We start from the raw sequence: 57671 nt of genomic DNA on the forward strand, positions 1-57671 counted from the left end.
CTCTGTCAGGGAGCTATGGATTAAGTTTCACTATGCTTGATGAACCGCCTAGTGCGGACCCGCATGCTAGGTGGTGTGGGGAGGGCGGGTTAGAGACCCGCCCTTACCCGATTGATGCGGAATATCATTATTTTCAAATCGAAACGATTCATGACTAAGGTGTTCTTGAGGTTCTATACTAAGTCCATCTATCTAGTGGTAACTGTGCATTGAAGTGGCACATGACAGAGAGGGATTCTTTGCCGTGGAGCTTCAGGTTCATCCGGTTCAGCTCGCTAACCGTGTGAACCTGAAGCTCCACGGTATCATATTTATTTATCACTCTTTGTCTCCCTTTTCCGGTTCCGTTGTCAGTTTTTTCTGAAATTCTATACAGAATCTTATTACAGATTTTTTTATTATTCTGTTTATGATCTAACTTACTTTCCTTACGTGCATCAACAGTTGATTATATTGCCGGCACCTATTATCGCGTTATGCAGCCGGCTCCAGATATTGTATTATGCCGCATCGTAAATAATTATCATTTAGAGACAAATGGAAGTGAGATCAACCGGAAGGGGCATCCTGCCAGTAGACACAAATCCCTATATATTCAAAAGAATACCAGAGACTCGTTGAATAGGTAAGGCATACTGCAGAACATAATTCCTGATATTTGTCCCATAGAAGGATCAATAGCAGGAGCACACACTATAGGATCAGACTTGAATGGCGCTTACTTAAGACGAATTTCAGATTTTTCGTCATTCCGGTGCAGGACGGAATCCAGGAGTAGCGTCACCATAAAGCATTCTGGATCCCGGTCTGCGCCGGGATGACGGTGGTTCTTGGCTTAAGTAAGCACCTTTCGGATCAGATGCCATTCTCCTGATATGCTCGATTTACGCTACCCATCGGTAAAATGAGAGACGTTAGCACCTTAGAGTACTTGTTCTACAAAATTCCTTGGTTGACTCCGTTTTTCACCGATTCATCCTGAGGATTCCAAATTAATCGATTCCATACATCGCGATTAGAACAGGAACCGCCAGCCATAATAGTCCCTTGATCAGAAAAAACAGGGGAAGTCCCCAGGCCAGCTTTTTTGTCCAGGCTTTTGTGTGTTTTTCATGGACAGCAATAGTTGTTGGGTCATTCATTGATCACTTTCCTCTAAGGCATGCAGTTGTAGCCATTGCCTCGTCGGGTATGGGGCCTGTCATTAACCGGCCGACTCTTTCCGATGTTGGGGATGCCCAGATCCAATACCGTCATCCAATATCCACGCTTTACTGATCGGGGTAGGCTCACACCGCTGACTGCTCTGTTTGATGCCTTCATGTTGTCTATCTCCTAGTCTGAATCGTGTTTTCTGTCGCTGAAAAGGCCACATCCCTGTAGCCATGATCACGCGGTTCAGGCGATATCGAAGCGGTCCAGGTTCATTACCTTGTCCCAGGCTGCCACGAAGTCATGCACGAATTTCTCTTCGGCATCCGCGGTGGCGTAGACTTCCGCCAAAGCGCGCAGTTCGGAGTTGGAACCGAAGATCAGGTCAACACGGGTGCCGGTCCAAACGGGTTCGCCGGTCACTCGGTCGCTGCCTTCAAAGAGATCTTCGTCTGCCGAGGTTGCCTTCCACGTTGTGCCCATGTTGAGCAGGTTGACGAAGAAGTCATTGGTCAGCGTCTCCTGACGGTCGGTGAACAAGCCGTGTTTCGTGCCACCGTAATTTGTGTTCAAGGCCCACATACCGCCGATGAGTACCGTCATTTCAGGCGGGGTCAGGGTCAGCAGTTGCGCCCTGTCCACCAGCAGCTCTTCAGCCGAGACCGTGTATTTGGCCTTTTGGTAGTTACGGAACCCATCCGCGATCGGTTCGAGAACGGCAATGGATTCGATATCGGTCTGCTCCTGGGAGGCGTCCATGCGGCCCGGTGTGAAAGGTACCGTCACATCGTGTCCTGCATTTCTCGCCGCTTGCTCGACACCGGCACAGCCCGCCAATACGATCAGGTCAGCCATGGAGACCGGCTTGTCGAACCCGCTCTGGATGCCTTCAAGGGAATTCAACACTTTCGTCAGCTGTTCCGGTTGGTTGACTTCCCAATCCTTCTGCGGCGCGAGCCGGATGCGTGCGCCGTTTGCGCCGCCGCGCATGTCGGAGCCACGGAAGGTGGAGGCGGACGCCCAGGCGGTCGATACCAGTTCGGCCACGGAGAGCCCGGAATCGAGGATCTGTCTCTTCAGGCCGGCAATGTCATCCTCATCGATCAAGGCATGATCGACCGGAGGGATCGGGTCTTGCCAGATCAGTTCTTCATCCGGCACTTCCGGCCCCAGGTAGCGGGCGCGCGGGCCCATGTCGCGGTGGGTCAGCTTGAACCAGGCACGGGCAAAGGCGTCGGCGAACTCATCCGGGTTCTCGTAGAAGCGCCTGGAGATTTTCTCGTAGGCAGGGTCGAAGCGCAGGGCGAGGTCCGTGGTCAGCATGGTGGGCGGGTGACGTTTCGACGGGTCGTGGGCGTCGGGTACCGAATCGGCGCCCGCCCCATGTTTCGGTATCCACTGATGCGCACCGGCCGGGCTCTGGGTCAGCTCCCAGTCGTATCCGAACAGGTTCCAGAAGAAGTTGTTGCTCCACTTGGTCGGGGTTGCTGTCCAGGTGACCTCCAGGCCGCTGGTGATGGTATCACCGGCTTTGCCACTGCCGAAACCGCTGCTCCAGCCCAGACCCTGCTCCTCGATGCCGGCCGCTTCCGGCTCGGCGCCCACCAGTGCCGCATCGCCGGCACCGTGGGTTTTACCGAAGGTGTGGCCGCCTGCAATAAGGGCAACCGTCTCTTCGTCATTCATCGCCATGCGGGCGAATGTTTCGCGGATATCCTTGGCAGCCGCCAGTGGATCGGGGTTGCCATTCAGTCCTTCAGGATTCACATAAATCAAGCCCATCTGCACGGCAGCGAGGGGCTTCTCGAGCTCCTCGTGGTCGCCCGCATAGCGCTTGTCATCCAGCCAGCTCTCCTCAGTGCCCCAATAGATATCCTTTTCCGGTTCCCAGATATCCTCGCGCCCGCCGGCAAAGCCGAAGGTCTTGAAGCCCATCGATTCCAATGCCACGTTGCCCGCGAGGATCATCAGGTCGGCCCAGGAGATTTTCCGTCCATATTTCTGCTTGACCGGCCACAGCAGCCTGCGCGCCTTGTCGAGATTGACGTTGTCGGGCCAGCTGTTGACCGGTGCAAAGCGCTGGTTCCCGGTTCCCCCGCCGCCACGCCCGTCGCTGGTGCGATAGGTGCCGGCACTGTGCCAGGCCATACGAATGAACAAAGGCCCGTAGTGGCCGAAGTCGGCCGGCCACCACTCCTGTGAATCGGTCATCAACTCATTGAGATCCTTCTTCACGGCATCCAGGTCCAGGCGCTTGAATGCTTCGGCGTAATCAAACTCTTCACCCATTGGATCGGACTTGGATGAGTGTTGGCGCAGAATATCCAGCCGCAACTGGTTGGGCCACCAATCCCGGTTCGACGTACCGCCTCCAGCCGTATGATGAAATGGGCATTTGTTCTCAGACATTGTGTTATCTCCTCTCGTGTTCCAGACATGAATGTTTTGCCGTTGTTTTATATTTTTAGCGCTCTCATTTAATTTGTAAAATCAATTGTTACTATTGTTTTATTTGTTTTTTTCTATCGTTGACTTCTCCGGCAGTTGCTGCAATTCTCTAAAGCGGTTACACAGCCAAAACGTGAGATCCCTGGCAGGATCACTTGATCATGGTCTGGATAGAACGATGGGCAATAAAAGGGGCTCAGATCCCTTTCTCTCACTGGCATTGGACGAAACCAACGAGGTTTTGTAAGGCAAAATAGTGGTGGATTGAAGTGCCCCGTGAGAGAAGGTTTTTTCTCTTGGACTGGATAGTGGGGCCTTCGGGAGCCTATATTCGGTTTTTATAAACTTTGAGGATAAATACTATTCCCAGGAGAATCTTAAACCTGCAATGATGTATTACGGTGATACTGGAAAGGTCAAACAGAAGCTGAATACTCCAGGGCCTGTTTTCACGTTATCTGGCTTGGGCTGTCTACGGTGGTAAAAAGGTTCGCATTCAACTGACGCCAACCACCTGTACCGCGTATGTGCGCTCGCGTGGCCCGTCCATCTCCAGTAACAGGATGGACTGGTAACGCCCAAGCACCAATGCACCATCATGTAGCGGCACCGTTTCACTGTTTCCAAGTATCATGGCAATCAGGTGGGCGTGTGCATTTTCGGGTTCGTCAGGCGGAATATTGATACGCAGATGCAAGTCGTTATGCTTGTACGATCCCTCGGGCGAGGCAATGGTTAAGAGGAAGTTGCGTATATCCTCGAATAGACGCTCTTCGTTTTCGTTGACGGAAATAGCACAGGTGGTATGCAGCGAAGTGATTGCTACCGTTCCCTCCAATACCCCCGATTCTCTTACCACGCTTTCGACTTGCTCGGTAATATCACATACTTCGAATGGCCGGCCTGTGGAAATATTCAATATTTTGTAGCAATTCGACATCCAGCGATCTCCTATGTTAAGCCTAACTAATAGGCTTTGGGCATACGCATGATGGTGAGGGCATCCCAGCCGCAATAAGGTTGGCAATTGCCGCTATTTATTCAGTCACATTATGGAAATCCACGCCAATCAGGATTGATCGCACCAATAACGTACCAAATCACCTGAATCACTAAAGACAACAGTGCATACAACCGCAGTTGTTCTTTATCCAGTCTTGCCGCGAGCCAATCAATGAGAAAGAAGGCACCCCACCCTTCAAGTTTTTTGGCGCCACCCCAAATGAGTATCCAAAGCCAAAATAGTGCTATTAAGGCATGGATAAGTGTCCATTCATATATGCTCATACACAATCTGTTGTTGGGTTGAATAACGACCAAGCCACCAGTGGCGGTGAAGTGCAACGGAATTGCCATCCGGCGTAGCAATTGTTAGCCCTAAAAGTTATCTCCACAGAAATAGGAAGTAACCCAAACCAATCACTGCGCATGCGCCAATCACTTGAACAATACCGACTTTGTATTTAAATAGGGCGACAAATGCAACGATACCAATTAAAAGAGAAAACCATTCAAATCTTCCTGTGAAACCTTGAGGCCAAAGAACATGGTATGCAAAAAACACAGCTAGATTGATGATCACTCCGACAACCGCTGCTGTGATGCCGGTTAAGGGGGCCGTGAACTTGATATCATGCCTTGTTGCTTCGACTGCGGGGCCACCTAACATGATAAACAAAAAGGATGGCAAGAAGGTAAAAAGTGTTGCGATACCCGCACCTGCAGCGCCAGCCAAAGGCAGCAATTCAGGACCGAATAACTCTTTTGTCCATCCGCCAACAAAACCGACAAAGGCCACCACCATTATCAGAGGCCCAGGTGTGGTCTCCCCCAATGCCAAACCATCTATCATTTGTGTACCGCTCAGCCAAGCATATTGATCTACGCCTCCTTGATACACATAGGGAAGGACTGCATAAGCACCGCCAAAAGTAACAAGTGCCGCCTTGGTAAAGAACCATCCCATTTGTGTAAGCGTACCCTCCCACCCATAACTGGTGGTAAGCAGCACCATAGCACTCCCCCATATGGCAAGACCTATCGCGCTAAACACGATCAATCTCGACCACTTGAATTTGGCGTGCTCCGGAACAGGTGTACCATCATCAATCAAAGCGGGCCCATATGATTTGCCTGATTCAGCATGATGTCCACCTGTCCGGAATCGATCAGGCGCAAAGTGTGAACCTGCATAACCGATCAGTCCCGCCATCAACACTATATAGGGGAACGGAACATCTAAAGCGAAAATAGCCAAGAATGCCAATACCGCCATTGCACGAAGTAGATTGTTTTTTAATGCTCTTGAGCCGATTTGATAGGCCGCAAAAATGACAATCGCAGTCACAGCTGGTTTAATTCCATACAAGATACCTGCTACCGCAGGGAGATTTCCATAAGCCAAATAGACCCAGGTTAATCCCATGAGAATGAACAACGATGGTAGTACGAACAGAACGCCAGCGGCAATACCGCCCCAAACACCATGCATCAACCAGCCAATATAGGTTGCTAATTGTTGCGCTTCAGGCCCCGGTAAGACCATGGTGTAGTTGAGGGCATGCAAAAAGCGATGCTCGGAAATCCATCGACGTTTTTCGACCAGTTCCTGATGCATCATACTTATTTGGCCCGCCGGCCCGCCAAAACTGATAAATCCCAGTTTCAGCCAATATAGAAAAGCTTCCGCGAATGGTACATTTTCGGGTTTTTCTTCTATTTCTTCAGTACTCGCTGACATTCAATTTTACTCAATTGGTGTGATCTTGTGTTCTAAAGACACGTTTTTTGAGTCACAGGTTATGCACTAGGAACATTTCGGTTAACCCATTTGTCATGTTTTAATTTCTTTATACATTACAAGTGCATCAACGTAACCAGCACTCTGGCTTTTAAAGGCTTTTGGCAGTGTGCCTATAACCTGAAAACCAAGTTTTTTCCATAAACGAATTGCCCCTTCGTTTGTGGAAACAACTAGATTGAATTGCATGGCACGAAAGCCCACATCCACTGCTACTTGCTGTGAGTGCTCACACATTCCCGACGCCACACCTTTTCCTCTGGCATTTTCTGAAACTATATAGCCACAATTACAAACATGAGAACCAAGTCCGGGTTGATTGGGTTTTATATAATATGTGCCTAAAATTTCGCCCTCCTCGGCTGTTGCTACATATACTTCCTGCGGCACTACTATCCAGAGCTTCCGGGCCTCATGTTCTGTGATTTCCGGCGAATAAGGATATGTTTCACCTGCACGAAATGCCTTTTCTATAATAGGCCATACTTGGCTCCAGTCTGTTTCTTTGTATTTTCTTATTTCCATGCTTTTCAATTATTGAACATATCTGTAGATTATGTAGGCGACACAAATAGTATGGTATGCCGCATAGTAAGCAATTCTCGTTTTGAAACGACTGGGAAGGGCATTCTACCGGAAAAATATAGTCCCTATTTATTTCGAGAATACAAGAGAGTTATCTAGACAATAGGATCAATTGCAAGGTCACTTGATCATTAGCTGGTTAAACCGGCCAATGAATCCACATTATTGCCTGGCAACAAAAACAGCCCTGCGAGGCGCAGGATAACCCTCAATGGTCAGGCTCCTGTCTGCCGGATCGAGATAGTCCGCCAACGATTCAAAACGCATCCACTCTGTAGCACGCTGCTCCTCGACGGTGGTTACCGATACATCGATCAGTTTCACCTGGCTGAAACCGGCCCGTTCCAGCCATAAGTGCAGGGTTTCCGTGCTGGGGATAAACCAGACATTGCGCATCTTGGCATAGCGGCCCCGGGGTACCAGCACCCGGTTCTCACCCCCTTCGATCACCAGGGTCTCCAGGACAAGTTCGCCGCCGTTGCGCAGCGCACCTTTCAGTTCAGCCAAGTGGGCGAAGGGTGACCGGCGATGATAGAGCACCCCCATTGAGAAAACAGTGTCGAACCCCTTGATATCCGGCGGCAAGTGCTCGATGCCGAGGGGAAAGAGATGAACCGGATGGTGTTCGCCGAGAAAATGTTTGATGGCTTCGAACTGCATGATGAAGAGTTGGGTGGGGTCGATACCGATGGCCAGTCTTGCACCCTCCCCCAGCATGCGCCAGGCGTGATAGCCGTTGCCGCAACCCACATCCAGCACCACCCGTTCCTTCAGTGGCTGGATATGGGATTGCAGCCTGTCCCATTTTAGATCGGAGCGCCATTCGGTATCGATATGCAGGCCGCATACTTCGTAGGGCCCCTTACGCCAAGGATGCAATCCTGAGAGAAACTGGATTAACTGCTGGCGCATCGTCTCGTTACAGTCGCCTGTGACGCCCGCCCTGATTCGCGCACTGTTCAAGTCGATGGATGACAGATTTGGCGTTGGCAGCCGGGAGACGATCCTGCGCCACTCCTCCATATCCCCATGGGCCTTTTCCCGCCATACCCGTTCGACCTGCTGCGGCAGTTGCTCAAACCATCTCCCCAGCGGCCCCTCCATGAAAGGTTGTCGCCATGCCCATCGATCCGTCATTTGATGGCCAGCAGGGAGACAAAATTGAAACACTGGAACCAGACCTCGACCGTGGAGAAGCCAACCGCTTTCAAGCGCTCGACGTGGCAGGCCAGGCTCTCGGGGATCAAGACATCCTCCAGTGCGGATCGCTTCTGGCTGATCTCCAGATCAGAGTAGCCCTGAGCCTTTTTGAAGCCATGATGCATCTGCGTGAAGAGTTGCTGGGCCGTATCGTTGGCTACCACAATCTTTTCAGAGAGGACCAACAGGCCATCCGGCAACATCCCGTGATGGATCTTTTTCAGGATCCTGGTCCGCTCCTCGGCGGGCAGGAACTGCAATGTGAAGTTCAAAACCACCATCGATGCCTGTTGAATCGTCACATCGCGGATATCGGCGCATATTAGTTCAATCGCCGGATCGGATCGGCATTGGACCAGATTCGCTTTGGCCCTGGCCAGCATTGCGGGGGAGTTGTCGACACCGACGAGGGTCACATCCACTGCCTCGATGGCGGAGTGAATCGCCATACTGGCCGCACCCAGCGAACAGCCGAGATCGTAGCAGTATGAGCCGTCCTTGACATATTGTGCAGCCAGGGTACCGATCATGTTGATAATGGTTCCGTAACCGGGAACCGAGCGGTTGATCATATCGGGAAAGACACGGGCCACCCGGTCGTCGAAGACAAAATCGGGAACGAGTTCGCGGGCATCCGCATAGAGCCTGTCTTTGTTCGAATCGTCTGCCATAGATCGAAAGGGCATCAGGTGAGTTGTCGCGCGGTTTGCAGGCTGCTCATCATTGGTTATCACCCGTTTCCTGCACCGCCCGTTCCCCCGCCTCCACATCTACGAAGTTCAATAATACACCGCCAATGATAAACAGGATGCTGATCGAGAGAATCGAGAGGCGGGTATCGCCGGTGAGCACACCGATCCAGCCCATCAACAGCGGTCCCAGCACCGTGGCGAACTTACCCAGCATGTTATAAAAACCGAAGAACTCCGCTGACTGATCGTGGGGAATCAGGCGTGCATAGAGGGAGCGTGAGAGCGCCTGAATGCCGCCCTGTACCAGACCGATGGCGATGGCCAGCAGATAGAACTCCCACACCGCCTCCATGTGATAAGCCCAGAGCAGAATCATCAGGTAACAGAAGATGGCCAGCATGATGCCCTGCTTGGGGCCGCGCCTGTTACCGATCTCGCCGAATACGATGGCGGCGGGGAAACCGACGAACTGGGTAATCAGCAGGGCCACCATCAGGTTGTTGGCATCGAATCCGATAGAGAGCCCGAAGTCCACCGCCATTCTGACAATGGTATCGACACCGTCGATATAGCACCAATAGGCGACCAGAGACAGGAATGCCATGCGCAGTTGTTTCAGTTTACTGAAGGTGCCGATCAACTGGCGAAATCCTGCCAGTATCCACCTCTTTTCATGGGCTCCGACCGATGGCTCCTCCACCAGCAGAAACAGGGGAATGGAGAACAGGGCCCACCACAATGCTACCATTATGAATGAGAGTCTCACTGCCTGTGCGGCATCGGCAAGACCGAAAAAAGCAGGGAACAAGGTCATCAGGACATTGAAGGTAAACAATACCCCGCCGCCCAGATAGCCAAAGGCAAATCCGTATGCGGAGACCTTGTCGTAGTTTTGCTTTTGCGTCACCGACACCATCAGAGCGTCGTAGAAGATGTTGCCACCGGAGAAACCGAGCACTCCCAGGCCGTAGAGCACCAGGGCCATGGCCCAGTTTCCCATCGCCACCAGATAGAGCCCACCGGTCATAACGATACCCATACCGGCAAAAAAGAGCAGAAAGCGCTTTTTCGCCCCGGCCTGGTCAGCCAGCGCCCCCAACAGCGGGGCAAGACATACGACGATGATGCTTGCCACCGAATTGGCCAACCCTAATCGAAAAGTGCTCTCGGTGGCCACAACGTCCGCGCTCCAGTACTGCTTGAAGAAGATCGGAAAGAAACCGGCCATCACGGTAGTGGCGAAAGCTGAGTTTGCCCAGTCGTAGAGACTCCACGCGAGCACCCGAGGCTCCTTTAACAAGGACTTGGACAACTGAGACTACTCTTCGCTCTTTGACTCGGAGAGCGTGAGATTGGCACTGATCGCCATCCTGACCAGTTCGGCGAGGGAGTTGGCCTGCATCTTCTCCATGACCCTGGCCCGGTGCGCTTCGACCGTCTTGGCGCTGACCCCCAGGCTGCTTGCAATCTCCTTATTTGCCTTGCCGTTGGTCACCATGACCATCACTTCGTGTTCCCTCGGTGTCAGGCGCGCCAGACGGGTGGCGATCTCCGCACGCTGTTTCTGCATATCCCGCTGCTTCACATCCAATGCCAGCGCATAGCGGATGCTTTCGAGCAGCAATTCATCGTTGAAGGGTTTCTCGATGAAATCGACCGCGCCCGATTTCATCGCTCTGACGGCCATCGGCACATCTCCGTGACCGGTAATGATGATCACCGGTATGGCAATCTGGTTGGCCCGCAGATACTCCTGTAACTCCAGACCGCTCATCCCCGGCATGCGTACATCCAGCAATAGACAGCCGGATCGTCCGGGATAATAACTTTTGATAAAGGCATCTGCCGACTCGAATGTCTCCACCTGCATGGAAACCGATTCTATAAGCCATTTTAACGAATTCCGCATGGCTTGATCATCATCTACAACAAATACTGTCGGTGGTTTGGTCATGGTTAAAAACCTGGTAGTTCGAGTTTGGGATCCGTTGGCAGGATAACGTGAAAGGTCGTTCCTTCATCGACTTCGGATACGACTTCAATCAAGCCATGGTGATCTTGCATGATTTTCTGACTGATTCGCAAGCCCATTCCCATACCACCCTTCTTGGTGGAAAAAAACGCATCGAAGAGATGCTCCAGCGTCTCCGGCGACATACCGGGACCGCTGTCTCTGACAAGAACCTGCACCATCTTGTTATTCACTCTCTCTGTCTTTAGCAGAAGTCTGCGCTGGGAGACATCGACCTGTTTCATGGCATCGATTGCGTTTCTCACCAGGTTGAGTAACACCTGCTCTATCTGCACCAGGTCAACCATAACCGGAAGAACCTCATCGCTCAATTCCACACAGACCTCAACCTTCTCCCGGTCAGCCTCGAACTCTATGAATGAGGCAACTTCCAGCACCAGGTGATTGAGATTTGCCGCCTCGCGCTCCTGGGGACGTTTCCCCACCAGTGAGCGCAATCGCTTGATAATCTCACCCGCCCGCTCCGCTTGCACAGTAATCTGGGCCATGGCGTCCAACAACTCGGCTTCACCACCGCTACCGGTTTGCAGGCGCCTGACACAACCACTGGCAAAATTGATGATTGCCGACAGTGGCTGGTTCAGCTCATGAGCCAATCCGGTGGACATCTCGCCCATTGTACTGAGGCGACAGACATGGACAAGTTCTGACTGGTGCTGTCTGCTCTGCATCTCAGCCAGACGCATTTGGGTGAAGTCGCGTCCGTAGATATTGACATAATCCAACTCTCTGATGGACGCCAGTTGTAATGAATAGATCTGGTCCTCCAGATTGATCTCATAGACCTTGTTGACGCCCTCTTTAAGGACACTGGCAACCAGGTTGCGCCAATAGAGCGGCAACGTCTGACCGCGCTCGCAATCCCAATAGGTCAGCAGTGGCTCACTGGCATCGTTGGCATAGACAATGACCCCCTTATCATTGATACGCAACACGGGATTGGGATTTTCACTGGCAAGCTTGGCCAGACTCGCAATCTCCCGTTCAGCCTGTCTGCGCCCGCTGACATCACGGAGATAGACATTGAATAGTGTCTGATTTTGGAGATGAATCGGAATGACAGAACACTCGATTGCCTTCTCTTCACCGTTGGCGGTTTCCGCCAGCATCGGCTGATCACGGCAGAAACTGGGTCCGACACTGCGCTTGATGCATCGCCCCAACATGTCGCGGAAACGGCTACGATCATCCGGCTTGATCGCTATCTCCTCCAGTCTCCTGCCCATCAGCAGTCTCCTTGAGTAGCCAAACGTGTTCAGCGCTGTTCCGTTGACTTCCACAACAATGCCTTGCTCGTCTAATGTCACAATCGACACCATGGAATTATCGAATAGCGCACTCTTTAGGACTTCGGTTTCCCGAATTCGCTTCTCCTGTCTGTCGTGCAGGGTATCGCGTGCGGTGATCAACTGGCGAAAAAACTTCTTTACCCAATCCTCCAGCTGCAGGAGTACGTTACCCTTTTCTATAACCGGCTGCTGCACACCCAATGCTTGTTGCCCGTAACGGGATATGCGTTTTAAAACCTGGTTGATTTTGGCGGATATCAAAAAGATGATGAAGGAGAACACAACCACATAGACCAACGCTGCAAGCAGACGGTCCAGTTGAGCCAGTTTGGAGATGTTTTTTATGTTCTGCTGTACTACATCCCGCGACACCATGGTGGTAAACAGCAGATCGTGATCCAATGATTGGTATTGAGTGATGGCCTGGGAAGTCAACAGATAGCTGTCGCGCCAATCCCGTATGTAGGAACCTTGGGGTATCTTTTCCTGATTGCTGCTTACCAGGAGTCTCTGATCGTTGGAATCGATCAATGCGATAAGCGTATCCGTACCGTGTGCCATCTTCTGTGACTCGGCAAGAAATAATTCATCGACATCGATGATCAGAAGAACGACCGCCGGATCTGTGTCCTGCTGGTAGGCAATGTTCGACCAGACCAATAGGTAGGGAGTACCCTCGATCAATGTGATGACTGCATCATCACGCTTTGGATATAACTCTAGGATTCTGTCTATGTTGAACGGCAGCAATTTTCTTTGATAAATCTCACGAGCCTTGCCGCGCATATCCATCAGGACCACCTGGCCAGGCGCTATTAAACTGACATTGGGGTGACCTATTTCCAACCAATTTGGCGACTCATTGTAGTATTTGGTCCGCTGCGCCGATTTATACCATGAAAAGGAGTTGAGATAGGTAATTAGCTGCCAGTGATTCGAAATCGCATGGCCCTGCAGTTGCCACTCTTTAATAAACTCTTCGAAACGGCGGCGTGTCTCCACGGCACGCATATCCAACCGGTTCACCAGTTCATTTTGAAAGAGCTGTTCCAGGTGTTTACCCTGGATAGGATCTAACAGCAACCAGGCGACCAATCCACTAAAGATCCCGGCCAAAAGTGAAAGTGTTGGCAAGGAAAGGTTTACCAGCCTGTTCCGCCATTTTTGTGAATAGTTAGTGCTCATTTTGCGGATAGTCGGGGTAGCCGGTAAAAAAAACAATTCGATATATAAGGCAATCTGTCACACGCGGACTTGGAAAAACGGCTGCCGCACCCTTTTTACCCTGGTTGTTGTCACTATTCCAGTCTATTGGGCAATTCATCTGACAATCGGTTACATCAGGAGTACGCTCGACTCAGGCCCTGTTGAAATTTATCCAACCGGCCCTGTCGGATATCGCTGTGATAAATCGAGATAGCAACATTGAACAATATAAAATCTAAAGTAAAAAAAAGACGCGGAATGCGTCTTTATCAAATCTGGATTCCAGTTAACTGGAGGTATTATAGTTTTCAGGAGGTTCGGTCAGGTCAATAGTTGGCACTGGCCCGGTTAGGCAATGCTTGGGATGTATCACTGTAGCCGGTGTGCATATAGGCTCTCTCCGCGACTGTGGCATAGCCATATAGCATCTTCCGCAACATCTGCCTGACACCGGCATCCAGCTCGCTGAACATCGATCCCAGACAGCCGGGCTGCTGATGCACGATAAATGCTTTAGCCTGGCACTGGCTTTTACCGCCGCAGGTTTCGACGGGAAATGATACATCAACGATCGGATTAAGATGGTGTGAGCTGTCACCGATATCGACCAGCATACCACTCAGGCTGATATTTCTTACCTTTCCATGTAACTGTCCATGAGTGCGATCATTGATTACAATTTCGAAGGATAGCAACTTGCGATGGTCACGTCTGTGTTCCATGCTTTCGCTCCAAATAATTGCTGTATTAGCAGGACTTAAACCTGGTGCGGATTTTTCAAATCGGGAGTATTGCCGCAGAATATTAGGGTTTGTCCTAGGTTGAGATCTCCGTGATCTCTTATCATCTACCCAATTGTATGTAGACAGATGCCAGCTTATAGCACCCCCGAAGCCGAAGAAGCTCTCATTCCAGGCCTCATCCGCCGTCTGGCCGCCATCCTCTACGACAGCTTGCTGTTAATCGCCCTATTGTTTGTAGCGACAGCTATCGTCACGCTTCCGTTCGGCAATCCCAGCGGTACGATGCTTCTTTTTTTCCAGTTTTTTATCTTTGAAATCATACCCTTGATATTCTTTACCGGCTTCTGGGCTCGAGGCGGTCAAACCCTTGGCATGCGTGCCTGGCGACTCAAACTGATACGTATGGACGGGGGGGATGTGGGTTGGTCGGATGCCCTCAAACGCCACTTCGCCGCCCTCTTTTCGATTCTGGTTTTCGGGCTTGGATTTATCTGGATTCTGCTCGATCCGCAAAAGCTCGCCTGGCATGACCGGCTTTCAAAAACACGACTGATAATTGTCGAATAGTTGATCCAGGTCACATTTTCATTGCTGGCAGTTTCGATCAGATAGCTGAGCGAGTGAGGATGCGCAGGCGGACACACAGATAGCAATTTGTTAATCACTTTCCGGCGCTAACCTGGCACCTGTCCAGACCGATCCAATCGGTTTTTTTGCGTCGAGTGAACGTACCGGAATATCGGGTGAGCAGACTCAGCTTTCGAACGGGTGGCGCCGCACGATCGTTTCGATTCTGTCCGGGCCGGTCGAGATGATATCGACGGGCGTGTCACACAGTTCCTCAATCTTTTTCAGATACTCTTTAGCTGCCTGGGGCAGCTGATCGAAGCTGGTCAGACCGACCGTGGACTCTTGCCAACCCGGCATTTCGATATAAACCGGTTCACACTCCTCAAAGCGGTCAGCGCCTGAGGGGGGCGATGTGACCTCCTGGCCGTTCAACTTGTATGCCACACAGATCTTGACCTTTTGCATACCATCGAGGACATCCAGCTTTGTGATACACATGCCGCTGACGCTGTTGATCTCCAGTGAACGCCGCAATGCGACCAGGTCCAACCAGCCACAGCGACGCTTTCGCCCGGTCGTCGCACCGAATTCATGACCCTTGGTACCCAGATGGTCGCCATCCTCGTCAAACAGCTCAGTGGGGAACGGGCCTGCACCGACCCGGGTTGTATAGGCCTTGACGATCCCCAACACATAGTCGATATAGCGGGGGCCGACACCGGAACCGGTTGCCGCACCCCCGGCGGTGGTATTGGATGATGTGACGTAAGGGTAGGTGCCGTGATCGATATCGAGCAACGCCCCTTGCGCACCCTCGAACATGACATTCCTGCCTTCGCGCCTCAATTGATGGAGGGTTCCGGTTACATCATCCACCATGGGCTGCAGCCGTTGTGCCTGTTCCAGCAACTGATCCAGAACCTGCTGATAGTCGACCTCTCCGTATTCGAACAGATGCTTGAGGGCGAAGTTGTGATAGTCCATCACCTCCCGCAGTCGTTCGCTGATGTGCTTCTGATCAAATATCTCGCCCAGGCGTATACCCCGCCGGGATACCTTGTCTTCGTAAGCGGGGCCGATACCGCGTCCGGTGGTGCCGATGGCCTTTTTTCCACGCGCTTTTTCCCGTGCTGCATCAAGCGCGATGTGATACGGGAGGATCAGTGGACAGGATTCTGAAATGCCCATGCGACTCGAAGCAGGCACCCCGTTCTGCTCGAGTGTATCTATCTCTTCCAGCAGGGCGTCAGGTGCCAACACCACACCGTTGCCGATCAGGCAGCGCACACCCTCGCGTAAAATCCCGGAGGGAATCAGATGCAATACGGTCTGCTCTCCATCGATGACGAGTGTATGGCCGGCATTGTGACCACCTTGAAATCTCACCACAGCGGAGGCCTTGTCGGTCAGAAGGTCGACAACCTTGCCTTTACCCTCGTCTCCCCATTGTGTTCCGATTATTACGACATTCTTGCCCATGGCACTCTCAAATTGTTATTTCCGATCGGAGTCGGATCTAGATTAAAGTTAAGTCAGCGATTCTTGCAGAAATCATTACAGAATCAAACAGCCATCAGCTGCCACCGACCATCCGTCAATACCAGCTGTTGCTCACATCCCATCTCTTCGGCATCGCCGTGTTGACCAGGCAATGCACTGACAACCCTATGTCCTTCGGAGCGCAATCGCGCGATCTCTTTTTGTAGCCCGGGATCATCCGAAGCAGGCGCAAAAATGGCGGGTTGATTCGCTGTCCGTTGCGGTAAATGAGCCACCCGAATCAGTGTCTTGAGGTCACTGCTAAAACCGGTCGCAGGTCTCGACCTGCCGAACACGCTGCCGATGGCATCGTAGCGCCCACCGCGTGCGATCTCTTTTCCGCTGCCGGGTACAAAAGCTGCAAACACCACGCCTGTATGGAAGTGGTATCCGCGCAACTCAGCAAGATCGAAGTGGACCGGCACATCAGGCAGCCAGACAGCGATCTGGTCAGCCATCATCTGCAGGTAATCCAGCGCCTCTTTCACAACCTCGGAAGCATTCTGCAACAGATCTCTCGCCTGCTTCAGCGCCCTGTCACCATTCAGCTCCCCCAAGCGGGCAAGCATGGCGGCATGCTCTGGGGCGATGGAAAAGACCTCGAGGAGCCTGTCGACCTCAGACATTGCCTTACGTTGCAAAGCGTCGAAAAGTTCCCTTTCCTGATAGCCATTGAGACCGGCCTGTTCGGCCAGGCCCTTGTAGATGCCGACATGGCCAAGATCGAGATAGACATCCTCAACACCGGTGGTCTTGAGGGTCTCCATCATCAACCGCAATACCTCGATGTCACTTTCAACACCGCTGTGGCCATACAGCTCTGCACCGATCTGCAGTGGACTGCGGGTACCGGCGAATCCGTCTGATCGGGTATGCAACACCGTACCCAGGTAGCAGAGACGAGTTGGGCTTTGAGAACGGATGTGATGTGCGTCAATGCGCGCAGCCTGGGGTGTGATATCCGCGCGAATACCCATCAGCCTGCCGGAAAGCTGATCGGTCAGTTTGAAGGTATTCAGATCCAGATCACTGCCCGTGCCGGTCAGCAATGAGTCGAGAAACTCCACAAACGGCGGAATGACAAAGTCATAGCCCCAACTGCTATAGAGATCGAGCAACTCACGGCGTTTGCGCTCGATAATACCCGCTTCAGGAGGAAGCACTTCATCGATACCGTCAGGCAGTATCCAACGTTCGTTTTCCATCTTAGCCACAATTAATTCACAAGATAGAGCAGGATTACCCCGGACGCCATACTGATTAAACCGCTGATTCTCAGCGAGCGGTTATCTTGTTGCGTCAGCATCAAGAGGACCTCCCGCATACTGTTTGGGCTGAGGAAAGGCCAGATGCCTTCGATCACCAATAAGAGCGCCAAGGCCACAAGCAAATCATGCCACATCGATGAATTCCCCATAAAAAAACCGGGGATCATCCCGGTCGAGAGCATGCGGTCCACCAACCATTCTCTCAGAGCAGGGCGCTGTTGTCCATGCGGACAGAGTCAATAAAAACGATATCTGGAGCAAATAACCGTTAATAACAGCTGAATGATCAGACCGTACCGGAGGGATGCCAATCAGCTGCCGCCCGCTGAGCGGCGGCAGCTGATTTTTCATCTGCGCCTATTATTGACCCTCGCGGTTTTTCAAGTAGCGGAAGAAATCGGAGTCGGGTTGTAAAACCATCACGTCGGAACGGTTCTGGAAGCTCCTTTTATAGGCGTTCAGACTGCGGTAGAAGGAGTAAAACTCGCTGTCCTGTTTATAGGCATTGGCATAGGTCTCCGCGGCCTTGCCATCTCCCTCACCACGCAGTTTTTCGGCCTCCCGGTAGGCATCAGCCACAATAACCACGCGTTCTCGATCGGCATTGGCGCGAATCTTCTCAGCCGCCTCAGCACCCTTGGCTCGAAGGTCCCTGGCTACACGTTCACGTTCTGCGCGCATCCGTTGATAGACCGACTCACTCACTTCGGGGGGGAGATCGATCTGTTTGACCCTCACGTCGAGGATCTCGACACCTAGCTCTGCCGCCTTGGCATCGGAATCCTTAGTCAGCTTGTCCATGATCTCCGTACGTTCGCCGGAGATAACCTCCTGCACCGTGCGCTTACCGAACTCATCACGCAGACTAGTATTGATACGCTCCTGCAACAGGCGGGCTGTCTTGTCGAGACTGCCGCCGGTAGAGCGGTAATACTGTGCCACGCTGGCGATACGCCATTTGGCGAAATAGTCGACGATAACATCCTTCTTTTCCGCGGTCAGAAAGCGTTCGGGACGGGCATCCATGGTCTGGATTCGGGCGTCGAAGGTCTGGACATTATTGAGTATCGGCACCAACCAGTGGAGACCCGGTTTGTAGTCGGTGGCGACAATTTCACCCAGACGCAGCTTCAACGCCACCTCCCACTGATTGACAACGAAGGCGGAAGTGTAGATCACGATTGCCCCAATCGCGACCACAGGGATTAGCAATTTAGGCATTTTCATCAGCGAACCCCCCTTGTACGATCGACATTGCGGATCTGACCGCTACCGCTCTGACTGCGTGAGGTCTCTTTGGTTGAAAACTGCTGTTCTCTCACCGCTCTTCCTTTCTCGTCACCTTGAATCAGTTTATCCAGTGGCAGATACATCAGGCTGTTCCCTTCCTGTGTGTCGAGCATCACTTTGCTCGACTGCCCCAACATCGACTCAATGGCGTCCAGATAGAGGCGTTCCCGGGTGACTTCGGGTTCCCGACGGTACTCTTTGAGAATCGCAAGAAAACGGCTCACATCACCTTCCGCTTCCGCAATCACCCGGTCTCTGTAGGCATTCGCATCAGCCGTACGGCGTGCCGCCTCACCACGGGCCTTGGGTACAACCTCATTGGCGTAGGCTTCGGCCTGATTCTCCAGCTTCTCCTTATCCTCACGCGCCTTGATGGCGTCATCGAATGCGCTCTTGACCTGCTCGGGCGGTTTGGCGGGTTGCATGTTCACACTGGTGATAATGAGGCCGGTCTTGTATACGTCTATCAAACCCTGGGCACCCTGCATAATTCGATCCGCGATGGCGCCACGTCCCTGGGTGAGGATAAAGTCGAGATCGCTCTTACCGATGATTTCGCGTACAGCGGTCTCGGTTGCATCGCGCAAGGTCTTGTTCGGATCCCGATCCTGAAAAAGGAAGTCTGCCGCGTCCTGAATACGAGACTGAATGGTGAACTCCACATCGACGATGTTTTCATCACGGGTCAACATCTGCGCCTTGTGGCGAAATGAGGAGATCTGGTCGACGTTGACCAGGATCCGGCGTTCGACTGGAAAAGGGATATGCCAGTGCGGTCCGGGTTGCGTAGTCTCGGAATAGGCGCCGAAACGCAGCACCACACCACGCTCGGCAGGCTCGACAATGTAGATGCCGCTGGCCAGCCAGACAATCAACCCGATGGCAACGATTACACCAATCGATTTGGAACCAGGCCCTGATCCACCACCGACCGATGAGCCGCCACGGGAAGGCTTGCCGCCTCCGAAAATTCCACCGAATTTATCCTGAAGCTTTTTTACCACTTCATCGAGGTCCGGTGGACCCTGATCGCCACCTTTACCGCTCCAAGGATCTTTACCGTTTCCACCCGGTTCATTCCAGGCCATTGAACACTCCAACTATAGTTACTGGTTTAATTCGCTTTGGCACAAGCAACCGAAACTTGTATATGGGTTCGATTAAAGCCAAATTCAATCCATAACACTCCAACCTGGCACCATTCTATCAGCACCCGGGGACCGAGTGTACATCGTGATCGGTTCCGTGACACTCCAGACTAACCGATAATGCAGTTTTCCAGTACAGGTTCTTCCTTCAATAATTTAAGAAACTCCCGCTCCGGCATATCGATATCCATCTCCCAGCCCCCTTCGTCTGTACTCGACTCATTAAGCACCGAACCGCGTTCAAACAACAGCGCGTGCAAGCGACCATCACCCGGATTCAAGCGCAACCGCTGCTGTACATGGTTTTTTCGAAAGAATTCAGCCAGTGCCTGATGCAGCAAGTCAGTTCCCTCTCCCGTGATGGCGGAGAGCCAGATACGTGTAATCTGACCATTCCCGTCCCGATCTATTCTCGGTTCAAGATTGTCAAGTAGATCCGTTTTGTTAAATATCTCTATCTGGTGGACCTTGTCAGCACCGATTTGTCGGAGCACATCGTTGACTTCCGTTATACAGGTCGCCCTCTGCTGGCTGGAGGCATCCACCACATGCAGTAACAGAGAGGCATCCGTGGTCTCCTGCAAGGTCGATTTGAAGGCAGCCACCAGATCGTGTGGCAAATGGCTGATAAATCCAACCGTATCGGCCAATACAATCGGTCCCTCGCCATTCAGTTCCAGCCTCCTCAATGTCGGATCAAGGGTGGCGAACAGCTGGTCAGCGGCATATACGTTGGAGCCCACCAGTTTATTGAAAAGCGTGGATTTACCCGCATTGGTATAGCCAACCAGGGAAACTGTAGGGATATCAGCTCTCTCACGCCCCCGTCGTCCCTGCTCACGCTGAGAATCCACCCGTTCGAGGCGCCGTTTTATCTGATTGATTCGCTGGTTCAACAATCGACGGTCACTCTCCAATTGCGTCTCACCCGGTCCGCGCAGGCCAATACCGCCTTTCTGCCGTTCCAGATGGGTCCACCCCCTCACCAGACGGGTAGAGAGGTGTTGCAACTGGGCCAGCTCCACCTGGAGCTTACCTTCAAATGAGCGCGCCCGCTGACTGAATATGTCCAGAATCAAACCGGTACGATCGACGACCCGACACTTAAATTCCCGTTCCAGGTTTCTCTCCTGACTGGGTGAGAGCGTATGGTCAAAAATCACCAGATCGGCACTCTCCTCGGCAACAATATGCTTTATCTCTTCCGCCTTACCACGTCCGACAAAGAGTTTGGGATCGGGTTGTTGGCGACTCCCATAGATAAGCGTAACGATCTCTGCACCTGCAGAGATTGCCAAGTCACGAAACTCGTTGATCTCATCCCGATCCCTGGTTATACCCAGGTCAAGATGGACAAGTACAGCGCGTTCACCCGCTTTGGGACGTTCAAACATATTGGATCGGATAGATCAGGCTGGAAAATATCAGGTCATGCTACCGGGCAAAACCAGAGCCTGTTAACAGGCTTCAGTGGGACAGGCCCGATAGCGAATCGATTGGAAAGACTAGAAGTTACCAGTACCGGTTGGTGGTGCTGGCTCTTCGCCCTGGCCGTTTGCATGCTGAATACGCACATTCCGTGCGGGAACGACCGTCGAAATGGCGTGTTTGTAGACCATTTGACTAACACTGTTTTTTAAAAGCACCACAAATTGGTCAAAGGATTCAATCTGTCCCTGCAGTTTGATACCGTTGACAAGAAAAATCGACACTGGTACGCGTTCCTTCCTCAGTGCATTCAAAAAAGGGTCTTGTAGACTTTGCCCTTTAGACATGGAGTTTCTCCTTATTGTGTTTCTATTATAGGCAGTGATATCAAATGCATAATGTAAGCTGGCAACTGTAAAAACGACGCCACAGGCGGAAGTTTAGCACAATGTTTTTTTGTCCACGCATACAAAACATAAATAGCAATTAAGTAAAAAATAGTAACCGAACCAACGGGAAGAGGCTAGGTAGGGCTGAAAAACGACTTAAACCGGCTTGAAATCAGTCCCAGAGCCTGTTCTATCACATCCCCCTCCTCATCGAGCCAGTGACACCCTCTACAGCTGCGCAACCAGGTAAACTGACGTTTCGCAAGCTGACGCGTGGCAATTATGCCCCTTTCTATCATCTCTTCACGTGATAACTCGCCCAACAGGTAGCTGAGCATCTGACGATACCCGACGGCCCTCATTGATGGCATTGCGGGTGAGAGATCGCCCCGACGCATTAGGGCGCTGACTTCCCGCTCGAAACCCTGTGCCAGCATTTCACGGAAACGCCGCTCTATTCGAGCATGTAACAGGCTTCGCTCCAGAGGTGCACGCACCAGCTTCAACACACTGTACGGAAATGTATGACCAACACCGCCTTGCTGAAGTTCAGTCAGAGTTTTTCCACTGATTTCAATCACCTCAAGCGCACGAAGGATCCGCTGAGGGTCGTTGGCATGAATACGCCTGCCTGCTGCGGGATCCAGACATGAAAGGCGCTGATGCAACGCTTCCAATCCGAGCCGGCCCAATTCTTGCTCCAGGCGCGACCTGATCCCTGGATCTGCTTCAGGCAAGTCGGAAAGCCCCTCTTCCAGCGCCTTGAAATAGAGCATTGTGCCGCCAACCAACAGGGGGACTCTGCCAGCCCGGGTTATTTCGGCCATCTCGGTCAGTGCGTCCTCTCGAAAGGCGGCGGCCGAGTAGCTCTCCGATGGATCCCTGATATCTATCAGCCGATGCGGCGCGATCCGCAACGTGGCCTGGTCAGGCTTGGCTGTGCCAATATCCATACCCCGGTAGATTAGCGCTGAATCCACACTGATGATCTCCAGTGGAAGACGTTCAACCAGTGCCACAGCCAGCGCTGTCTTACCTGATGCGGTGGGCCCCATGAGAAAGATGGCGGGTGGTAGTGACTGAGGATGCTGCTCCAACTCCACTTCAGCGGCCCCGCAGGAAGAGCCGGTCCAATTCACTTAGGGACATCTGTACCCAGGTTGGTCTGCCGTGATTGCACTGATCCGCCCGTTCCGTCCTCTCCATATCGCGCAGCAACGCGTTCATCTCATCCAATTCAAGACGTCGATTCGCCCTGACCGAGCCATGGCAAGCCATAGTGGCCAATACCTTTTCAATCTCGACCTGCATACGATCGGTGTGACCGTGCTCCGCGAGGTCAGCGAGCAGATCACGCAACAGTTTCTCCGCATCAGCGTCCCGAAGCAGGGCAGGGACAGTCCTGATCGCCAGGGAATCCTTACCCAAACGGCTGACTTCGATGCCGAGTCGATCTAATAATGGTTGATATTCCTCAACCAAATCCGCCTCTGATGCACTGACCGCAACCGTCACGGGCACCAACAACGGTTGGCTGGTAATGCCGTCACCATGGTAGGTCAGCTTAAAGCGTTCATAGGTGATACGCTCATGGGCCGCATGCATATCAACCAGCACCAGGCCAGCTTCGTTTTGCGCCAGGATATAGACACCATGCAATTGTCCCAGAGCAAACCCCAAAGGCGGTATCTGCTCCGTCCGGGAAGGCTCCGCCTCTGAATATTCCTGTGCATGCGCCGGCTGTTGAGCCATGAATGCCGCCCGATAGGCGGCAGGGCGCTGCGCCACACGCAAATCCATACCCTGCTGTCGGGTGTAGCCGGATGTTGTTGGCTCCTTGACTGACGGTATCGTTTCAACAACCGGCTCCTGGCCATGCTGGGGTCGGGTCTGAGCCAACAGTCGGTGCAGGCCCCGATAGATGAAATCGTGCACCGAGCGAGAATCGCGAAAGCGCACCTCATGTTTTGTCGGATGGACATTGACATCCACCTTGCGGGGATCCAAACCGAGGAACAGCAAATAGGCCGGATGACGACCGTGATAGAGTACATCCTGATAGCTCTGTCGAATAGCATGCGTGACCAGTTTATCCCGGACCATTCGCCGATTGACATAAAAGTACTGCATATCCGCCTGAGAGCGGGAGAAGCCTGGTCTAGCCACCCACCCGCTGAGGATCATATTCCCCGCCTGTTCTTCAATGGCAGGCGCCTGATCCATAAAGCCAGCTCCGAGCAATTCCCGGATGCGCCCTTCTCTGTCCTGGCGATCACCGCAGGGCGGCAAGGCAAAGATCTGACGGCGATTGTGGTGGAGAGAGAATCCCACATCGAAATGCATCAGGGCAAAACGTTGAAACAGCGCGCTGATGTGGTTGAACTCGGTCTTTTCAGTACGCAGAAACTTACGCCTAGCCGGGGTATTGTAAAAGAGGTCGCATACCTCGACACTGGTGCCTGGCGGATGCGCTGCCGGCTTGGGTTCGGTAACGGCGTCTGAACCATCTCCCGCCACCTCCCATGCCTCCTCGGCTTCCTGATGGCGGGAGATCAGCCTGAGTCGGGAGACCGAACTGATGCTGGGCAGCGCCTCGCCCCTGAACCCCATGCTTTGCAATGACTCCAAATCCTTGAATTGGATGACCTTGCTGGTGGCATGTCGAGACAATGCCATGGTCAAGTCCCGTTGCTCAATACCGACACCATCGTCACGAATGTGGATACGTTTGATACCCCCCTGGTCGACCTCGATATCGATCTTTCGCGCCCCGGCGTCAAGACTGTTCTCCACCAACTCCTTGACCACCGAGGCCGGACGCTCCACCACTTCGCCGGCGGCAATCTGATTGATCAGTTGAGGGGGCAGGATTCGAATCGGCATAGTCAGCAGGCGCAGTCGTCGCTAGAGGCTGTGGGAATGGGGTATTGTGCCATCCATCCCGGAAACGGGCCATGGCTAAGTGGGTGGAGAGGCAGAATGGTTTATTGATCAGCCGCCAGGGATCTGCAATACCTGACCGATACGGATAGTATCGCTCTTCAATTCGTTGGCGTTGCGCAGACGGCTGACACTCACTTGATATCGATTGGCGATGGCGATCAGTGTTTCACCGCGGGAGATCACATGCTTTCGCGGCGCCTTCTTAGCCTGGTTGGAGGCAAGCAAAGTACCTGGTGGCGGCTGGAACTTGAAATAGGTGCGAATGCCTTTCATCAGGGCGGTAGCCACCTTTTGCTGATGTTTTACGCTCCTCAGACGGCGCTCCTCATCCGGGTTGGAGATGAAGGCGGTCTCCACCAGCATGGAAGGGATATCCGGTGACTTCAATACCACAAAACCCGCCTGTTGCACCTTTCGCTTATGGGTTTTTCCAAGCGTTTTAAGCTGCCTCAACACCCTATTGGCGGCCCCTGAACTTGCCTGCAGGGTACCGATCTGGGAGAGATCCAACAGCACCGAGGCAAGCATATCGTCCTTGTCCTCGAGAGAGACGCCACCGACGAGATCCGCGCTGTTCTCCCTTTCAGCCAACCAACGGGCAGCTTCATTGGAGGCCCCGCTTCTTGACAGGGTATAGACGGATGAGCCACGTACCTTCGGATCGTGAAAGGCATCGGCATGAATCGACACGAACAGGTCAGCCTGATGCTCTCTCGCCTTGGCGATACGTTTACGCAAGCCGAGATAGTAGTCGCCATCCCGAATCAGTACCGCCCGCATCCCCTTCTGCTTATTGATCGAAGTGACCAATTTACGCGCAATCGCCAACACCACATCCTTTTCATAAGTCCCCTTGAGGCCGCGCGCGCCAGGATCCTCTCCACCGTGTCCCGGATCCACGGCTATCACCACATCCCGTTTTCCCAGCGCCTTTGCTGTCTTCACCGGTTGTGAACGCCGGCTGGTGGTGGCTTTGCCGTCATACAGATCGACAACCAGGCGGTGACCATACTCCCGATTGGGCTTGAGTGAAAAACTCTTCGGTTTGACCGCGCTCTTGAGATCGAAGACAACCCGCATATCGCGCTTGTTGCGAACCGCGGACCGCATTCCCCGTATGATCTTGTTCTCCTTGGTCGGGTCGGGAAGATGTTCTGTCAGGGTGGTATTCTTCAGATCGAGCACCAACCGGTCAGGCCCCTTCAGGGTGAAGATCTTGTGGCTGATCTGACTGTTGGCATCGAATACCAGTCTGACATGGTCGGGGGCCGACCAGATGCGTAATCCGGTGATCTGAGACTGATTTGCGTAGAGAGGGAGACTGCTTAGCAAGATCAGCAGCAGCATTAGGCAACGCTTCCTCATTTCCCCATGACCTTTGTATACGAGCAAATTCATCCTAAAAATAGCACGCTATAATCATTTTTCCAAGGTTTTCTAGCAGATAGGTCAGTTTCTTTTAAAAAAACTTAAACTTTCGCCACTGCTTTTTGCAACTGCATAAGAGATTCTGCGCCCCGCTCTGTACCGGCGTCAAATTTGAGCACACGTGCCTGATCATGGTGGGTGAAATGAATCATCAGATCCGCTTGCGGCAACACGCCAGCCCCTTTCTCGGGCCACTCTATCAACAGTAATGCATCGACATTCAGTAGATCCTCGATACCTAGATAATCCAACTCCCTGGGATCGGACAGACGATAGAGGTCAAAATGGTAATAGGAACGACCCGCAAAGTCGTAGGGCTCAAGTAACGTATAGGTTGGGCTCTTTACCCTTCCCCGATACCCAAGCTGCCTCAGAAACCCCCTGACCAGGGTTGTCTTTCCTGTCCCAAGATCACCCTCGAGATAGACAATAAAGGGCGGGCTGCAGTTCAACGCCAGACAGGCGCCAACCGCCTCCTGCCGCTCTTCGCCTTCAACCTCTATTTCAAACACGAGTGCGCCTCATTCAGAAGGGTTCTGACTTCAGGCAGCAGATCACCTGCCAGAAGACCGATCTCACCATTCGCAGCGGCCCGGTCGCCTGCGGCGGCATGCAGACAGACTCCCATCTCGGCGGCCTCGCGATTGGTATAATCCTGTGCCATGAATGCACCGATGATACCGCTTAAGACATCACCGCACCCCCCCGTGGCCATTCCGGGATTACCATCACTGCAGAGTGAAGCGGGTTGGGTGCTCCCATCACATATCAGAGTGCCTGCCCCTTTCAGTATCACCACGCCGCCAAAGCGCTGCTGTATCTTTTCAGCAGCTTGAAACCTGTCATATTCAACCCTCTTCGTATCATTACCGAGAAGTCTCGATGCCTCCCCCGGGTGCGGTGTCAGGATCCAATTCTTCCGTTGCTGCGGCCACTCGGCCAACCAGTTGAGGCCATCCGCATCGATGACCACCGGCAACGTAGAATCGAGGGCGGCCCGGTAACACATCTCTCCCCACGCATTTCGTCCAAGGCCAGGCCCCAGAACCAGGGCATCAGCCCGCTGCGTCAGCTGTTCTATCTCCTGCACCTCACTCACTCCCCGCACCATCAGCTCTGGACGGCCCAGGTTTATACAATGGGCATGGTCGGGATGGGTTGCCAGGGTCACCAGCCCTACCCCGCTTCGGGCGGCCGCTTCTGCTGCCAGACGGGCGGCCCCCGAATAACCCCTGTCACCGGCGATAACCAGAAGATGTCCGAAATCACCCTTATGTGCAGTACGGCGCCTGGGTGTGACCAGACCACACCGCTTCCGCCAATCGATACGCTTGCAGGCAAGTAATTGATGGGCATAGACACGCGCAGGAATTCCTAGAGCATCGAAAATGATTTCACCACAGCAATCCGGACCACGTCCGGTGAACATCCCCTGTTTCAGGCCGATGAAACTGATGGTGGCGGCCGCCTCGATAGCGCAGCCCATAATACGGCCGGTATCGGCATGCAGCCCGGATGGGATATCGATGGCGAACACCTCTGCACGATGCCTGTTTATCTGTTCGATTGCAGAGGCCCAACGACCCGTGACATCCCGTTCGAGTCCCGTGCCCAAGACCGCGTCCACAATCAGGTCGGGGTTCCCCAAATCCTCGAAGGGCTCGATAGGATGACCCAGTGCCGTCCAGGACTCTGCCATGATCAGGGCATCGCCCTTAAGCTGCGGGGCCTCGCCCAACTGCAATACACGTACCCGCAGACCAGCCTGACTTGCCAGCCGGGCAACGACATATCCATCACCACCGTTATTTCCCGTACCACAGACCACGACGATCTCGGACAGGTCCGGCCAGCGTTGTTTCAAGAACCGATAAGCGCCGCTACCGGCACGTTCCATCAATTCTGCGCCAGGAATATCGTATTCTTCAATGGCGATACGATCGAACTCCCTTACCTGCCTCGCCCGATAGAGGGCATAAGGCAGTTCCTCGGTATGTGGCATAACACGCATTCGATAAATCTCATGGCAAGTCGATGTTTCACAAAGCGTATACAACTCATCGCTTGGGCAAACCATACCCTGTTGCGGACGAGGGTTCAAAAGCCCTGGTCAGGCATCAATGCCAACTGCTGTAACAGTCGACGGCCAGTGAAGGATTTATGATTAATACTTGTGGGAATCCGGCGATATCAAGCGCGTGGATGACAAGGCATGGCCCCACCATTCTCGGCTGTCCGGGAGCATGGCTGTTCAGGCTTGTATGGATATACGCCTGCACTATTTCTTTCAATCGCTGGCACAGGTTATCGATTCGATAACCCGGTATGATGGGTATTCGGCAAAGATGATAACCGGAGGCGGACAGACAGGAGCGGCTTGAGAGCTGGGTTATAGTAGCACTCCGACACCCGTTTAGGCGAGTTTCCCAGCCGTTGCATCCGAATGAACGATCTCTATGCAATACACATTGCAGCACACACAACTGGCACTGTTGACCCGTAAGATAAAGACTTGGGCCCATTCCCTGGGATTGAGCGCCATCGGTATCACGGACACGGACCTGACCGATGCGGAAGCCAAGCTCGAGGCGTGGCTTGCAAAAGGTTTTCACGGGGACATGGGCTATATGGAAAAACATGGCACCAAACGCAGCCGTCCCGCGGAACTGGAACCAGGCACCACCAGAATCATATCTGCCAGATTAAACTATCTACCTGAATCCCTGGCCCAATCCGAACGAATTCTTGCAGATCCTGAGCGGGCATTTGTTGCGCGTTACGCCTTGGGACGCGACTACCACAAGCTGTTACGCAAGCGATTGCAGAAGCTGGTGGAATTGATCCGCACCGAGGTGAATAACGCCGACTGCAGGGTATATGTCGATTCGGCACCGGTATTGGAAAAACCCCTGGCGCAAAAAGCGGGTCTGGGCTGGATCGGCAAGCATACCAATCTGATCGCCAGAAATGCCGGTTCCTGGTTCTTTCTGGGAGAGATCTATACCGACATACCATTACTCTGCGACTCGCCGGCTCAAGATCATTGCGGTGACTGTTCGGCCTGTATCGACTGTTGCCCCACACAGGCTATCGTAGCGCCCTATCTACTGGATGCCAGGCGTTGTATCTCCTATCTGACCATCGAACTCCAGGGTTCGATACCCGAGCATCTCAGACGAGACATGGGCAACAGAATATTTGGCTGCGACGACTGTATGCAGGTCTGCCCGTGGAACCGTTTCGCCCAACTTACCCGTGAGATCGATTTCCTCCCCCGCGCCTCCCTCGACAGCGCCACCCTTGTCGCACTCTTCAATTGGGACGAGGCCACTTTCCTGCAGCGTACCGAAGGATCTGCTATCCGGCGCTTAGGCCATAACCGCTGGTTAAGAAATATCGCCGTTGCCCTGGGCAACGCCCCGACAAATGCGGGGGTTGTGACTGCCCTGCAAGAGCGCCTCGAAGACAGCTCGCCACTGCTACGTGAACACATTGTATGGGCCTTGCAACAACATCGAAAAAGCTATCCGGGTTATCAGTGAAATAGATCGCGGATGTCAGGGCAGACGCAGGAAATGGTCCCGGTAGTAGCTCAATTCATTGATGGAATCCTTGATGTCATCCAATGCGAGATGTTTTCCCGCTTTCGAGAATCCCTCGCTCAGTGACGGCGCCCATCGATTCATCAGCTCCTTCAGGGTACTGACGTCCAGATTCCGGTAGTGAAAAAAGGCCTCAAGCTTCGGCATCGTCCGTGCCAGGAAACGTCGATCCTGACATATGCTGTTGCCACACATGGGCGAGGCGCCACTGGGCAGGTAATACTGCAAAAATTCCAGGGTTTCAGCCTCTGCCCGCGCCTCATCATAGTCACTCTTCTGGACACGCTCAATCAGCCCGGAGGCACCATGTTGACGTTGATTCCACTCATCCATCGCATCCAGCCTTTGTTGTGACTGGTGTATTGCGATCATGGGCCCCTCAGCCAGGATGTTTAGTCTTGCATCGGTGACAATCGTCGCGATCTCGATAATCTCATCACTCTGGGTATCGAGCCCAGTCATTTCCAAATCAATCCATATCAGGTTGGAGGCATCAACAGGCATCTTGTTGTCCTTTTTCATTTTCAGCCGCCAGATTCTAGCAGGAAGCTGCCACTCTCTGTATTCTAGGTCCTGAAAAACTGTGAGCATTTTTCAATTGAAATGATCTAATAGAACATTCGTACACCTCCGACTGAGTTAACAAACTGGACTGATGCCGATATTTACCCAACTATTTCTCACATTTCTCGCGATTGGCACCTTGCTTCAGCTCTGGCTGCTGTTGCGCCACCTTGGGCATGTCTCTCGACATCGTAACCAGGTACCCGGGGAATTCAGTGATAGAGTGACACTCAACGAGCATCAGAAGGCAGCGGACTACACCCGGTCCAAAGGCCGCCTTGCGATCCTTGAAGCCGTAGTGGGTGTCTCACTGTTGCTCATATGGACCCTGGGAGGAGGACTCGATCTACTCGATCACTTCTGGCGCAGCCTTGCCTGGGAAGAGATCACCGTCGGCATGCTTTTCATCTTCTCCTTCTTCCTCATCAACAGCCTGCTGGAAATGCCATTCGACCTCTATCGGACATTCCGCCTGGAAACTGCCTTCGGTTTCAACCGCACCACCCCCCAGCAATATATCAAGGACCGTCTGCTCGGCCTTATGCTCTCCATCCTGCTTGGAGGCCCCCTGCTCTGGATCGTCCTGCAACTTATGCAAGGTGCCGGTCAATACTGGTGGCTTGCCGCATGGATCGTCTGGATGGGTTTCACGCTGACCCTGAGCTGGGCTTACCCAAAGTTTATCGCTCCGTTGTTCAATCGATTTACCCCATTGGATGATGGCGATATGCGGAACCGTATCCAGTCCCTATTGCAGCGATGCGGATTTACCAGCGACGGTATCTTTGTCATGGACGGCTCAAAACGTTCAAATCACGGCAATGCCTATTTCACCGGTTTCGGTAAAAGCAAGCGCATCGTCTTTTTCGACACCCTGCTGGATGCATTGACGATTGATGAGATGGAAGCGGTCCTGGCCCACGAGCTTGGCCATTTCCGCTACAAACACATCCTGAAACAGATGTTGCTGATGGGTCTTCTCTCACTGCTCGGATTGGCCCTGCTGGGCTGGCTCTCTCAACAACCATGGTTCTACAACGGCCTGGGAATCAGCCAACCCTCCAATGCAGCCGCTCTGCTGCTGTTTATGCTGGCGATTCCGGTTTTCACCGTCTTTTTTACACCCCTGGGGAGTTACCTGTCACGTCGTTACGAGTTTCAGGCCGACGACTATGCCGCCAGGCAGACGAATGGAGAGTTTCTTGTGCAGGCATTGGTCAAACTCTACCAGGACAACGCGAGCACCTTGACCCCCGATCCGCTCTATTCACTGTTTCATGACAGTCACCCACCGGCGCCGGTGCGTATTGCCAACATCCGGAGTCGATAGACCTGAATTTATATCTATGTCAGCCAAATTTTCACACTCCCCCATACAGATAGCGAGCGCCGATGACTGGAAGAGAGGCGAATACCAGTCGTTTGCGGAACAACAGAAACCACTGGTCAATGGAGATAGCAAATGATCAAAACCGTGATACCTGCAATGATGCTGACACTCGCATCAACAACCTCACAGGCGGCCGACCCCGCAATAGGAAAGCAGTTAAACGAAGAGCACTGCATCAGGTGTCACGGCAGTGAAGTCTATACGCGGGAAAACCGACGTGTTACATCCCTGCCGGGGCTACACAAACAGGTACGCTTTTGTGAACAGAATCTTGGTCTGACCTGGTTTGATGATCAGATTGAAAGTACCGCGACATATCTCAATTTGGAGTTCTACAAGTTCGGCATCAAACCCTGAGGCTTTCGATGGCCAAACGTCGCCTGACCAAACAACAGAAAACACGTATTCAGGCCATACAGGAGAAACGTCGCAAACGACTCGATTCAAAGGCCAGGCAATCACTTTCTGAGGCTGGGGACAACCCGGCTCTGGAGGGACGCGTTATCATCCGCCACGGCGCAACCCTGGGTGTCATGAATGCACAGGGCAAGCTGTTTCGCTGTCAGACACGACAGCATATCGGCCACCCTGTGTGTGGTGATTGGGTCATTTGGCAACAGGTGGATCAGAGCACGGGTGTGGTGACGGCGCTGCAACCTCGAAGCAGTGTCCTCAGCCGCCCCGACTACAGCGGCAGACATAAACCGTTGGCGGCCAATATCACCCAATTGGTGATAGTGCTTGCACCCAAGCCGGAACCCAGTGGCTACCTACTGGACCAGTATCTGGTTACCGCCGAAACCATAGGTATTCCTCCCTTAATTGCTATCAATAAGATCGACCTGCTGGGGGGGGGACTGGAACATGAATTCATGCGGCGCTTTGAACCCTATAGGTCGATCGGATATACGGTTATCGGGGTAAGCGCCAAACGTGAACATGGATTGGATCTTCTGATCGATAATCTGAAGGATAAGACAAGTATCATGCTGGGACAGTCAGGGGTGGGTAAGTCATCGTTGGTCAATGCACTGCTGCCATCGATGAAAGTTGAAACAGGACGTCTCTCCAATGCGACCGGCCTGGGTAGACACACCACCTCGGCGGCAACCTGTTATACCCTTCCCCAGGGCGGTGAACTGATCGATTCACCGGGTGTACGCAGCTTTCGCCTTACCGATCTTTCCCGGCAGGAACTGGAACAGGGATTTATCGAATTCCGGCCGTTTCTCGGTCATTGCCGGTTTCATAATTGCAGTCACGACCATGAACCGGGTTGTGCCATTCAGGCGGCCATGGAGTGTGCCGAGATTACACCCCATCGCTTGGATAACTTCCTCAGGTTAAGCCAGGTAGCAGAGCATTGAACGATGAGAAAACCGACCCTCTTTCTGGATGGTTGGAAGGCCCTCATCCTCCGGGGAGATAAACCTGCACAGCCGCGCCACCCAGCTGTTCGGCCACACCTATCTCGATCCGACCCCCATACGCGGCAACAATATCGGCAGCGACCGAGAGTCCGATTCCCTGACCGGGTAGCTGCTGGTCGGCACGATGTCCTCGCCGTAACACCGATTCCACCTGATCTTCAGGGATACCCTTTCCATTGTCCTCCACGCTTAAATGGAGATCCTTCCCTGTTACTGCCCTGATCCGGACATGGCCATGACCGTATTTGCAGGCGTTTTCCATCAGATTCCCCAGAAGCTCCATAAGATCGCCCTCATCGCCGCGGAAAAGGACCCCTTCAGCAACATCAAGATCCCAGGTTATTCTCTGTTCCCGATAGACCTTTTCCAGAGAGCCCGCGATACGTTCCACCACCGGTTTGACGGACAGGTTTTGGGTCAGCACACTGCTCCCTGAGGCTGCTGCCCGTTGCAGCTGATGGCTGACGATCTGGTTCATGCGCTCGACCTGTTCGCGCAGCGTATTATTAGTTGCCTGCTGATTGTCACCCTCATTCTCAGCAACACCCTGCAAGACCGCCAGGGGTGTCTTGAGGCTATGGGCAAGGTCACCGAGACTGTCTCGATAACGATGTTGACGGGCCTGAGCATGGCGAATCAGGGAATTGATATTCGAGGTCAGACGATTCAGCTCCTTCGGATAGTCTCCCTTCAGTTGATCCTCGCGACCCGACTCAATCTCGGTCAGCGCCTGTGCCACTTCCCGCAACGGATGCAATCCCCAGCGCAACACCCAGCCTTGTACCAGCAACAGCAGCAGCGCTGCGCCGCCAAGCCAGAGAAAAAGGGTATCGCGGAATGCGGCAATCTGCTCCTGCAACGGTTTCAAGTCCTCTGCCACCGCCAGGACATATTGCAGTTCACGCCCTTGGAAATCCTCCCAAACCACACCGAAGCTCAATCCCATGGTAGCAGCACCATCGAGCTTGAACTGTTCGAATTTCGATTCGCCCGGCTGCATTTCGCGTACAAAGCCAAGCTTGTGTCCCACAGAAGAGGAGGATATCCAGAGGTAGCTCTCCTGCGTGCCGCTGACCTGGGCATAAAGTCCCGATTCCGGTCGGTTGAAACGAGGATCGGTCAATAGCTGAGGCATCCTGAGTCGTCCCGCTTCATCCTCCTCTGCCGCCGCCAAAAGTGCATAGACACTACTGTAAAGTCGTGCCTGTAGCGCCTCTTCACTGGCTGAGCGGAATGCCTTGTCGAGAGCCAGTCCCGTCAATCCAAGAAAGGCGCTCAATACCAGACTGGCCGCCAACAACAGGCGTTGATGTATGGAGAAGGTACGAACTTGTCCCATCCAGGCCGTTTGCTCCCTTAGTGGTAACAGTGGAAAGGATCAGCGTTCGAGGGCAAAGCGGTAACCTCGACCACGAAGAGTTTCTATCGGTTTGTAGCGCTCATCCGGATCGAGTTTTTTTCGCAGGCGGCGTACGAACACCTCGATGGTATTACTGTCGCGATCCCAATCCTGGTCGTAGATATGTTCAGTAAGATCGGTCTTTGAGATTACCTTACCGGCATGCAGCATCATGTACTCGAGCACCTTGTATTCATAGGCTGTCAATTCCACCGGATCGCCATGCAGGGTGACCGACTGGGTACGGGTATCGAGTTCCACCGGACCACCCGAAAGCACCGGTTGTGACCAACCGCCAGTACGTCGCAGCAGTGCATTAAGACGGGCCAGCAGTTCTTCCATGTGGAAAGGTTTGACCAGATAGTCATCGGCGCCCGCCTCCAGCCCCTCTACCTTGTCCTGCCAGTTGCCGCGGGCGGTCAGAATAAGAATCGGAAAGTGCTTGTCCAGCTTACGCAGCTCCCTTATCAATTCAATCCCTGATAACTTCGGCAATCCGATATCGACGATCCCCACGTCGATGCCATACTCCCTGCCGAGAAACAGTCCAGCGGCACCATCCTCGGCACTATCCACGGTATAACCCTGCTTGCGCAGTTTATCCGCCAATGGCTCGCGAATATCCGCTTCATCCTCTACTAATAACACACGCATCAGATTTTCCTTAACGACGTTCGCCACTACCTCGGCGTTTACCATTGGCTCTTATCTGCTTGCGATGTACCTTTCCATCCTTACCCAAAATACGGATGTTGTGGATTCGTACTCCATTTCTTTCCCTTGTCTCTGCTTTAATGACTCGCCCCCCCACACGCTGTTTCTCCTGCTCCACAGCCTGATCAAGACTGATATCGGCATTGGCATAGAGGCTGGATACCAGCAGCAGTGCGCACAACAGCATCTTGGAGATAAATCGAGTTCTATTCGTCATCGTCTTGGATTTATGTAGTGTTAGCTCTAATCATCACCCACTGGTCTGACAGTTATCGCAACCGGAATCCGTTTCCCGGGATGATTGTTTGTACGGGTAGTGAATTCACGCCCCTTATACCGATATGTTACATCATAGCCGATCAATTGTTCCTCATAGCGGGTGTGGTGAGTGACTTCACAACGGCGTTCCACCGATGTGGTGTAGTGCCCGCCCCGGTGCTGCTGACTGATGTCGTGACCGATGGCGCCACCGAGCAGAGTGCCCGCCAGGGTGGCTGCATCTCTGCCTCGACCACGGCCTCGACTGATCTTGTTCGCTACCACGCCACCGATAATACCGCCCAAAACCGTACCGGTGTAACGGCGCCCATCCGGATGATAGCGGTCGACCTCCTGATCCCAACACTCTCTCTCGGGATACGAAACCTCTACATTGCGGTAGATCGGCTCAACATCGATAACCTTGGCGGTATCGTGAAAGTAGTCGCGCTGACCGGCAGCGGCTGTCATCGATGCAATCATGAGTGCTGTACCAATTGTCAATGCCTCTGTCTTCATCTCTTCTCTCCTGGTCTTTAAGCTTTAATCCTGATTTGCGAGTCAGTCTCTCGATATGGTTAAAGCTTACGAGGTTGAAACTGAACCACGCCTGAACCGGAAGAGAAGAAGATATCTCCATGTTTTTCAACAGATTAAAAACACCTGAAATTGCTTCAGTGAAGAGCGTTCGTATGTCGCTCAGCGATCCCTGTACCACACCAGAATTCGGTTATTCACAGGCATCTCCACATCCTCGGAGAAGATCAGATGATTTGAGGCGGCGAGTTCATCGAGCATCTCGAAATCCCGAATGCCACTTAAGGGATCCCTTGATTTCAACCACTGATCAAACCTTTGATTGCTTTCGCTGGTATACCCTCCCTGATAGTTGAATGGGCCATAGAGCGCGAAACAGCCTCCTCGTTTCAGCACCTGCCCGACTCCCTGAAACATCAGCTCGACTTCAGGCCATGACATAATGTGGGTGGTATTGGCACTGAATATCGCATCATACTCCCCTGCAGGCCATGCACGGCTCACATCCAACCCGATCGGATTGCGAACATTGGGCAGAGCGGCCTCCCGCAACCAGGCACGGATTCCCGGGTGATTCTCCTCCATGTCACTGGTCTGCCAAGTTAGATGGGGCATGGCGGTGGCGAAGTGGACCGCATGCTGACCGGTACCGCTGCCGATCTCAAGGACGGTCTGAACATCACGGTAAAGGCGTAGAAGCACTTCCAGGATGGGCCCTTTGTTCTCATCACAGGCTTCTGAGTAGGGTTTCATGGTGTGGTTACACTAGGGCCTGTTAACAGGCTCTAGCCATTCCCTCGGCTTGAGATAGCGATCATAGAGTACCGCCTCCGCACTGCCCGGTTCCGGTTGCCAGTTGTATTGCCAGCGCACCAGGGGCGGCAGGGACATCAGTATCGATTCTGTACGTCCCCCCGACTGCAGACCGAACAGTGTGCCCCGATCGTAAACAAGATTAAACTCCACGTATCGGCCGCGGCGATAGAGCTGAAAATTGCGCTCCCGCTCACCATACTCGGTATCGCGGCGTCGTTTTACGATCGGCATGTAGGCAAGAAGATAGTGATCACCCACGCTCTGCATGAAATCGAAGCACTTTTCAAATTCCCACTCATTGAGGTCATCGAAGAAGAGGCCGCCGATGCCGCGTGGCTCCTGGCGGTGTTTGAGATAGAAATAGTCATCGCACCAGGCTTTGTATTTGGCGTACACGTCTTCACCAAAAGGGCGGCAGGCCAGGTTGGCCATTTTGTGCCAATGCCGGCAATCCTCGTCATTACCGTAGTAGGGTGTGAGATCGAATCCGCCGCCAAACCACCATACCGGTGCCTGATCCGATTTTTCTGCGATAAAAAAACGGATGTTGGCATGTGATGTGGGTACATAGGGATTGTTGGGATGAATAACCAGGGATACACCCATGGCCTCGAAGGCACGTCCTGCCAGTTCCGGTCGATGTGCGGTCGCCGAGCCAGGCAACTGATCACCGGTGACATGGGAAAAATTGACTCCAGCCTGTTCGAATACTTCACCCTCCTGGAGGACCGCGCTGATACCTCCGCCTCCCAGGTGCGCGCCAGGCTCACGCTGCCAGCTATCCTGGAAAAAGCGTGCTTTGCCATCCTCCTCTTCCAACGCACAGCAAATCGTCTGTTGCAGTTGTAGCAGGTACTCTTTGACCTGTTGCTTATCGGGTTGATCCATATCCGTCTTGACTCTTCGATTAATTAAGTTTTTTAAGTGATTGGCTGACCAATCATTGGTTCCAATATAATTGAAACTCAATAGTCATTGCCGGTCCGATAAAGTTGACCACCGGGTACCGAGGGTTAAACTAACATGCCTGTTTTCAGCACGGCCAGTCCAATATTTAAGCTCATTTTCAGATTCTTATTCGAGCCGCTTCAAAAAGACACCCATCTCTTTAGCTGCCTGGACATCCCCGCGGGCCTCAGCTACGGCAATCCCCTTCCGATAGGCCTTCCTTGCCTCTTCCTCCCTGTTCAATGCGGCCAGTGCCTTACCATACAATTTCCAACTTGCTGAATGGTTTGGATCTTGTTTCAGCGCCTCGGCCAGATGCCTTACGGCCATATCCGCATCCTTTTCCTTCAAACAGAGCGAACCCAATGTATAGCGTAACAGGGCGTTGTCATTCCCCTGTTCGAGCATCTTCTCAAGGTTTTCTCGTTGCATATTATTTCAGGCCACACGCCAGGTTACCGGGTATCGCAATATCCATGTGCTCCGGCTTGTCCAGCTTCATCGCCTGCATGATTTGAATATAGTCACTACGCGGGATTGCGTTCCCCAACCTGGGATTGCAACGCTTCTCTTCACCCACCGTGCTGCTGGTAAAACCGTTATAGTCATGGGCTGGATATATCACCGTATCATCCGCAAGGCTGAACAACCTTTGGGTGATTGAGTCGTAGGATAAGCCAGGATCCCCCGACTGAAAGTCAGTACGGCCACTGCCGCGTATCAAGAGGATATCGCCGGTAAAAACCACTCCTTCGGTAAGAATGGAGATATCGTTATCGGTATGCCCCGGCGTGTAGATGATCTCGAGCTTTGCATCACCCAGATGAACGATATCGCCATCGGTCAGTTTGAGATCAGTACAATCGCATGCCGCCTTTTCATGTACCGCCACTTGACAACCCAGCCGTTCGCGAAGCTGTCCGCTTCCTGTGATGTGGTCTGCGTGAATATGGGTTTCCAAGGCGACTTTCAGGGTCAGGCCCAACTCATCGATCAACCTGGCATCACGTTCAACCTGTTCGCTCACTGAGTCGATAATCGCTGTCTCACGGCTGGCTGCTTCCCATACCAGGTAGGTATAGGTGCTCGATTGTGGATCGAATAGCTGTCGTATGTGCATCTTCACAATAGTTACCGCCTCGCCCCTGTTGAGGTGTATTATTGTCATTAGATGTGGGTAGTCAAAGATCATTCAACCCAGGGGGTTTCAGGGAAATGTTCAACAGATGATTTGCTACTATTTCCATTAACCTATAGTGATTTGCCCATGACTATCGACAAGGCACGCGAGATTATCAAACAACAGATCAGTTTCGGCAGCGGTTACAACCGCAATGCTGTGCGCCTGCTGCTTGGTGAAATACAGCGTGAATATGGCCTGCAGGCTGGTGACCAGCTGATTGAAGAGCTGAACCTGGAACAGGTCTTCGGACTACATCCGGGCACTGACTTTACCCACGTGGCCCACTAGACCGCGTATCAGATCCAAAATAGTATTCAGTTACAATATTTGTACATCATCATTCATAGCGGTAGAGCCACAATCTACCTGATCGGCTGCAAATGAACGCCAATCACCGCAGATTTTTACAAATAGATGATGTGGTGATTCAGTATATGATTTGGCGTCGATTCGCGGTGATTGGCATTCATTTGCGGCTTTGTTCTGTTAGCCAACCATCACTCGTGTCGGATCCCCGCTTGTCATGATTTTTCCGCTACCAGCATTGCCACATCCCGCGTACCTTCCTCCAGGTTACCCAAAAGATTCTCCTCACGGTAATATCGCAGTTTCAAACTGGAGAACAGTTGCAACAGCTCATTATCAGCCAATCTGAAGGCCGGGTTACTCGGTCCCAGGTTCGACACAGCAGCCTGTATGAAGGTCTGATAGAAGATCAAACCGCCTGGTAACAATGCCTCGATCAGATCGGGTATCAAGGTCCTCTCAAGATAATAACTGACGACTATCAGATCATAGCTGTTGGGAGATGGAGGCAACTGTTCTACATCACGCACTTCTGCTGATAGATTCTTCAATCCCGCTTCTGCGGCATAGGCATTAAGCCGCTGAATGGCGACGGGAGAGATATCCCATGCCACTGTATCCAGTCCCTGACGCGCCAGGGTCAGCGCATTGCCTCCTATTCCACAGGCAAGATCCAGTGCAGTACCCTCGGTTGGCAGCAGATGCAGATTTCTTTCCAGAACCTCTGCGGGAGTGGGACGTTTATCCGCATCGGCATGGCGCCTGTCCCACTTGTCACGCAGGCTTTGAAAATCATTGCTGTTCACAAACTATCGAGACCGCGGGCCAGATCGTTTTTGATATCCTCAACATTTTCCAGCCCCACAGCGATGCGGACCAGACCGTTTTGTATTCCGGCCTGGGTTCGCTCCTCGGGTGTCAATCTGCCGTGTGTCGTGGTCGCCGGATGGGTGATGGTCGTCTTGGTATCACCAAGATTGGCCGTGATTGAGAGTACCCGGGTGGAATCGATGACTGTCCATGCCGCCGGCTGCCCACCCTTGACATTGAAAGAGACAATACTGCCGGGCGCACGCTGCTGTTTCATCGCCAGGGTGTGTTGAGGATGGCTCGCAAGACCGGGAAAATAGACATGCTCGACCTGTGGATGCTGCTCCAGCCATTCAGCCAGTACTTGGGCATTGCGTGAATGGGCGTGCATGCGCAGTTCGAGTGTTTCAAGTCCCTTAAGGAAGACCCAGGCGTTAAATGGACTCATGGTTGGACCTGCGGTTCGCAGTACCCCGAACACAGCATCGCCAACCACTTCTTGACTGCCCACCACAGCCCCCCCGACACAACGCCCCTGGCCATCCAGAAATTTTGTTGCCGAGTGAATGACGATGTCCGCCCCCAACTTGAGTGGTTGCTGCAGGGCAGGTGTGCAAAAGCAGTTGTCCACCACGAGCAGGCAATCGCGGGCATGCGCCAACTCGCTCAAGTGAGTGATATCAGCCACATCTGTCAGTGGGTTGGAAGGGGTCTCGAGAAACAGCAGTTTCGTTTCCGGACGAAGCGCGGCCTCCCAGGCCTGAAGATCATTGAGGTCGACAAAACTGGTCTCGATACCGAATCGGGTGAGATACTTGTTGAACAGCATCGTGGTCGACCCGAACACGCTTTGCGATGAGACGATATGGTCACCCGTCTGCAGTAAGCCGATGCATGTCGACATGATTGCCGACATGCCGGATGCAGTGGCAACGCAACACTCACCTCCCTCCAACACCGCCAGTCGCTCTTCGAAAGTTCTTACCGTGGGATTGGTGAAACGTGAATAGATGTTACCCGGCTCATCACCACTGAATCGCGCCGCAGCCTCGGCGGCGCTACGGAAGACAAAGCTGGAAGTCGGAAAGATCGGTTCCGCATGTTCCCCTTCCGGTGTACGGTGGTGTCCTACGCGCACAGCCTGGGTAGAAAACCCCCAATCTCCATAATTCTGTTCCCCCATAACCCATCCTCGTTCTTCATATATTCTCTGATTCGTTGTGTCGTTACATGAGCGCCATTCTACAACTCAGCTTGCCGATATGCTTCTCTTTTCTACTTTGCGGGATAGGTCCTCATCGAGTTGTTGAGCGAAGTAGTCCTCCAGGAAGAGATCAAAACTGACTCTGTCTGATGCCTCCAACTCCCGCTGGCGCTGCCATGAATCGGTCGCCTCCTGACCCAGCAACAGTTGATCCTGACTTGAGTGCTCCTGCTGCATAAAGGTGTGTTGGTGCTGCTTCGACATACGCTGGGCAAACTGGAAAAAACTCTCCCCTTTGTCACGCATCTCCGCGAGCATGCGCGCCGAGGGAGTCAGATCGGCATCCTGCAGGCGATAGCGCTGTATCATCAGGCTTTCACTATAAGGATTGCCCGGCATACCCGCTTCCAGCATCTCGCATAAAGGCAGCATAGCGTCGCAGATCTCCAATCCCCAACTCCGCAAAGCAACCTTCTCACCATTACGCTGCAGCATCAATCCGGGTTTTCTCCCCTGGTGGGCGGCCGTCAACTCGTTCCAGTCGATCTCCTTCTGTTCCGCCACATTGATCGCCGGACTTGCGTGCAGCAGACACATCAGCATCAGGGCCTCGATAAAAAAGATCTGCTCTTCTGCGATACCCAGTGGATGAAAGGCATTCACATCCAGGGAGCGCAATTCCACATAACGCACCCCACGACGCTGCAGGGCATGGATCGGCTTCTCCATCATCTCGGGAATCTGTTTGGGACGCACCGTACTGTAGTACTCGTTCTCGATCTGCAGAATATTGGCGTTCAGCTGCTCATAACGACCATCGACCTTGACACCAATGGCTTGATAGATCGGACAGGGTGTTTCGATGGCCCGGGAGAGTGTTTCGATGTAGGCGTTGAGGCAATCGTAACAGGCTTTGATACCGGTACCCTGTTCCTTACTGTTCTGATAACCGATATCCCCCATCCTTAAAGAGGTGGCATAGGGTGAATAGTAACTGTATTCATCAAACACCTGCAGCGTGGTAGGTCTGCCTCCGAGAAAGGATTTGCACACTGCAGGAGAAGCCCCGAACAGGTAGGGAATCAGCCAGCCGACACGCTGCAGGTTGCGCAGCATGGCAAAATAGGATTCCGAAATAAAAGTCTGTATCGGTGTTTCATCCTGTTCCAAGTTTTGAAACACCTGCCAGAACGGCAGTGGTATAGAGTAGTTGAAATGGACCCCGGCTATCACCTGCATAACTCTGCCGTAGCGGTGACCCAACCCTCTGCGGTAGACGGTCTTCATCATACCGGCATTGGAGTCGCCATATTCTGCAATCGGAATCAGTTCATCGCTTTCGACTATACAGGGCATACTGGTTGACCAGAGGATCTCATCACCCAGATGCTGGTAGAGGAAATGGTGCGCCTCGGACAAAAACCGTAACGGCTCTTCACGATCTGCTGAAGGTGGCGTGATGATTTCGGTCAGGGCTTCGGAATAATCCGTCGTTATGTACCTGTTGGTCAGTGCAGATCCTAATGCCTCGGGATGTCTCTTTTGCGAGATACAGCCGGACGGGGATACCCGCAATCCCTCTTTTTCCAGACCTATCAGCCCCCCTCTCAGCAGCCCGGCCTGATCTGCTTGACGCAGTTTTTCCAAGCGTTGTTCAAGTGTCGTATACAAACCGGGAGCAGTCCATGTTGTAGATTGGATCGAGGCCGGAACCAAATTGATGATTCTGACTTAATTTGTAAACATGCAATGAGGCAATATACAGGCCAGGTGAATTTATGCCGCACGGGGGCGTAGACTGAAGGCACGCATCATACCATCAATTGTCATTTTGAAGCATGCTTTTACAGGCTAGCGCATCACCGCCCTGGGCGCCTGCATTCGGATCGAGTCCGTCAGAATGCGGGCCGCTTCGTTCAACTCGATGCGTTGTGTCGCTTCCGACTCCTTGTCATCAACATCAACATCCATGTCTTCCTGGTCGATGGATTTGATTGCCTGCAGACCTTGTGACGCCCTGAAGCGGTTCTTGTGCACTAGCTGCTCCTGCTCACGATCATCCCATTCAGACCGGCGGCGGCTCTCCAGCAGACTTGTTTCTGTACGCTTGTCCAGTGCCTGGAAGCGTTTTTCCCGATCGACCAGCATTTCGAATCCGGGATCATGCTCAACCCGGCTCATGTGGTTATCAATGAGATGGGGTACCGCCCATTTCCCTTTGGTAACAAAATTGGCCGGTCTGATCTGTGCCCAGGGCAGCGCATTCTCCAATGAACGCTCCCCGAAATCTTCTGAGTATTTCGCCATTGGAAACTGGATATCGGGCACCACTCCCCGGTGCTGGGTGCTGCCGCCATTGATGCGGAAGAACTGCGCCATGGTCAGCCGCAATCGGCCCAGGTCTTTCTTGCGGCCGGGCACGAAGCGCCCCAGATCCACCAGCGTCTGCACGGTTCCCTTACCGAAAGTGGGTTCGCCGATGACGATGCCCCGCTTGTAATCCTGGATGGCACCGGCAAATATCTCCGAGGCAGAGGCACTGTTGCGATCGACCAGAACCGCCAATGGTCCCTCGTAGGCTATGGTTTGATCCGGATCCTGCTCGATCTCGATCTTACCGAAGGCGTCCTTGATCTGAACCACGGGTCCGGAATCGATGAACAACCCTGTCAGTTCGGTCGCTTCGGACAGTGAGCCGCCACCGTTTTCCCGCAGATCGATGACGATGCCGTTGACACCCTGCTGCTTCAGATCACCCAGGAGATTGCGCACATCCCTGGTGGTGCTGCGGAAATCCTCATCCCCTCTCGCCTCGGCGGCGAAATCACGGTAGAAAGTCGGCACTTCGACAACACCGATACGCATACCCTTCATACCGTCCAGGTCTTCGATGATATAGCTCTTCGCCGCCTGCTCCTCAAGCTTTATCTTGTTGCGCACGAGGGTGATGGTCTTGCGCTTGGAACCGGTTTCAGTCCCCTTTGGCAGGATGTCGAGCCTGACGACCGAGCCCTTGGGACCACGGATCTGCTCCACCACATCCTGCAATCGCCAACCGACGATATCGATGATTTCACCCTCCAGCCCCTGACCGACACCGACAATACGATCACCCGAATGCAACAGATCACTCTGTTCAGCGGGTCCGCCTATCACTGTCTTCTGGACCACGGTAAAGCCGTCTTCATCCTTGAGTACTGCACCTATGCCTTCCAGGGAGAGACGCATGCTGATATCGAAGTTTTCCGATGTGCTCGGCGACATGTAACTGGTGTGGGGTTCCAGGCTCAGGGTATAGGCATTGATAAAGGTCTGAAAAACATCGTTGGCATCAAACTGCTCCACCCGGCTCAAGAGACGTTTATAGCGTTCACTCAGGGTTTTACGAATCTCATCGTCTTTTTTATCCATCAACCGCAGATTGAGGAAATCATTTTTTACCCGCTTGCGCCAAATTTCCTGCAGCTCAGTACGGGTTTGAGGCCAGGGTTCTTCGTCACGCTCGAATCGATAACTCTCATCGACTGTGAAATCGAACGCTTTATCAACCAGTTTTTGCGCATGGGCCACCGCCTCCGCCACACGTTTGCGATAGAGGCGAAAAATCTCAAAGGCAGGTTCGATTCTGGCATTCTTCAGGTAGTCATCGAGCTTATCCTGATAGAGTGAGAAACGAACGATATCCCTGGCACGAAAAAAAGAGCGGTTGGGATCGAGGGCGTCAAAGTAACGATCGAGGATCATCTTTGACATGGCATCGTCGAGTGCAGCCTCTTTGTAATGGTATTTTTCGATAACCTTGACGATGACATTTGCCGTTTGCTGCTGCTCCGGAGTCGGTTGTAGTTCGCTGATCGGGACAACCTGGCGATTGGCCCATAGCGCCGTATTGCTGAACAGAAACAGCGAACTGAGCAGAATAACCTTAAAAAATCTCATGTAACTACCTGGCCTTTTTTTGCACCTTAACAGTCAACACTTGACTATACATCATAGTAAACAGGACTAGGATTGGACTGGATTACCGTATCACTGGTTCAATTTAGTGCCTAAAAGGTGTACTGGACCGCAAGATAAAGCCCCACCCGCCTATATATTCTCGTGCAGACCCTGTACCAGATCCAGATAACCGGGCGTTTCGGGATTTATAATCCCATGGCGCACTAGAAAGTCAATCACCACAAGATTGCAGTTGAGCTTGAATTCATCGCTCTTTGCAACCAGTCTCGCCACCTCGTCTACAGGCAGCAGCATGAACTCAGCCACTTCGCCGTCACTGTTGTGGGGTAGGAAATCACCCGGGAGCTCAAGATCATAACAATAGAGCGTATCGGGTTTCAGTCCGACAGCTGTCTCAGTGCAATAGGTCAGAACACCCACGGAGATCGCTCGGTTCGCCAGCGATGGCGGCACATTGGCCTCTTCCATGCACTCCTTGCGCAGATTCTCGGCAAGGGAGATGTTGTAGGGCAGTCCCCCTGCCACCATATTGTCCAGACAACCGGGAAAGTTACGCCGGTCGGCCGAACGTCTTGCGATCCAGAGTTTCAGCACCTCTCCATGGCGGACGAAACCATTCAGATGTTGACCATAGGCGCGCAATCCGAAATAGGGAGCGCTGGCGCGATCCATCGTGGCAATCGCCGTCTCCCTGCCAGCGTGAGTAACCGGATACTGTTCACCGTGGATATGGGATATGACCCCCTCATCAACCAAGGTCGAGGTGATCTCCGCAAACAGTCCGGTACGGGCTTCGAAGCTGTCGTAATGGCCTTGGAGATGAAGGCCCTCATCATCCTGTCTGAAGGCATCGGACCATTGACCGAGGGCCTTCCAAACAGGTTGCTTTAGACGTCCGATACGCTGCCCCTGGAAGAAGAGCGATTTGAAGTTTCCCGGACTCCAGTGATTTAGGCGCTCGATATGGCGCAGATACCCTTGCATGCTCATGGATTGATGGACGCTTTCGTCTCCAGTGGATTGGCTATTTACGCAGTCATATCATCCGATCCGTCACTGCGGCGAAGAGACAATCATACAACCGTGCATGCGGGGCTGTTAACACCCATCCAACAGGCTGATCAAAGCGTTGTCCCGTTATGTATAGGATCTGAGCAACCCCCGCAGCACCCCTTGTATGCTGACCTCTTCCGGCCGATAGACCATCGCACTCATCGAGTGGTTTGCGGGATGAAGTACAATCTCACCCGGACGCTGCTCGATTCTCTTCAGTGTGGCCTCCTCGTTATGGATCAATGCCACAACGATATCACCATTTTGCGCATGCTCCTGCTGCTCGATAACCACATAGTCACCGTGGTGGATGCCTTCATCGATCATCGAATCCCCTGACACCTGGAGAACATAACATGGCCCCTTTCCCAGCAACTCATCGGGAACCTGCATCGGCTCTGCGTTGGTAATGGCTTCTATAGGCCTGCCGGCAGCGATGCGGCTGAGATAGGGAATACCCTGCTCCACACCGTGCTCAACTAGGCGAATACCCCGTTTCAGACCTTCCATGGGCTCCACCAATCCCGCCTCAACCAGCGCCTGGATATGTTTGTGCAACGAACCCCGGGATTTCAGCCCGAGCAACCTGCAGACCTCGTCATAGGTGGGGGCATGCTCATAGTGCTCGCTACAGTCACGCAGGGCTTGGTATATCTCCTGCTGGCGTCGGGTCAATTTCATTGGGATCCTTGATTTGTTCTCCGGTTGTTCTCTATTCTATACCAGGAGAACAGGAAGAGAACAACCATGACTAGTCCCATTGCAGCCTTGACCGCCACAAAGCCGGTTACCCGACTTGATCCAGCCGACCATTTGGCCGCCAAATTGCGTAGCGAATATGGAGAGCGTATCACAGGCGAACTGATACTCCCCGCCAAGCAGGGTAACTACCGTCCACTACCCGATGATCTCGACCAGCGACTCACCGATGCCTTGCGAAAGCGCGGGATCGAACGACTCTACACCCACCAGGCTGCGGCCTGGGAATCGGTACGGAATGGTCGGCATACAGTAATTGTCACCCCTACGGCATCAGGCAAGACCCTCTGCTACAACCTGCCGGTACTGCAGGAGGTGCTGCAGACGCAGGCCAAAGCCCTCTACCTTTTCCCCACCAAGGCCCTGGCCCAGGACCAGGTGGCCGAGTTGACTGCCCTCAACCAGGCCGCCGAACTGGGCGTACGTACTTTCACCTTTGATGGCGACACGCCGGGGGATGCGCGCAAGGCGGTGCGGACCCGTGGTGATATGGTGCTCTCAAATCCGGACATGTTGCACCAGGGGATACTACCCCACCACACCAAATGGGCTCAGTTTTTCGAATCCTTGCGCTATGTGGTGATCGACGAAATGCATACATACCGCGGCGTATTCGGCTCCCACGTTGCGAATGTGATAAGGCGTCTGCGGCGTATCTGTCGCTTCTATGGGTCAGACCCTCTGTTCATCCTCTGCTCCGCCACTATCGCCAATCCCGCCCAACTGGCGCATGAACTGATCGGAGACGAAGTCAATGCAATTACCGAGAGCGGCGCACCGCAGGGAGGCAAGCACCTGTTATTGTGGAACCCGCCGGTGGTCAATGCCGATCTCGGCATGCGTGCATCCGCCCGTTCCCAGACCACCCGTATTACCAAACTGGCAATGGGTCAGGGGCTAAAAAGCATTGTCTTCGCCCGCTCACGCCTGATGGTTGAGGTGCTGACCAAATATCTCAAGGATACCTTTGACCGGGACCCCAGACATCCAGCCAGGGTCGCCGCCTATCGTGGCGGCTACCTGCCCGCTGAACGACGCGCTATGGAACGGCGACTGCGTGAAGGGAAACTCGACTGTGTGGTCTCCACCTCAGCATTGGAACTGGGTGTGGACATCGGCGCCCTCGATCTCTGTGTGCTCAACGGTTATCCCGGCACCATTGCCGCCACCTGGCAGCGCCTGGGACGCGCCGGCAGACGCCAGCGCACTGCGGTTGGCGTGCTGGTGGCCAGCAGCCTGCCGCTGGATCAATACATTATCCGTAATCCCGACTTCTTCCTTGGCGCCTCGCCGGAACAGGCACGTATCGATGCCGATCAGTTACTGATCCTGCTTGATCATGTTCGCTGCGCCGCCTTCGAACTGCCGTTCAGGGATGGAGAGCGGTTCGGCGACCAACCGCTGAGCGAGTTACTCGCCTATCTGGAGGAACATGGCATCCTGCACCGGGAGGCGGATGAGTGGCACTGGATCAGCGACAGCTACCCCGCCAACAGTATCAGCCTGCGATCGGTGGCGGAGGGTAATTTCGTGGTGGTGGATACTACCGGTGGCGGAAAAACCGTGATTGCCGAAGTCGACTACAGTTCCGCACCGATGACCATCCATGAAGGCGCCATCTACATGGTTCAATCCACCCCCTATCAGGTTGAGCGGCTCGATTGGGAGGGACGCAAGGCATTCGTTACCCGCACCCGAGCCGATTACTACACTGATGCCATAGACTATACACGCCTTAAGATTCTGGAGTCTTTCGAGGAGCACGAATATGCCCGTCATGGCGTGGCCCAAGGTGAGGTTCATCTTGTCAAGCGCATAACCGGCTACAAAAAGATTCGCTACTACAGTCACGACAATGTGGGCTACGGCAAGATCGAGCTACCGGATCAGGAGATGCACACCACCGCCGTCTGGTGGCAGATAAACCCACAGGCGCTGGAGGCTGCATTCCACTCACGTCAGACTGCCCTGGACGGCTTTCTTGGCGCCAGCTATGCACTTCATATCGTCGCCACCATGCACATGCTTTCCGAACCCGGAGATATCGGCAAGGCGGTGGGTGACGGCAACGCCCGCTGGTTTGCTACAGTGCATGCCGGTGGACGGGGAGAGTTGCGCAACAGGGAGGACCAGCGAATTGATCCGGCGCAGCTGGATCGCTTCACTCCCACGCTGTTTCTCTACGACAACTATCCTGGAGGCATCGGACTCTCATCACCGCTTTGCGAGAGCCGTGAGACCATCGTTCATGAAGCGAAGCGGCTTGTCGTTGACTGCAGCTGTAACCATGGCTGCCCCAGCTGCATCGGCCCTATCCTGGCCAGCGACGAGCTGCGGGGCTACTCGCCCAAACAGGCCGCACTCGAAGTGCTTTCACTCCTGATGTAGTGTCTACAGGTCACAACCGACAATGACACTCGGAACAAAACTCAGCCGTCTGAGGGCACTGAAAAAGGATCGAGGGCAACAACCTGTTGCATCTGCGACGGACCTGCGACATCGCTTGGCACGGATCGACCGGACACGACCTTCTGATGATTCGAAAGGGCGGCGACAAGCGTCAATAGAGGAGAGACTGGCAAAACAGCTGAAGGGATACCAAATCAGCGATGGTCTGATCAAGATACAGCGCCATATACCCCTGCATGGATCAATGGGCCGCCATCCTCTCTCGCTACTGAAACAACAACCCGTCCTGCCCGGAGATGGGGCGGCGGCCAACCGCCGCCAGGTCTACTTCGATACCGAAACCACCGGACTCTCAGGGGGCAGCGGCACCCTCGCCTTCCTGTTCGGTTTTGCAGTGGTTGAGCAGGAGAACCTTGAGACAACCCAGTACCTGATCACCCGCTTTGCCGGCGAAAATGCCATGCTCGAGAGGATTAACAGTATACTCAGCCCAGATGATCGGCTGGTGAGCTATAACGGCAAGTGTTACGACATCCCCCTGATGAATACCCGCTACCGCATGCGGAATATACCGGCCATATTGGATCGGCTGCCTCACCTGGACCTTTTGCATGCCGTGCGCCGACTGTTTGGCCGCACTTGGCCGGATTGCCGGCTGATGACGCTGGAACAGCGCCTGCTCGGCCTGAAACGACACAACGACCTGCCGGGTTCGGAAGCCCCGGAAGCCTGGTTCGATTGTGTAACAACGGGCGCTACGGTGCGACTCGCACGGGTGGTGGATCACAATTTTCAGGATATCATCTCTCTCCCCATGGCCCACGCTGTCCTGGCTGGGGTGATTGAGCAACCGGAACGCCATGACGCAGACATTGCGGCCCTCGCCCGCTGGTTGACGGATAGCGACAAGACTGCCGCCTATACCTTGTTATTGCGCCAGCGGCAGAGACTGTCAATCAGTGGTATGAGGTTACTGGGTCGACTAGCCAGGCGTTTCGGCAACTGGGAGTTGGCAGTGGAGATATGGGAAGCCTTATCCCGGGGCGGCTGTCGACAAGCTACAGAACAACTTGCCAAATATCATGAGCACATCAGCAAGGATCTGGAGCATGCAAAATATTATTGTGAGCTGCTCCCCGTCGACGATGAGCAACGGCGTCGGTTGAACCGAATCTTAATCAAGCGCTATCGTCAGGGGATACAACCAGCACTGCATTAGGGCCTGTTAACAGGCCCTAAAGTGCCTGTTCGCATCTCTGCGTCAGTTCGATAGCCTGTCTGACATAACCCTTATACCATTCATTGACGGTCAGAATAAATTCGGACAAGGACTCGGCATCATCCGGATCGTTTATGTAGTCGCTCACTTTGAAAGGGGGAAAGACAGTGGCCGCGGTACAGGTACGTGTCAGTCGCTTGTCGAAATTGGCGACCGCGATGGGTACGATCAGTGGCTCAATATCGGCCGCCAGCGCCAGACGGAATGCCCCGGCCTTGAACGGACCGGGTGACTCCTCGGTGTAGTAGCAGCGTCCCTCCGGACAGATGATGATGTTGTCCCCCTGTTGCAGCCTTTCCAGTGCCTGTTCAATGAACTGGCGGTTGCGTTGCTCGCGGGTCAGGTGACGATCGCGATCCTCCTCATCGACCTCGCCAGGGTAGACATAGAGATACTCAAGGCGGTCGAAATATTGCTGAAAACCGTACCAATCGAGCGCCGGCTTTTTCACCACCCTGATCGGCGCTTCATGATATTTCGGGTAGATCACCATGCTCGATACGAAGTGGGTGTCCAGGGTCAGGCGAAAATCATTCGGCAGCATATTGTCGGTATGGTTTTCCAGATGATTCATGATAAACAGATGCCCTGAGGAGTCGGGCAGGTGCTCCTCGCCAGCCACGTTATAGTGGGTCTGCTCAAACAACGCCCGGAATGCCCGCATACAGTGATGTCTCACTTCCCTTGGCGTCTGATCCTCGGGAGCATTGGCAACGCTTTCATAAATACGTTGCAGTCCCTGATAAAAATGGAGTTCATCGTGCACCTTTTCCAGGATATCCAGAGACAACCGCGCCAGGTTGCGCTCATTTTCATCCTCGCCATGATTACGGATCAGTTCCAAGGTACCGAACGCATCGGAGAGCGTCAGTCTGTTTTCCAGCAGATAGGGGATTTTGTGCAGCGGCGAGGTTACATGCAGGGTAGCGGCATTCTGTTCCAGTAATGCGGTTACAGCCAACGTCTCTTTATGATAGCGCCTTGCAATCAATTGGGTCCGGGCCATACGCAGCCGATTGCCGATCAACCAGATCACCCGTTCCATTAGTTCTGTTGCGAACAACGGTTCCCGGTGACACAGCGCCGTCAACGCTTCAGCTGTGAATACCAGGGCACAGACTGAATCACTGGCGATTGCGGATACCTGATAGTGATTGGGTTCGACCAGGGCGGACCAGCCGAATGCCTGCCCTGTGCTCTCCAGGCTATTGAGAAAAAAACAGATCTTGCCATCACTGCTGCAATACCAGAGCTCGATCCGTCCGCTGACAAGCAGGTAGAACTTCTCTGCCTCACCTCCCTACTGAAACAGTGTTGTGCCAGGGTTCACGCGAATCATTCGCCCCAATGACAACATGGATCGTAAATGATGGTCTGACATGGCTTCAAAAAAAGTGACGTGGCGCAGAAACCTGAAGGTTGACTCCTGATCGCTGCCCAGGTTCTCAAACTCGACAAGCGGGTCTGATCCCCGGGTTCTCATTGCGGCGGCAGGTTCCACCATGTTTCTCCCTTCGACACCGCTACTGGCGATCAGGCGGTCCCTGTTATGTTCAAGTCGACGCGCCAGAACTATCGCCACGCGGCGTAAAAGCGTGTAGGCGATGAGTGGTGACTCTGCCATCAACTCAGTTAACAGTGTTCTCGGAATACGTATGAAGCTGCACTCCCTTTCACAGCGCACGGTCACTGTATGGCGATAGGGTGCGCGAAACACAGACCAGCCAATCAGTGCCCCAAACTCGCTGTCGGTGCCGACAAGAAGATCATCCATACCTGCCACATGGATCAGAAACTGCACCTTTCCAGTCGCCAAAAAATAGAGTGCAATGGCACGATCATGCTGATGCAGCAAAATCTCCCCTTGATCCATTTGCCGCACCTCGGAGCCTTTAGCTAGAAAATCGATCACATCCCTGTTGATATCCTGGAAGAACGCAAGTTCGGAAAGTTCAGAGGCATCCATCATCACGATCACCCTTTTTAAGAGCATGTCACTTATTATTGTCTCTTCTCAACATCGATGTGATTTGAATATTCAAACGACAATATTATTGGCCCTGCATCACTAACCACACCCCTATTACTAATCTATAGTAGATATATGCGGCGCCAATTCAAACCGGAACACACCAAGCCAAGGGATTTTGATCTTTTCTGGCAGGAGACGCTGAGCAAACTTGAGAAGGTCGATCCGGATCCGATAATCGCAGGCGTGGAACATTCGCCCAACCACCCGGAACTTGTACTGGAGTATGTGGAATTTGTGTCATTGGACGATGTGCGCATTACCGGGCTGCTCACTCATTGGAAGGATGATCTGCCACGGCCGCTGGTTGTTTACAGCCACGGTTACGGCTCTCAATGCATGCCTCAATGGTCATGGGTGAGTTTCGGGCTAAATTGCTTTGGCGTGGATATTCGTGGCTTTGGCCGCTCTCATGACGCACTTCGAGAGTACTCTCACTGGGGCTGGGTATTGACGGGCATCCAAGCACCGGAGACCTCAGTGATAAGAGGCGCCGTCTGCGATTACATTCAAGGCGCAAGAGTCGCTGAGCAACTGCTCCCCAACCCGACCACCCACCATACCTATCAGGGTGTCAGTTTTGCAGGTGCACTGGCACTTAAATCCGCATCGGTACTGGGGTCGCCCGACCTGCTGGCAGTAGGTGTTCCCACATTCGGTTGGACTGAAGGACGCTATATCTTCGTCAAATCGGGCTCCGGCGCACAGATTAATCACTATCTCGCCAACCATCCGGAACGATTGGATGATGTGATGCTGGTGATGCGTTACTTTGATCCTGTCAATTTTGCCGATGGCGTGCACTGTCCCGCTCTCATTGGCCTGGGGCTCAAAGATGATGTGGTGCCGGCCAAGACAGTCTATGCCATTGCCAACCATCTGGTTGGGAAGAAGGAGATTATGGAGTTTCCCGTCAGCCATACCGATTTGCCGGAGGAGCGTCTTTGGGATCGTTTTGAACAATATTGGTTGACACTGACGATTGAGGGTATCAGCGAGGGTTTTGGATCGAAACCCCTCCATTTCGATTGATAGCTTTCTACCGTAATTAAAGCGTTTCCGTCCTTATCGAGGCCAGGCAACGACGTTTACCGCATTATCTTTTATGCGCAGAGTATTTTTTATAGCGCCTCAACGAGTAGAGAGAAAGCGTGGAGAGGAGCAATAATTCAACAGGAAACAGCACAATCAGATCGACTCTGATATTGCACTCGCCTGTGCAGTTTTCCAAAACCCAAGTCTCATAGGCAATGGGCAGTAGCAACATCACGGCAGACAGCGCCTGCAGGCCCTGTTTTGAGTGGATATAGAGTGCAAAAAAGAAGACGCCCATGGCGGCACAGATGAGAAGGAAAAGATAGTAGACCAGGATCAACATATTCAAAGACACAATCTCAAAACCACTATACAGATCATAGCCGACTGCCAGGATACAACAGTGCCGCGCCTATGTCGCTTGTCAGTGACGCCCGACCAGGGGGTCGGCCGGTCAGCCGGATCCAACGTCAGCCTCGCTCCCTGGCGATACTACCCAAGACATAGGAACAGAGTACCAGTTGCTGAAATCGATTCAGACCGCGAAACTCCAATCCATGGACAAAGGTGTTTTTGCCATCCCTGCCTGCCGTCTCGCGAATATTGCGAATCACACCCATGATTTTCAGCATGTCTTCCCCACCGCATACCGACAAGGTATAGATCACCTGAACTACATCACCGACTTTACCAAGCGTTTGCCGGTCTAATATCCGGGCTCCCGTACTACTGATATCGGAAATGATGACAGATCGTTTCTTCTCCCCCCCCGAGGCGCCTTGGGGCCAGACAACTTCCGCACTTATTTCAGTCGGCACCCGTGGTGCGTTGCGCACGACGGCGCTCTCCACATCCGACGGATAGGAGAGATGGATATGTGGATAGGGTTTAGATGATGCATTCAGGACTTGCGAAACAAATCCGAATATATTGCTGCCCTGTAACATCCTGACCGTAAAACTCTGACCATCGCGCACGATAATCGGTTTTCCGTGTTTACGGGGTGTCGTGATCACCAGACTGTGACCAGGTAGAAAGCCGATCAGGGTGGCCGCAAAGCGCTCGGCGTTTTCATTGGGTGGCGCCCACTGCAACTGCAGTACATCACCAATCTGCAAGTATCTGACACTGTCAGGCAAGGCCTCACTCCCATGCGGCTTATGTTAATATTGAATCACAAATCGACTAAAACCAGCTGCTATGATTCAGCACATAACAATCTGTGGCAAGCATTTGTCAGTCTAGGGCACGTAAATACGTATTGACCCGGCAGAGACAATATGCCCAGCGATTACATGTCTTTAAATAATGCGAATTTTTTATTTTAAAAACAAGTAGCTGTTAAGATTAGTTTAAGTCCTTTAAATCGGCAAACGATGATTTTTGTGCTTGACGACAATCCGGATACGCCATTTCCTGACGTTTCACTCGCGGAACGCGAGCCGGACGGGTTACTGGCGGTGGGCGGCGATCTAACGCCTCAACGGCTGATCCAGGCTTATCAGCTGGGAATATTTCCCTGGTTCACAGAGGGAGAACCCATACTCTGGTGGTCGCCGGACCCACGCACCGTACTCTATCCCGAAAAGATAAAAATCAGTCGCAGCCTGAGAAAAGTATTAAAAAAAAATGTCTATAAAGTATCCTTTGATCAAGACTTCGAGGCTGTAATCAGGGGTTGCGCGGCGCCGCGTGAAAACTCGCCTGGAACATGGCTGGTACCCGAGATGATCGATGCCTATCGCCAACAACACCAGCTGGGAATGGCACACTCCGTAGAGGTATGGCGCAACGACGAGCTGGTGGGCGGCCTATACGGCATGGCCATAGGCGCTGTCTTCTTCGGTGAATCGATGTTCAGCCGTACGTCCGACAGTTCCAAAATCGCTCTGGTTCACCTCAGTCGAAGACTGACTCAGTGGGGGTTCAAGATGATCGATTGTCAGGTCTATACCAATCATCTGGCCAGTCTGGGAGCTGAAGAGATACCCAGGTCCAGTTTTTGCACCGACCTCGATCGCTGGACCCGGCTTGAAGGACGAACAGGCAGTTGGGCTGACCAGGGCAGGCACTTTCCAGAGATCGATATATGCTGAATCCGCCTCCAGGATTCGAACAGGAGGCGAGCTATGCTCTCTACATGAGCCAGGTTCACGGCTGCTCCTATCTGCCTGGGCGAGAGGCACGCAATCTGTTTCTCGACCCGAATGCGAAAGTCACTCAACACCTCTATCAACAATTGATAGACCGGGGTTTTCGTCGTAGCGGCTGCTATCTGTATCAACCTGCCTGCCCACAATGCAATGATTGCATCTCCCTGAGGATACCGACGGCACGGTTTCAACCATCTCGCAGCCAACGCCGTATCTGGAAACGCAACCTGTCACTTTACGAAGTGAACCCCGGCCCCGCCGGATTCAATGAAGCACACTATCATCTCTATCAGCGATACCTGCTGCAGCGTCATCCCGATGGTGCCATGGCATGCAACAGCCCGGGGCAATATTCTCAATTTCTGACCTGCGAATGGGCTGAAACACAATTTATCGAATTCCGTAAGGCCGGCAAGCTGGCAGCCGTTGCGGTCAGTGATCTGCTCCCGAATGGCACCTCATCCGTGTATACCTTCTTCGACCCCGACATGTCACAGGACAGCCTGGGCATCTTCGCCCTGCTGTGGCAGATTGACTATTCGCGGGGACTCGGCCTGAAATGGGTCTATCCCGGTTTCTGGATCGAGAGCTGCGAAAAGATGAGCTACAAGTCCCGCTTTCGTCCGTTTGAGGCCTGGACAGGGCAACAGTGGATAGATCATACTGAACTCGGGAATCGCGGCTACGGAACGAATGACAGGGTCTGACCTGTAGCTGGCAAACTATTCCATCCCTGGTAAGCGATACTTCGCTGGAGACATTGATGTCCAAACCGATTAGATGCAGCATCTCCGCTATCCTCCTAAGCACTCTCCTCTCTCTTTTCAGTGGTTGCAACTCCTCCGATAGTGGAGAGACCATAGCTACATCTGTTGAAACTGATGTAGCGCTGAAACAATTCGATCATTGTGATGAGTTGAAGTCATACCTGATCAGTACAAGTGAGCAGCAGAGTGCGCTTTCGGCCTATGTGCAAAACTCATCGGTATTACCCCAGGACGACTTTAGCAGTTCTCCTGAAACCACTGCTGATAGTGGCTCAGGGCAGCCTGCGATCAATCGTGTAAGCGGGACGAATAATCAGGTCGCCGGCGTGGATGAGGCGGATTTCGTCAAGACAAGTGGTGACTATACCTATCTCCTTTCTGGCGGGAATTTAATGATTTTACAGACCTGGCCGGCGGATCAGAGCCAGGAGATCTCGAGAACAGAGATCGATGGCTCACCCAGGGCGCTCTTTTTAAATGACGATATCGTCTGGGTGGTGAGTGACCTGTCGTACCAGAGCTATCCCCAATTCGAGGAGAGCCTGGCGGCTGATATCGCACCCCGCACCAACCAGACGACCAAGGTCACTCTGCTGCAGGTCACCGATCCCGCGCAACCTGTCCTGATCAGAGAGACCGTGCTTGAATCAAGCTATGTGGATGCGCGCATGATAGGGCAACAGGTCTATCTGATCGTCACTGCACAACTTGATCTGAGCCCTGTGCTTGAGGACCCGGATAATGTCGAGATCGATGAGCTGTTACCCTCCCTGGCCGATAACACAGCCCCCTCGGCGAACAGTGACCCCACTACCTCTGTGATCTGTGGTTGCGATGCAGTCTATCGACCCGAAATCGCCAATGGCACCGGCACCATGACGATTCTCGGCTTCGATCTGGCGAACCCGCTGGCAAC

The 57671-nt window shown here is 53.1% G+C and carries 56 protein-coding genes and 1 pseudogene (1 of these 57 running past the window's edge); 12 read left to right on the forward strand and 45 right to left on the reverse strand.

Annotation, left to right across the window (positions count from 1 at the left end; all coding sequences use genetic code 11):
- Positions 1-992: 992 nt before the first annotated feature.
- The 13 genes from CODIS_RS21240 to CODIS_RS13120 all read right to left on the reverse strand — a co-directional run bounded on the left by CODIS_RS21240 (position 993) and on the right by CODIS_RS13120 (position 14126).
- Complete coding sequence (locus CODIS_RS21240; RefSeq protein ID WP_201259032.1) at positions 993-1142, reverse strand: hypothetical protein; 150 nt, start codon at positions 1140-1142, stop codon at positions 993-995.
- A gap of 13 nt (positions 1143-1155) precedes the next feature.
- Positions 1156-1323, reverse strand: coding sequence for a hypothetical protein (locus CODIS_RS20980; protein ID WP_154723123.1), 168 nt, complete (start codon positions 1321-1323; stop codon positions 1156-1158).
- Positions 1324-1398: 75 nt separating this feature from the next.
- The gene (gene katG / locus CODIS_RS13070; protein ID WP_069125853.1) at positions 1399-3561 is read right to left on the reverse strand and encodes a catalase/peroxidase HPI; all 2163 of its coding nucleotides are present in this window, start codon (positions 3559-3561) and stop codon (positions 1399-1401) included.
- Between the two features lie 535 nt (positions 3562-4096).
- Positions 4097-4540: a secondary thiamine-phosphate synthase enzyme YjbQ gene (locus CODIS_RS13075; protein WP_069125855.1), complete on the reverse strand. Its 444-nt coding sequence runs from the start codon at positions 4538-4540 to the stop codon at positions 4097-4099.
- Between the two features lie 110 nt (positions 4541-4650).
- Positions 4651-4956 carry a hypothetical protein gene (locus CODIS_RS13080; protein WP_235615216.1) on the reverse strand — a complete coding sequence of 102 codons (306 nt, stop codon included), beginning with the start codon at positions 4954-4956 and terminating at the stop codon, positions 4651-4653.
- Positions 4957-4984: 28 nt separating this feature from the next.
- Positions 4985-6340: a chromate efflux transporter gene (chrA, locus tag CODIS_RS13085; RefSeq protein WP_069125856.1), complete on the reverse strand. Its 1356-nt coding sequence runs from the start codon at positions 6338-6340 to the stop codon at positions 4985-4987.
- A 93-nt stretch (positions 6341-6433) separates the two neighbouring features.
- The gene (locus CODIS_RS13090) at positions 6434-6925 is read right to left on the reverse strand and encodes a GNAT family N-acetyltransferase (protein WP_069125857.1); all 492 of its coding nucleotides are present in this window, start codon (positions 6923-6925) and stop codon (positions 6434-6436) included.
- Positions 6926-7147: 222 nt separating this feature from the next.
- Entirely contained in the window at positions 7148-8122 is a 975-nt protein-coding gene (gene cmoB / locus CODIS_RS13095) for a tRNA 5-methoxyuridine(34)/uridine 5-oxyacetic acid(34) synthase CmoB (RefSeq protein ID WP_069125859.1), read from the reverse strand.
- On the reverse strand, positions 8119-8856 hold the full coding sequence (cmoA, locus tag CODIS_RS13100; RefSeq protein WP_069126091.1) for a carboxy-S-adenosyl-L-methionine synthase CmoA: 738 nt from the start codon (positions 8854-8856) through the stop codon (positions 8119-8121). Before cmoA ends, cmoB begins: the two co-directional genes overlap by 4 nt.
- Positions 8857-8905: 49 nt before the next feature.
- Positions 8906-10159, reverse strand: coding sequence for an MFS transporter (locus CODIS_RS13105; protein WP_235615217.1), 1254 nt, complete (start codon positions 10157-10159; stop codon positions 8906-8908).
- A gap of 36 nt (positions 10160-10195) precedes the next feature.
- Positions 10196-10831, reverse strand: coding sequence for a response regulator transcription factor (locus CODIS_RS13110; RefSeq protein WP_069125861.1), 636 nt, complete (start codon positions 10829-10831; stop codon positions 10196-10198).
- Positions 10832-10833: 2 nt separating this feature from the next.
- Positions 10834-13332, reverse strand: coding sequence for a PAS domain-containing sensor histidine kinase (locus CODIS_RS13115; RefSeq protein WP_235615218.1), 2499 nt, complete (start codon positions 13330-13332; stop codon positions 10834-10836).
- Positions 13333-13730: 398 nt separating this feature from the next.
- Complete coding sequence (locus CODIS_RS13120) at positions 13731-14126, reverse strand: PilZ domain-containing protein (protein WP_069125865.1); 396 nt, start codon at positions 14124-14126, stop codon at positions 13731-13733.
- 147 nt (positions 14127-14273) lie between these two features.
- Here CODIS_RS13120 and CODIS_RS13125 point away from each other — a divergent pair, with 147 nt between their 5' ends.
- Entirely contained in the window at positions 14274-14714 is a 441-nt protein-coding gene (locus tag CODIS_RS13125; RefSeq protein WP_069125868.1) for an RDD family protein, read from the forward strand.
- 186 nt (positions 14715-14900) lie between these two features.
- Here CODIS_RS13125 and CODIS_RS13130 read toward each other — a convergent pair whose 3' ends face one another.
- The 12 genes from CODIS_RS13130 to CODIS_RS13185 all read right to left on the reverse strand — a co-directional run bounded on the left by CODIS_RS13130 (position 14901) and on the right by CODIS_RS13185 (position 28161).
- The gene (locus tag CODIS_RS13130; RefSeq protein ID WP_069125871.1) at positions 14901-16196 is read right to left on the reverse strand and encodes an adenylosuccinate synthase; all 1296 of its coding nucleotides are present in this window, start codon (positions 16194-16196) and stop codon (positions 14901-14903) included.
- Between the two features lie 83 nt (positions 16197-16279).
- Positions 16280-17461, reverse strand: a complete 1182-nt coding sequence (locus CODIS_RS13135; RefSeq protein WP_069125874.1) for an ATP phosphoribosyltransferase regulatory subunit — start codon at positions 17459-17461, stop codon at positions 16280-16282.
- A gap of 11 nt (positions 17462-17472) precedes the next feature.
- Entirely contained in the window at positions 17473-17706 is a 234-nt protein-coding gene (locus tag CODIS_RS13140; protein WP_320410406.1) for a DUF2065 domain-containing protein, read from the reverse strand.
- A gap of 178 nt (positions 17707-17884) precedes the next feature.
- The gene (gene hflC / locus CODIS_RS13145; protein WP_069125877.1) at positions 17885-18751 is read right to left on the reverse strand and encodes a protease modulator HflC; all 867 of its coding nucleotides are present in this window, start codon (positions 18749-18751) and stop codon (positions 17885-17887) included.
- Positions 18751-19902 (reverse strand): FtsH protease activity modulator HflK, encoded by a 1152-nt coding sequence (gene hflK, locus CODIS_RS13150; RefSeq protein WP_069125880.1) that lies wholly within the window; start codon positions 19900-19902, stop codon positions 18751-18753. The genes hflC and hflK overlap by 1 nt, the downstream gene beginning before the upstream one ends.
- Before the next feature lie 170 nt (positions 19903-20072).
- A complete protein-coding gene (gene hflX, locus CODIS_RS13155; RefSeq protein WP_069125882.1) occupies positions 20073-21356 on the reverse strand; it encodes a ribosome rescue GTPase HflX in 1284 nt (427 codons plus the stop codon).
- A gap of 111 nt (positions 21357-21467) precedes the next feature.
- Positions 21468-21737 carry an RNA chaperone Hfq gene (gene hfq, locus CODIS_RS13160; protein WP_069125889.1) on the reverse strand — a complete coding sequence of 90 codons (270 nt, stop codon included), beginning with the start codon at positions 21735-21737 and terminating at the stop codon, positions 21468-21470.
- Positions 21738-21913: 176 nt separating this feature from the next.
- Positions 21914-22834 carry a tRNA (adenosine(37)-N6)-dimethylallyltransferase MiaA gene (miaA, locus tag CODIS_RS13165; RefSeq protein WP_069126099.1) on the reverse strand — a complete coding sequence of 307 codons (921 nt, stop codon included), beginning with the start codon at positions 22832-22834 and terminating at the stop codon, positions 21914-21916.
- Positions 22835-22883: 49 nt separating this feature from the next.
- Positions 22884-24662: a DNA mismatch repair endonuclease MutL gene (gene mutL / locus CODIS_RS13170; protein ID WP_069125892.1), complete on the reverse strand. Its 1779-nt coding sequence runs from the start codon at positions 24660-24662 to the stop codon at positions 22884-22886.
- 108 nt (positions 24663-24770) lie between these two features.
- The gene (locus CODIS_RS13175) at positions 24771-26069 is read right to left on the reverse strand and encodes an N-acetylmuramoyl-L-alanine amidase (protein WP_235615219.1); all 1299 of its coding nucleotides are present in this window, start codon (positions 26067-26069) and stop codon (positions 24771-24773) included.
- A 122-nt stretch (positions 26070-26191) separates the two neighbouring features.
- Entirely contained in the window at positions 26192-26662 is a 471-nt protein-coding gene (tsaE, locus tag CODIS_RS13180) for a tRNA (adenosine(37)-N6)-threonylcarbamoyltransferase complex ATPase subunit type 1 TsaE (RefSeq protein ID WP_069125894.1), read from the reverse strand.
- Complete coding sequence (locus CODIS_RS13185) at positions 26650-28161, reverse strand: NAD(P)H-hydrate dehydratase (protein WP_320410405.1); 1512 nt, start codon at positions 28159-28161, stop codon at positions 26650-26652. Before CODIS_RS13185 ends, tsaE begins: the two co-directional genes overlap by 13 nt.
- Positions 28162-28606: 445 nt before the next feature.
- Between CODIS_RS13185 and queG the strand changes: the two genes are divergently transcribed.
- On the forward strand, positions 28607-29692 hold the full coding sequence (queG, locus tag CODIS_RS13190) for a tRNA epoxyqueuosine(34) reductase QueG (protein WP_069125897.1): 1086 nt from the start codon (positions 28607-28609) through the stop codon (positions 29690-29692).
- 15 nt (positions 29693-29707) lie between these two features.
- Here queG and orn read toward each other — a convergent pair whose 3' ends face one another.
- Entirely contained in the window at positions 29708-30256 is a 549-nt protein-coding gene (orn, locus tag CODIS_RS13195; RefSeq protein ID WP_069126110.1) for an oligoribonuclease, read from the reverse strand.
- Positions 30257-30407: 151 nt separating this feature from the next.
- Between orn and CODIS_RS13200 the strand changes: the two genes are divergently transcribed.
- From CODIS_RS13200 to rsgA, 3 genes are all read left to right on the forward strand, one after another.
- Positions 30408-31646, forward strand: a complete 1239-nt coding sequence (locus CODIS_RS13200) for a M48 family metallopeptidase (protein ID WP_069125899.1) — start codon at positions 30408-30410, stop codon at positions 31644-31646.
- A 132-nt stretch (positions 31647-31778) separates the two neighbouring features.
- Positions 31779-32063, forward strand: coding sequence for a green heme protein (locus tag CODIS_RS13205; RefSeq protein ID WP_069125902.1), 285 nt, complete (start codon positions 31779-31781; stop codon positions 32061-32063).
- Between the two features lie 8 nt (positions 32064-32071).
- Positions 32072-33073, forward strand: coding sequence for a small ribosomal subunit biogenesis GTPase RsgA (gene rsgA / locus CODIS_RS13210; protein WP_069125904.1), 1002 nt, complete (start codon positions 32072-32074; stop codon positions 33071-33073).
- Positions 33074-33116: 43 nt separating this feature from the next.
- Here the strand turns inward: rsgA and CODIS_RS13215 are convergent, their stop codons facing one another.
- From CODIS_RS13215 to CODIS_RS13250, 8 genes are all read right to left on the reverse strand, one after another.
- The gene (locus CODIS_RS13215; protein WP_069125910.1) at positions 33117-34475 is read right to left on the reverse strand and encodes an ATP-binding protein; all 1359 of its coding nucleotides are present in this window, start codon (positions 34473-34475) and stop codon (positions 33117-33119) included.
- Positions 34476-34514: 39 nt separating this feature from the next.
- Positions 34515-35189, reverse strand: a complete 675-nt coding sequence (locus CODIS_RS13220) for a response regulator transcription factor (RefSeq protein WP_069126114.1) — start codon at positions 35187-35189, stop codon at positions 34515-34517.
- A gap of 10 nt (positions 35190-35199) precedes the next feature.
- Positions 35200-35466 (reverse strand): PepSY domain-containing protein, encoded by a 267-nt coding sequence (locus tag CODIS_RS13225; RefSeq protein WP_069125911.1) that lies wholly within the window; start codon positions 35464-35466, stop codon positions 35200-35202.
- Between the two features lie 26 nt (positions 35467-35492).
- Positions 35493-36026: a glycine zipper 2TM domain-containing protein gene (locus CODIS_RS13230; RefSeq protein ID WP_069125914.1), complete on the reverse strand. Its 534-nt coding sequence runs from the start codon at positions 36024-36026 to the stop codon at positions 35493-35495.
- Positions 36027-36206: 180 nt separating this feature from the next.
- Positions 36207-36797 (reverse strand): DUF938 domain-containing protein, encoded by a 591-nt coding sequence (locus tag CODIS_RS13235; RefSeq protein ID WP_069125917.1) that lies wholly within the window; start codon positions 36795-36797, stop codon positions 36207-36209.
- Between the two features lie 12 nt (positions 36798-36809).
- A complete protein-coding gene (gene hemF / locus CODIS_RS13240) occupies positions 36810-37748 on the reverse strand; it encodes an oxygen-dependent coproporphyrinogen oxidase (protein ID WP_069125924.1) in 939 nt (312 codons plus the stop codon).
- 186 nt (positions 37749-37934) lie between these two features.
- A complete protein-coding gene (locus CODIS_RS13245) occupies positions 37935-38240 on the reverse strand; it encodes a tetratricopeptide repeat protein (protein ID WP_069125927.1) in 306 nt (101 codons plus the stop codon).
- 1 nt (position 38241) lies between these two features.
- Positions 38242-38928: an MBL fold metallo-hydrolase gene (locus CODIS_RS13250; RefSeq protein WP_069125929.1), complete on the reverse strand. Its 687-nt coding sequence runs from the start codon at positions 38926-38928 to the stop codon at positions 38242-38244.
- A gap of 147 nt (positions 38929-39075) precedes the next feature.
- On the opposite strand from CODIS_RS13250, the gene CODIS_RS13255 reads away from it, so the two are divergent.
- Positions 39076-39279, forward strand: a complete 204-nt coding sequence (locus CODIS_RS13255; protein ID WP_069126119.1) for a hypothetical protein — start codon at positions 39076-39078, stop codon at positions 39277-39279.
- Positions 39280-39512: 233 nt separating this feature from the next.
- Here the strand turns inward: CODIS_RS13255 and CODIS_RS13260 are convergent, their stop codons facing one another.
- The 6 genes from CODIS_RS13260 to lexA all read right to left on the reverse strand — a co-directional run bounded on the left by CODIS_RS13260 (position 39513) and on the right by lexA (position 47005).
- Positions 39513-40103, reverse strand: coding sequence for a class I SAM-dependent methyltransferase (locus CODIS_RS13260; RefSeq protein WP_069125935.1), 591 nt, complete (start codon positions 40101-40103; stop codon positions 39513-39515).
- On the reverse strand, positions 40100-41290 hold the full coding sequence (locus CODIS_RS13265; RefSeq protein ID WP_069125937.1) for an O-succinylhomoserine sulfhydrylase: 1191 nt from the start codon (positions 41288-41290) through the stop codon (positions 40100-40102). The genes CODIS_RS13260 and CODIS_RS13265 overlap by 4 nt, the downstream gene beginning before the upstream one ends.
- 66 nt (positions 41291-41356) lie before the next feature.
- Entirely contained in the window at positions 41357-42982 is a 1626-nt protein-coding gene (gene gshA / locus CODIS_RS13270) for a glutamate--cysteine ligase (RefSeq protein ID WP_069125941.1), read from the reverse strand.
- A gap of 180 nt (positions 42983-43162) precedes the next feature.
- Positions 43163-45250 (reverse strand): carboxy terminal-processing peptidase, encoded by a 2088-nt coding sequence (locus tag CODIS_RS13275; RefSeq protein ID WP_069125944.1) that lies wholly within the window; start codon positions 45248-45250, stop codon positions 43163-43165.
- 150 nt (positions 45251-45400) lie between these two features.
- Complete coding sequence (locus CODIS_RS13280; protein WP_069125947.1) at positions 45401-46261, reverse strand: DUF4743 domain-containing protein; 861 nt, start codon at positions 46259-46261, stop codon at positions 45401-45403.
- A 147-nt stretch (positions 46262-46408) separates the two neighbouring features.
- Positions 46409-47005, reverse strand: a complete 597-nt coding sequence (gene lexA / locus CODIS_RS13285; protein ID WP_069125952.1) for a transcriptional repressor LexA — start codon at positions 47003-47005, stop codon at positions 46409-46411.
- A gap of 66 nt (positions 47006-47071) precedes the next feature.
- On the opposite strand from lexA, the gene CODIS_RS13290 reads away from it, so the two are divergent.
- Both CODIS_RS13290 and CODIS_RS13295 read left to right on the forward strand, forming a co-directional pair.
- Positions 47072-49471: a DEAD/DEAH box helicase gene (locus CODIS_RS13290; protein WP_069125954.1), complete on the forward strand. Its 2400-nt coding sequence runs from the start codon at positions 47072-47074 to the stop codon at positions 49469-49471.
- 22 nt (positions 49472-49493) lie between these two features.
- Entirely contained in the window at positions 49494-50711 is a 1218-nt protein-coding gene (locus tag CODIS_RS13295) for a ribonuclease H-like domain-containing protein (RefSeq protein ID WP_069125957.1), read from the forward strand.
- 16 nt (positions 50712-50727) lie between these two features.
- On the opposite strand, the gene CODIS_RS13300 is transcribed toward CODIS_RS13295, so the two are convergent.
- The 3 genes and pseudogenes from CODIS_RS13300 to CODIS_RS13305 all read right to left on the reverse strand — a co-directional run bounded on the left by CODIS_RS13300 (position 50728) and on the right by CODIS_RS13305 (position 52740).
- Positions 50728-51816 (reverse strand): lysophospholipid acyltransferase family protein, encoded by a 1089-nt coding sequence (locus tag CODIS_RS13300; RefSeq protein WP_069125961.1) that lies wholly within the window; start codon positions 51814-51816, stop codon positions 50728-50730.
- 36 nt (positions 51817-51852) lie between these two features.
- A pseudogene (locus CODIS_RS21750) lies at positions 51853-52056 on the reverse strand (cyclic nucleotide-binding domain-containing protein); the annotation flags it as partial.
- A gap of 15 nt (positions 52057-52071) precedes the next feature.
- Positions 52072-52740 carry a Crp/Fnr family transcriptional regulator gene (locus tag CODIS_RS13305; protein WP_154723124.1) on the reverse strand — a complete coding sequence of 223 codons (669 nt, stop codon included), beginning with the start codon at positions 52738-52740 and terminating at the stop codon, positions 52072-52074.
- A 135-nt stretch (positions 52741-52875) separates the two neighbouring features.
- Here CODIS_RS13305 and CODIS_RS13310 point away from each other — a divergent pair, with 135 nt between their 5' ends.
- The gene (locus CODIS_RS13310) at positions 52876-53832 is read left to right on the forward strand and encodes an acetylxylan esterase (protein ID WP_069125968.1); all 957 of its coding nucleotides are present in this window, start codon (positions 52876-52878) and stop codon (positions 53830-53832) included.
- Between the two features lie 64 nt (positions 53833-53896).
- Here the strand turns inward: CODIS_RS13310 and CODIS_RS13315 are convergent, their stop codons facing one another.
- Both CODIS_RS13315 and CODIS_RS13320 read right to left on the reverse strand, forming a co-directional pair.
- Positions 53897-54184, reverse strand: coding sequence for a hypothetical protein (locus tag CODIS_RS13315; protein WP_154723125.1), 288 nt, complete (start codon positions 54182-54184; stop codon positions 53897-53899).
- Positions 54185-54305: 121 nt separating this feature from the next.
- Positions 54306-54974 (reverse strand): flagellar brake protein, encoded by a 669-nt coding sequence (locus CODIS_RS13320; RefSeq protein WP_069125973.1) that lies wholly within the window; start codon positions 54972-54974, stop codon positions 54306-54308.
- A 237-nt stretch (positions 54975-55211) separates the two neighbouring features.
- On the opposite strand from CODIS_RS13320, the gene aat reads away from it, so the two are divergent.
- The 3 genes in view from aat to CODIS_RS13335 are tightly spaced (at most 56 nt apart) and all read left to right on the forward strand, a layout consistent with a single transcriptional unit that may run on beyond the window.
- Positions 55212-55931 carry a leucyl/phenylalanyl-tRNA--protein transferase gene (gene aat, locus CODIS_RS13325; RefSeq protein ID WP_069125974.1) on the forward strand — a complete coding sequence of 240 codons (720 nt, stop codon included), beginning with the start codon at positions 55212-55214 and terminating at the stop codon, positions 55929-55931.
- Positions 55925-56695, forward strand: coding sequence for an arginyltransferase (locus CODIS_RS13330; RefSeq protein WP_069125977.1), 771 nt, complete (start codon positions 55925-55927; stop codon positions 56693-56695). The genes aat and CODIS_RS13330 overlap by 7 nt, the downstream gene beginning before the upstream one ends.
- A gap of 56 nt (positions 56696-56751) precedes the next feature.
- Positions 56752-57671: the start of a beta-propeller domain-containing protein gene (locus CODIS_RS13335; protein ID WP_069125979.1), read on the forward strand. Its footprint extends 2920 nt past the window's final position; the window shows 920 of its 3840 coding nt (coding positions 1-920); it begins with the start codon at positions 56752-56754; its stop codon lies off the right edge, out of view.

This window comes from Candidatus Thiodiazotropha endolucinida (assembly GCF_001715975.1).
Classification (GTDB): domain Bacteria; phylum Pseudomonadota; class Gammaproteobacteria; order Chromatiales; family Chromatiaceae; genus Thiodiazotropha; species Thiodiazotropha endolucinida.

Bases quoted from the DNA above. Each gene is read 5' to 3' on its own strand.
- CODIS_RS21240 (WP_201259032.1), bottom strand. From the start codon at position 1,142: ATGAATGACCCAACAACTATTGCTGTCCATGAAAAACACACAAAAGCC.
- CODIS_RS20980 (WP_154723123.1), bottom strand. From the start codon at position 1,323: ATGAAGGCATCAAACAGAGCAGTCAGCGGTGTGAGCCTACCCCGATCA.
- katG (WP_069125853.1), bottom strand. From the start codon at position 3,561: ATGTCTGAGAACAAATGCCCATTTCATCATACGGCTGGAGGCGGTACG.
- CODIS_RS13075 (WP_069125855.1), bottom strand. From the start codon at position 4,540: ATGTCGAATTGCTACAAAATATTGAATATTTCCACAGGCCGGCCATTC.
- CODIS_RS13080 (WP_235615216.1), bottom strand. From the start codon at position 4,956: ATGGCAATTCCGTTGCACTTCACCGCCACTGGTGGCTTGGTCGTTATT.
- chrA (WP_069125856.1), bottom strand. From the start codon at position 6,340: ATGTCAGCGAGTACTGAAGAAATAGAAGAAAAACCCGAAAATGTACCA.
- CODIS_RS13090 (WP_069125857.1), bottom strand. From the start codon at position 6,925: ATGGAAATAAGAAAATACAAAGAAACAGACTGGAGCCAAGTATGGCCT.
- cmoB (WP_069125859.1), bottom strand. From the start codon at position 8,122: ATGACGGATCGATGGGCATGGCGACAACCTTTCATGGAGGGGCCGCTG.
- cmoA (WP_069126091.1), bottom strand. From the start codon at position 8,856: ATGGCAGACGATTCGAACAAAGACAGGCTCTATGCGGATGCCCGCGAA.
- CODIS_RS13110 (WP_069125861.1), bottom strand. From the start codon at position 10,831: ATGACCAAACCACCGACAGTATTTGTTGTAGATGATGATCAAGCCATG.
- CODIS_RS13120 (WP_069125865.1), bottom strand. From the start codon at position 14,126: ATGGAACACAGACGTGACCATCGCAAGTTGCTATCCTTCGAAATTGTA.
- CODIS_RS13125 (WP_069125868.1), top strand. From the start codon at position 14,274: ATGCCAGCTTATAGCACCCCCGAAGCCGAAGAAGCTCTCATTCCAGGC.
- CODIS_RS13130 (WP_069125871.1), bottom strand. From the start codon at position 16,196: ATGGGCAAGAATGTCGTAATAATCGGAACACAATGGGGAGACGAGGGT.
- CODIS_RS13135 (WP_069125874.1), bottom strand. From the start codon at position 17,461: ATGGAAAACGAACGTTGGATACTGCCTGACGGTATCGATGAAGTGCTT.
- CODIS_RS13140 (WP_320410406.1), bottom strand. From the start codon at position 17,706: ATGCTCTCGACCGGGATGATCCCCGGTTTTTTTATGGGGAATTCATCG.
- hflC (WP_069125877.1), bottom strand. From the start codon at position 18,751: ATGAAAATGCCTAAATTGCTAATCCCTGTGGTCGCGATTGGGGCAATC.
- hflK (WP_069125880.1), bottom strand. From the start codon at position 19,902: ATGGCCTGGAATGAACCGGGTGGAAACGGTAAAGATCCTTGGAGCGGT.
- hflX (WP_069125882.1), bottom strand. From the start codon at position 21,356: ATGTTTGAACGTCCCAAAGCGGGTGAACGCGCTGTACTTGTCCATCTT.
- hfq (WP_069125889.1), bottom strand. From the start codon at position 21,737: ATGTCTAAAGGGCAAAGTCTACAAGACCCTTTTTTGAATGCACTGAGG.
- miaA (WP_069126099.1), bottom strand. From the start codon at position 22,834: ATGGGGCCCACCGCATCAGGTAAGACAGCGCTGGCTGTGGCACTGGTT.
- mutL (WP_069125892.1), bottom strand. From the start codon at position 24,662: ATGCCGATTCGAATCCTGCCCCCTCAACTGATCAATCAGATTGCCGCC.
- CODIS_RS13175 (WP_235615219.1), bottom strand. From the start codon at position 26,069: ATGCTGCTGCTGATCTTGCTAAGCAGTCTCCCTCTCTACGCAAATCAG.
- CODIS_RS13185 (WP_320410405.1), bottom strand. From the start codon at position 28,161: ATGCGTGTTATGCCACATACCGAGGAACTGCCTTATGCCCTCTATCGG.
- queG (WP_069125897.1), top strand. From the start codon at position 28,607: ATGCAATACACATTGCAGCACACACAACTGGCACTGTTGACCCGTAAG.
- orn (WP_069126110.1), bottom strand. From the start codon at position 30,256: ATGCCTGTTGATGCCTCCAACCTGATATGGATTGATTTGGAAATGACT.
- CODIS_RS13200 (WP_069125899.1), top strand. From the start codon at position 30,408: ATGCCGATATTTACCCAACTATTTCTCACATTTCTCGCGATTGGCACC.
- CODIS_RS13205 (WP_069125902.1), top strand. From the start codon at position 31,779: ATGATCAAAACCGTGATACCTGCAATGATGCTGACACTCGCATCAACA.
- rsgA (WP_069125904.1), top strand. From the start codon at position 32,072: ATGGCCAAACGTCGCCTGACCAAACAACAGAAAACACGTATTCAGGCC.
- CODIS_RS13215 (WP_069125910.1), bottom strand. From the start codon at position 34,475: ATGGGACAAGTTCGTACCTTCTCCATACATCAACGCCTGTTGTTGGCG.
- CODIS_RS13220 (WP_069126114.1), bottom strand. From the start codon at position 35,189: ATGCGTGTGTTATTAGTAGAGGATGAAGCGGATATTCGCGAGCCATTG.
- CODIS_RS13225 (WP_069125911.1), bottom strand. From the start codon at position 35,466: ATGACGAATAGAACTCGATTTATCTCCAAGATGCTGTTGTGCGCACTG.
- CODIS_RS13230 (WP_069125914.1), bottom strand. From the start codon at position 36,026: ATGAAGACAGAGGCATTGACAATTGGTACAGCACTCATGATTGCATCG.
- CODIS_RS13235 (WP_069125917.1), bottom strand. From the start codon at position 36,797: ATGAAACCCTACTCAGAAGCCTGTGATGAGAACAAAGGGCCCATCCTG.
- hemF (WP_069125924.1), bottom strand. From the start codon at position 37,748: ATGGATCAACCCGATAAGCAACAGGTCAAAGAGTACCTGCTACAACTG.
- CODIS_RS13245 (WP_069125927.1), bottom strand. From the start codon at position 38,240: ATGCAACGAGAAAACCTTGAGAAGATGCTCGAACAGGGGAATGACAAC.
- CODIS_RS13250 (WP_069125929.1), bottom strand. From the start codon at position 38,928: ATGCACATACGACAGCTATTCGATCCACAATCGAGCACCTATACCTAC.
- CODIS_RS13255 (WP_069126119.1), top strand. From the start codon at position 39,076: ATGACTATCGACAAGGCACGCGAGATTATCAAACAACAGATCAGTTTC.
- CODIS_RS13265 (WP_069125937.1), bottom strand. From the start codon at position 41,290: ATGGGGGAACAGAATTATGGAGATTGGGGGTTTTCTACCCAGGCTGTG.
- CODIS_RS13275 (WP_069125944.1), bottom strand. From the start codon at position 45,250: ATGAGATTTTTTAAGGTTATTCTGCTCAGTTCGCTGTTTCTGTTCAGC.
- CODIS_RS13280 (WP_069125947.1), bottom strand. From the start codon at position 46,261: ATGAGCATGCAAGGGTATCTGCGCCATATCGAGCGCCTAAATCACTGG.
- lexA (WP_069125952.1), bottom strand. From the start codon at position 47,005: ATGAAATTGACCCGACGCCAGCAGGAGATATACCAAGCCCTGCGTGAC.
- CODIS_RS13290 (WP_069125954.1), top strand. From the start codon at position 47,072: ATGACTAGTCCCATTGCAGCCTTGACCGCCACAAAGCCGGTTACCCGA.
- CODIS_RS13295 (WP_069125957.1), top strand. From the start codon at position 49,494: ATGACACTCGGAACAAAACTCAGCCGTCTGAGGGCACTGAAAAAGGAT.
- CODIS_RS13300 (WP_069125961.1), bottom strand. From the start codon at position 51,816: ATGGAACGGGTGATCTGGTTGATCGGCAATCGGCTGCGTATGGCCCGG.
- CODIS_RS13305 (WP_154723124.1), bottom strand. From the start codon at position 52,740: ATGATGGATGCCTCTGAACTTTCCGAACTTGCGTTCTTCCAGGATATC.
- CODIS_RS13310 (WP_069125968.1), top strand. From the start codon at position 52,876: ATGCGGCGCCAATTCAAACCGGAACACACCAAGCCAAGGGATTTTGAT.
- aat (WP_069125974.1), top strand. From the start codon at position 55,212: ATGATTTTTGTGCTTGACGACAATCCGGATACGCCATTTCCTGACGTT.
- CODIS_RS13330 (WP_069125977.1), top strand. From the start codon at position 55,925: ATGCTGAATCCGCCTCCAGGATTCGAACAGGAGGCGAGCTATGCTCTC.